Annotated in this window: 42 protein-coding genes, 1 tRNA gene and 2 pseudogenes; 19 read left to right on the top strand and 26 right to left on the bottom strand. The window is 45.3% G+C overall.

The window, feature by feature from the left end:
* From COW15_RS10720 to COW15_RS10650, 15 genes and pseudogenes are all read right to left on the bottom strand, one after another.
* A pseudogene (locus COW15_RS10720) lies at positions 1–118 on the bottom strand (flagellin FliC); the annotation flags it as partial.
* Positions 119–377: 259 nt separating this feature from the next.
* On the bottom strand, positions 378–1,196 hold the full coding sequence (locus tag COW15_RS10715; RefSeq protein WP_293632563.1) for a flagellin: 819 nt from the start codon (positions 1,194–1,196) through the stop codon (positions 378–380).
* A gap of 102 nt (positions 1,197–1,298) precedes the next feature.
* A complete protein-coding gene (flgL, locus tag COW15_RS10710; RefSeq protein ID WP_293632562.1) occupies positions 1,299–2,510 on the bottom strand; it encodes a flagellar hook-associated protein FlgL in 1,212 nt (403 codons plus the stop codon).
* An 11-nt stretch (positions 2,511–2,521) separates the two neighbouring features.
* A complete protein-coding gene (gene flgK, locus COW15_RS10705) occupies positions 2,522–4,447 on the bottom strand; it encodes a flagellar hook-associated protein FlgK (RefSeq protein WP_293632561.1) in 1,926 nt (641 codons plus the stop codon).
* 40 nt (positions 4,448–4,487) lie between these two features.
* Positions 4,488–5,642, bottom strand: a complete 1,155-nt coding sequence (gene flgJ / locus COW15_RS10700) for a flagellar assembly peptidoglycan hydrolase FlgJ (protein ID WP_293632560.1) — start codon at positions 5,640–5,642, stop codon at positions 4,488–4,490.
* Positions 5,643–5,659: 17 nt separating this feature from the next.
* Complete coding sequence (locus tag COW15_RS10695; RefSeq protein WP_293632559.1) at positions 5,660–6,751, bottom strand: flagellar basal body P-ring protein FlgI; 1,092 nt, start codon at positions 6,749–6,751, stop codon at positions 5,660–5,662.
* Positions 6,752–6,762: 11 nt separating this feature from the next.
* Positions 6,763–7,437 carry a flagellar basal body L-ring protein FlgH gene (gene flgH, locus COW15_RS10690; RefSeq protein ID WP_293632558.1) on the bottom strand — a complete coding sequence of 225 codons (675 nt, stop codon included), beginning with the start codon at positions 7,435–7,437 and terminating at the stop codon, positions 6,763–6,765.
* 11 nt (positions 7,438–7,448) lie between these two features.
* Complete coding sequence (gene flgG, locus COW15_RS10685; RefSeq protein WP_198780534.1) at positions 7,449–8,237, bottom strand: flagellar basal-body rod protein FlgG; 789 nt, start codon at positions 8,235–8,237, stop codon at positions 7,449–7,451.
* Positions 8,238–8,247: 10 nt separating this feature from the next.
* Positions 8,248–8,991 carry a flagellar basal-body rod protein FlgF gene (gene flgF / locus COW15_RS10680; protein ID WP_293632557.1) on the bottom strand — a complete coding sequence of 248 codons (744 nt, stop codon included), beginning with the start codon at positions 8,989–8,991 and terminating at the stop codon, positions 8,248–8,250.
* A 171-nt stretch (positions 8,992–9,162) separates the two neighbouring features.
* Positions 9,163–10,524, bottom strand: a complete 1,362-nt coding sequence (gene flgE / locus COW15_RS10675) for a flagellar hook protein FlgE (protein ID WP_293632556.1) — start codon at positions 10,522–10,524, stop codon at positions 9,163–9,165.
* Positions 10,525–10,591: 67 nt separating this feature from the next.
* The gene (gene flgD / locus COW15_RS10670) at positions 10,592–11,362 is read right to left on the bottom strand and encodes a flagellar hook assembly protein FlgD (protein ID WP_293632555.1); all 771 of its coding nucleotides are present in this window, start codon (positions 11,360–11,362) and stop codon (positions 10,592–10,594) included.
* Positions 11,363–11,386: 24 nt separating this feature from the next.
* Complete coding sequence (gene flgC, locus COW15_RS10665; RefSeq protein ID WP_253990605.1) at positions 11,387–11,803, bottom strand: flagellar basal body rod protein FlgC; 417 nt, start codon at positions 11,801–11,803, stop codon at positions 11,387–11,389.
* A 2-nt stretch (positions 11,804–11,805) separates the two neighbouring features.
* Positions 11,806–12,210, bottom strand: coding sequence for a flagellar basal body rod protein FlgB (gene flgB / locus COW15_RS10660; protein ID WP_007646387.1), 405 nt, complete (start codon positions 12,208–12,210; stop codon positions 11,806–11,808).
* A gap of 144 nt (positions 12,211–12,354) precedes the next feature.
* On the bottom strand, positions 12,355–13,194 hold the full coding sequence (locus tag COW15_RS10655) for a protein-glutamate O-methyltransferase CheR (protein ID WP_007646386.1): 840 nt from the start codon (positions 13,192–13,194) through the stop codon (positions 12,355–12,357).
* 105 nt (positions 13,195–13,299) lie between these two features.
* The gene (locus COW15_RS10650; RefSeq protein WP_253990602.1) at positions 13,300–14,220 is read right to left on the bottom strand and encodes a chemotaxis protein CheV; all 921 of its coding nucleotides are present in this window, start codon (positions 14,218–14,220) and stop codon (positions 13,300–13,302) included.
* Between the two features lie 204 nt (positions 14,221–14,424).
* Between COW15_RS10650 and flgA the strand changes: the two genes are divergently transcribed.
* The 3 genes from flgA (at position 14,425) to COW15_RS10635 (ending at position 15,959) form a co-directional block, all read left to right on the top strand.
* Positions 14,425–15,132, top strand: a complete 708-nt coding sequence (flgA, locus tag COW15_RS10645; protein WP_293632554.1) for a flagellar basal body P-ring formation chaperone FlgA — start codon at positions 14,425–14,427, stop codon at positions 15,130–15,132.
* 75 nt (positions 15,133–15,207) lie between these two features.
* Positions 15,208–15,531 (top strand): flagellar biosynthesis anti-sigma factor FlgM, encoded by a 324-nt coding sequence (gene flgM / locus COW15_RS10640; RefSeq protein WP_198780542.1) that lies wholly within the window; start codon positions 15,208–15,210, stop codon positions 15,529–15,531.
* A 2-nt stretch (positions 15,532–15,533) separates the two neighbouring features.
* Complete coding sequence (locus tag COW15_RS10635) at positions 15,534–15,959, top strand: flagellar protein FlgN (RefSeq protein WP_293632553.1); 426 nt, start codon at positions 15,534–15,536, stop codon at positions 15,957–15,959.
* Between the two features lie 97 nt (positions 15,960–16,056).
* Here the strand turns inward: COW15_RS10635 and COW15_RS10630 are convergent, their stop codons facing one another.
* Together COW15_RS10630 and COW15_RS10625 are read right to left on the bottom strand one after the other, a co-directional pair.
* The gene (locus COW15_RS10630) at positions 16,057–16,506 is read right to left on the bottom strand and encodes an LPP20 family lipoprotein (protein ID WP_293632552.1); all 450 of its coding nucleotides are present in this window, start codon (positions 16,504–16,506) and stop codon (positions 16,057–16,059) included.
* On the bottom strand, positions 16,503–17,135 hold the full coding sequence (locus COW15_RS10625; RefSeq protein WP_293632551.1) for a FlgO family outer membrane protein: 633 nt from the start codon (positions 17,133–17,135) through the stop codon (positions 16,503–16,505). The genes COW15_RS10630 and COW15_RS10625 overlap by 4 nt, the downstream gene beginning before the upstream one ends.
* A gap of 283 nt (positions 17,136–17,418) precedes the next feature.
* On the opposite strand from COW15_RS10625, the gene COW15_RS10620 reads away from it, so the two are divergent.
* The 11 genes from COW15_RS10620 to COW15_RS10570 all read left to right on the top strand — a co-directional run bounded on the left by COW15_RS10620 (position 17,419) and on the right by COW15_RS10570 (position 27,410).
* Positions 17,419–18,585: a flagellar assembly protein FlgT gene (locus COW15_RS10620; protein WP_293632550.1), complete on the top strand. Its 1,167-nt coding sequence runs from the start codon at positions 17,419–17,421 to the stop codon at positions 18,583–18,585.
* A gap of 55 nt (positions 18,586–18,640) precedes the next feature.
* Positions 18,641–18,716, top strand: a tRNA-Arg gene (locus tag COW15_RS10615).
* A gap of 49 nt (positions 18,717–18,765) precedes the next feature.
* Positions 18,766–20,073, top strand: coding sequence for a 6-hydroxymethylpterin diphosphokinase MptE-like protein (locus COW15_RS10610; protein WP_293632549.1), 1,308 nt, complete (start codon positions 18,766–18,768; stop codon positions 20,071–20,073).
* Complete coding sequence (locus COW15_RS10605; RefSeq protein ID WP_293632548.1) at positions 20,070–20,351, top strand: hypothetical protein; 282 nt, start codon at positions 20,070–20,072, stop codon at positions 20,349–20,351. Before COW15_RS10610 ends, COW15_RS10605 begins: the two co-directional genes overlap by 4 nt.
* Positions 20,352–20,393: 42 nt before the next feature.
* Positions 20,394–21,374 carry an NAD-dependent 4,6-dehydratase LegB gene (locus tag COW15_RS10600; protein ID WP_293632547.1) on the top strand — a complete coding sequence of 327 codons (981 nt, stop codon included), beginning with the start codon at positions 20,394–20,396 and terminating at the stop codon, positions 21,372–21,374.
* A gap of 16 nt (positions 21,375–21,390) precedes the next feature.
* A complete protein-coding gene (locus tag COW15_RS10595) occupies positions 21,391–22,068 on the top strand; it encodes a class I SAM-dependent methyltransferase (protein WP_293632546.1) in 678 nt (225 codons plus the stop codon).
* Between the two features lies 1 nt (position 22,069).
* Positions 22,070–23,245 carry a LegC family aminotransferase gene (locus COW15_RS10590; RefSeq protein WP_293632545.1) on the top strand — a complete coding sequence of 392 codons (1,176 nt, stop codon included), beginning with the start codon at positions 22,070–22,072 and terminating at the stop codon, positions 23,243–23,245.
* Positions 23,235–24,224 carry a hypothetical protein gene (locus tag COW15_RS10585; protein WP_293632544.1) on the top strand — a complete coding sequence of 330 codons (990 nt, stop codon included), beginning with the start codon at positions 23,235–23,237 and terminating at the stop codon, positions 24,222–24,224. Before COW15_RS10590 ends, COW15_RS10585 begins: the two co-directional genes overlap by 11 nt.
* A 9-nt stretch (positions 24,225–24,233) precedes the next feature.
* Positions 24,234–25,238, top strand: a complete 1,005-nt coding sequence (gene neuB / locus COW15_RS10580) for an N-acetylneuraminate synthase (RefSeq protein WP_293632543.1) — start codon at positions 24,234–24,236, stop codon at positions 25,236–25,238.
* Complete coding sequence (gene neuC / locus COW15_RS10575; protein ID WP_293632542.1) at positions 25,235–26,404, top strand: UDP-N-acetylglucosamine 2-epimerase; 1,170 nt, start codon at positions 25,235–25,237, stop codon at positions 26,402–26,404. Before neuB ends, neuC begins: the two co-directional genes overlap by 4 nt.
* Positions 26,385–27,410 (top strand): hypothetical protein, encoded by a 1,026-nt coding sequence (locus tag COW15_RS10570; protein WP_293632541.1) that lies wholly within the window; start codon positions 26,385–26,387, stop codon positions 27,408–27,410. Before neuC ends, COW15_RS10570 begins: the two co-directional genes overlap by 20 nt.
* On the opposite strand, the gene COW15_RS10565 is transcribed toward COW15_RS10570, so the two are convergent.
* The 3 genes from COW15_RS10565 to COW15_RS10555 are packed head-to-tail and all read right to left on the bottom strand — an operon-like array spanning position 27,407 to position 31,668.
* The gene (locus tag COW15_RS10565; protein ID WP_293632540.1) at positions 27,407–29,887 is read right to left on the bottom strand and encodes a 6-hydroxymethylpterin diphosphokinase MptE-like protein; all 2,481 of its coding nucleotides are present in this window, start codon (positions 29,885–29,887) and stop codon (positions 27,407–27,409) included. The genes COW15_RS10570 and COW15_RS10565 overlap by 4 nt on opposite strands.
* A 29-nt stretch (positions 29,888–29,916) precedes the next feature.
* Positions 29,917–30,612 carry an acylneuraminate cytidylyltransferase family protein gene (locus COW15_RS10560; protein WP_293632539.1) on the bottom strand — a complete coding sequence of 232 codons (696 nt, stop codon included), beginning with the start codon at positions 30,610–30,612 and terminating at the stop codon, positions 29,917–29,919.
* 3 nt (positions 30,613–30,615) lie between these two features.
* Positions 30,616–31,668, bottom strand: coding sequence for a nucleotidyltransferase family protein (locus COW15_RS10555; protein ID WP_293632538.1), 1,053 nt, complete (start codon positions 31,666–31,668; stop codon positions 30,616–30,618).
* Between the two features lie 241 nt (positions 31,669–31,909).
* Here COW15_RS10555 and COW15_RS10550 point away from each other — a divergent pair, with 241 nt between their 5' ends.
* Together COW15_RS10550 and COW15_RS10545 are read left to right on the top strand one after the other, a co-directional pair.
* A complete protein-coding gene (locus COW15_RS10550) occupies positions 31,910–32,386 on the top strand; it encodes a DUF2947 domain-containing protein (RefSeq protein WP_293632537.1) in 477 nt (158 codons plus the stop codon).
* A gap of 178 nt (positions 32,387–32,564) precedes the next feature.
* Positions 32,565–33,125: a chalcone isomerase family protein gene (locus tag COW15_RS10545; RefSeq protein WP_293632536.1), complete on the top strand. Its 561-nt coding sequence runs from the start codon at positions 32,565–32,567 to the stop codon at positions 33,123–33,125.
* Positions 33,126–33,141: 16 nt separating this feature from the next.
* Here COW15_RS10545 and COW15_RS10540 read toward each other — a convergent pair whose 3' ends face one another.
* Together COW15_RS10540 and COW15_RS10535 are read right to left on the bottom strand one after the other, a co-directional pair.
* Complete coding sequence (locus COW15_RS10540) at positions 33,142–34,002, bottom strand: DUF6268 family outer membrane beta-barrel protein (protein WP_293632569.1); 861 nt, start codon at positions 34,000–34,002, stop codon at positions 33,142–33,144.
* Positions 34,003–34,189: 187 nt separating this feature from the next.
* Positions 34,190–34,816, bottom strand: a complete 627-nt coding sequence (locus COW15_RS10535) for a TetR/AcrR family transcriptional regulator (protein WP_293632535.1) — start codon at positions 34,814–34,816, stop codon at positions 34,190–34,192.
* Positions 34,817–34,955: 139 nt separating this feature from the next.
* On the opposite strand from COW15_RS10535, the gene COW15_RS10530 reads away from it, so the two are divergent.
* Both COW15_RS10530 and COW15_RS10525 read left to right on the top strand, forming a co-directional pair.
* Positions 34,956–36,065, top strand: coding sequence for an efflux RND transporter periplasmic adaptor subunit (locus COW15_RS10530; RefSeq protein WP_293632534.1), 1,110 nt, complete (start codon positions 34,956–34,958; stop codon positions 36,063–36,065).
* Positions 36,066–36,067: 2 nt separating this feature from the next.
* Positions 36,068–39,148: an efflux RND transporter permease subunit gene (locus COW15_RS10525; RefSeq protein WP_293632533.1), complete on the top strand. Its 3,081-nt coding sequence runs from the start codon at positions 36,068–36,070 to the stop codon at positions 39,146–39,148.
* On the opposite strand, the pseudogene COW15_RS10520 reads toward COW15_RS10525, so the two are convergent.
* Positions 39,133–39,237 (bottom strand): annotated as a pseudogene (locus COW15_RS10520) (DUF465 domain-containing protein); the annotation flags it as partial. The gene COW15_RS10525 and the pseudogene COW15_RS10520 overlap by 16 nt on opposite strands.
* A gap of 169 nt (positions 39,238–39,406) precedes the next feature.
* On the opposite strand from COW15_RS10520, the gene COW15_RS10515 reads away from it, so the two are divergent.
* Entirely contained in the window at positions 39,407–41,410 is a 2,004-nt protein-coding gene (locus tag COW15_RS10515) for a methyl-accepting chemotaxis protein (RefSeq protein ID WP_293632532.1), read from the top strand.
* Between the two features lie 77 nt (positions 41,411–41,487).
* Here the strand turns inward: COW15_RS10515 and cydX are convergent, their stop codons facing one another.
* Genes cydX through COW15_RS10500 form a run of 3 tightly spaced genes read right to left on the bottom strand, consistent with a single transcriptional unit; the run spans position 41,488 to position 44,359 of the window.
* Positions 41,488–41,604: a cytochrome bd-I oxidase subunit CydX gene (gene cydX, locus COW15_RS10510; protein ID WP_006082469.1), complete on the bottom strand. Its 117-nt coding sequence runs from the start codon at positions 41,602–41,604 to the stop codon at positions 41,488–41,490.
* Between the two features lie 29 nt (positions 41,605–41,633).
* Entirely contained in the window at positions 41,634–42,773 is a 1,140-nt protein-coding gene (gene cydB, locus COW15_RS10505) for a cytochrome d ubiquinol oxidase subunit II (RefSeq protein WP_293632531.1), read from the bottom strand.
* Positions 42,774–42,796: 23 nt separating this feature from the next.
* Positions 42,797–44,359, bottom strand: a complete 1,563-nt coding sequence (locus COW15_RS10500) for a cytochrome ubiquinol oxidase subunit I (RefSeq protein WP_293632530.1) — start codon at positions 44,357–44,359, stop codon at positions 42,797–42,799.
* Positions 44,360–44,421 lie beyond the last annotated feature (62 nt).

Raw genomic sequence — 44,421 nt, 5'->3', positions numbered from 1 at the left:
TGTTGATACGCAGACCGCTCGACAAACGCTCCATTGAGGTTGCCAAAGCATTACCCGATGCATTTAGATTTTTCTGCGCCTTCATTGAAGTCACGTTTGTATTTACTGTAATCGCCATGGTTATACTCCATTAAGCTTGATAAAGAAATTGCCTGCATTTGAGACTGAACTAACTTACCTTGCTTAAGTAACGGCATGGCAAATAAAAACTTTAGATACAATTTTAAAATCAATGGAAAACACCCAAAACCAGTAATCAAAACCTTGCTCGTTCTGTAAAGTAAGCCACAGTTCGGGGCTATTGAGCAGTAGAAAACAAAAAGCCCATGATTAGATAAACTAAACACGGGCATTTAAAAATCATTTTATTCTAATAGTTAACCCAATAATGATAATGCAACTTGTGGCAATTGGTTTGCTTGCGCCAACATTGAGCTACCCGTTTGTTGCAAAACTTGATTCTTTGTCATCTGTGCAGTTTCTTTTGCAAAATCAACATCCACAATACGACTCTTCGCATCGGCAACGTTTGATTGAGTATTGGCACTATTACTGATGTTATGAGCTAAACGGTTTTGAACAGCACCTAATGTTGCACGTTGAGTATCAATCAATTTTAACGCACTATCGATGGCGCCTATGGCGGTAGAAGCCAAAACATCAGTAGAAACTACCAATGCATTAACACCTAAAGTTGTCGCATCTGTACCAGAAATAGAAATAGAAATGTTTTCACCTTCTTGGTGGCCTACTTGAAAGCTTTTGCCAGTAAATCCACCACTAAGCAATTTAGTATCACCGAATGCCGTTGAATTAGAAATTGCCGTAATTTCTGAAGTCAGTTGATCAATTTCAGCTTGTAGTGCTTCTTTATCACTGGTGGAGTTTGCACCGTTAACTGATTGTACAGCTAGGTCTCGCATACGCTGTAACATATTGGTCTGCTCTTGCATTGCCCCTTCGGCAACTTGAGCAACGGAAATACCATCATTAGCATTTCGCATACCGACTTCAAGACCACGTACTTGGCTGTTCAAACGATTAGAAATCGCTAGACCTGCCGCATCGTCTTTAGCACTGTTAATACGCAAACCACTCGACAAACGCTCCATTGAGGTTGCTAATGCATTGCCAGATGTATTTAAATTTTTCTGTGCCTTCATCGAAGTCACGTTAGTATTAACTGTAATAGCCATCTTTTTTTCCTCTTCTAAGTATCTTGCCAAGACTTCGAAGCTTGGCTATTTCCAATCTTGAAACCACCTGTGTATTCAGGATGTTACCCCTAAACATCACGCTTAAATATAATCAAACAGGGAAACAGAACCCACTTTACTAAACACGCTAGAGACTGCGTTCAATGCAAGCTGTTGCTTTTCAAATTCCGTAATCGCTGACGCATAATCGAGATCTTCCAAAAGAGAGAGTGCGGATGTATTCACCACTTTTTCCTCTGTGTGAGTCTCTTCATAACTTTCGACGGCTTTCAGATTATTGCCTGCCACACTTCTGGCGGAACTAATCTGATTGACACCACTATCGATATTATTCAATATCTGTGCCAACTGCGCACGACCTTGGGGAGTGTTGGCAGAATTAGGATCCTCGATCAAGGCGATGGCATTACTGAGCGTGTCAAAAATGCTCACTTCAGCCAGAGGCTCCATGCTGAAACTGTCACCAGCACTGGGTTTGCCATCAATTCTGACTTCAATCCCATTAAAACTGACCGGAGTGCTGGCATCAAAATTAGCGACGTTTGCTACAGGATTATTTGCCGAATCCAGCACCTGTAAATCAACTCCGCCAGCACCGTTGTCTGAAAAGTTAAATGTATATGTATCAGCTACATATGTTAACTGGTCGGCGATTTTTGCGGTTTTAACACTAAATCCTCCCTGCTGGCTGGCCAAATAATTGACGCTATAATCACCAAGTCCATTCGGGGCCTTCATAAATGCCATATCACCGGGAACGTTCGTACCAAGGGCAACGCCTGTTTGAACTAAGCTGTTTCGGGTACCTGAATCACCGCTATAGACGATTTTGGGAGGTGTTGAATTATCGAAGGCGAAGGGTTCTTTATCGGTACTAAATCCTGAAAACAGGTAATTTCCCGATTCATCCTTGCTATTGGCGATAGAAAGCAACTCATCTAGGCTTCCTTTCATCTCATCGGCAATCATTTGCCGCTCGGAATCCGATAGGGTGCCGTTTACCGCACGCATAACTTGCTCACGCATCGAGCCAGCTAAATCTTCCGCGCTCCCTAATTTACTCTCTGTCACACCTAAGCGATTAGTCGCATAGTCGATATTCCTCATAAATTGATCGACGAGCGCATTTTTCTGGTTCAGATTATCGATCCCCAATGCCGCCACAGGATCATCGCCAGCGGTATTCACTTTCTTACCTGTGCTTAATTGATCGAGGATCTTGCTCGTTGCTGTTTGCTTTTGCAGCACACTGGTAATGCTTTGATTAAAGATCTGCGCGGATGATAATCTCATGGTTAATTCTCCTAACGCACTGAGGTCAATAGGGTGTCAAAAATTTCCTGGGCGGTCGTCATGATCCGCGCAGAGGCTTGATAAGCTTGTTGGAAACGCATTAAATTGGCCGCTTCTTCATCTAAGTTAACCCCCGATTCACTTTCGACTCTCGCATAGGCTTGTTGATACACGGCTTCGGCGCTGCCCACTCGTACCTCGGCGGCTTTTGTCTTGCTGCCAATGTCGAGCTTAGTATTCTCGAACACGTCCGCTAAGGTCGACTTACCGCCATTCATCACTTTGGTTTCACTCAGCTTAGCCATAGCCACAGCGTTAGTGTTATCTCCCTCGGCGAAGGATAAATCGAAGGTAAATTTGTCACCTGCCGCCGCGCCGCTACTTTCCACCTCAAAGGTAAAACCAAAGGCGCTGATACTCGGTGGCGTATAAGGTGCTGCGGCACCGAGTGATGCACCTGTGGCATCGAATGCCTCATAGGTTGGAGGAACCACTGTGGTATCGAGTTGAATAGTTAATTCACTGCCAGTCACAGGGAAATTTGCGGCGCTGCGATTAGTGATCTGGGTTAATTTGACTTGAGTATTACCCGAGTTCGCCGCATCGGCGGTGATTTTAGGTGCAGCCGCCGCAATGCCCTTAGGATCTGTCATCACCACTTCAATACCATTGGCAGCCCCTGCAGTTGGCCGGATGACAAACCTGTCCCCCGATGCCATGGCACCCGCTTTAATATCGATAGAAAATCCGGCGCCACCTTCTAACTTAGACCCGTTTAAGGTCAATGGGGTGATAGCACCCGATTGCGTATCCCTAAGCTCATAGGTCGCTGGTGCGGTAAACGACAATTCGTAGGCACCGCCCGTCAACAAATTAGTGTCATCGATGTTGACCCCTAAAGTGGCGTTACCCGTATTATCCGAATACCCACCAGCGCGCCCCAATGACATTAACGGATCGTTGATATCTTTGAAGATATCCACACCCACTTGGCCATTAAGATCGAATCCCTGCGCCTGTAATTTATTAAAGCTATCGGCTACGCCCAAGGCGAGCTGGTCAAGCTCAAGGCCAGCAGGAATTAAGGTTTGCTCACGGTATTCAAACAACGCGCCTAACTGCCCACCCAATTTACTGGGATCGGCAGGCACGCTTTGCGAGCCGATGCTTGACATCAACTGCAACTCATTGGGGAATGGATCACCTGTTTTAGTGTCCATCGTCATCGCAATTTCACCGGAAACCAGCATCACAGACCCACCTAACATGATGCTTTTGGCGCCATTATCTAGGGGGATCACATTCACCTGTGCGTATTGGCTCAGCTCTTGGACTAGAGCATCTTGCTTATCGAGCAGCATGGCATCTTGATTTGGCGACTTCATCAACTCGAGGTTTAAATTGGCAAGCTCGGTACTGATCTCATTGATGCGCTGGGTCATACCCGTGATTTGATCATTGGTTTGACTAAGCTGACCATTCAGATTCGCCTGCATCTGATTCAAACTGCTCGCCAATTGTTTAGCATCATTTAAGGTTGAACTACGAATGCCTAAGTCAGCTGGCAAGTCAGCTAGGCTGTTTAGACCGGAAAACAGATCGTTTAAACTCTGTGGCACAATCTTGCCAATTTGAGAAAAAAGTTGGTCCAGTTCACTCAGCTTGCCATAGCTCGCTTCTGCGCCACTTAATGTGGTTTGGCCTATGCGCAATTCTCTTGCGGCATAATCATTATAAATACGCTTTACATCAGATACATAAGTACCTGTACCGTAAAAGCTATTGCCAAGACGCTGGGATTCCAGGGTGGTCTGAGTGGCCACTTGTCTGTGATAACCCGCAGTGTTGGCATTGGCGATATTATTACTGGTGACTCCCAGTTGCGATTGGGAGGCCAACACGCCAGTGCGGGCAATAGTCAGTAGATCGATAGCCATTAGTTGATGCTCCTCAAAACTAACATCCTATGAAGAATGATCATTTGTCTTCTCCTGGCAGTATCGACTTCAGCTCTTCACTGATGGACTGCATCACTTTAATCACTTTTTCAGCATATTTAGGATCGGTCGCATAGCCAGCATCCTGCAATGCGCGGATAAATTGGCTCGGTGAAGCGGCCACTTTCTTGGCATCTTGATAACGATCGCCTTCTGCAATGAAGGAGACAAAATCGTTAAAACTGTGCTCAAAATCGGTATAAACCCGAAAATCGGCTTTTTGTCTCACGGCAATGCCCTGCTCAAACTCCAAGGTACTGACGTTAGCTTTATCCCCTTGCCAGCGGCGATCTGCTTTAATATTGAATAGGTTATGACTAGGAGCCCCATTATTGCCACGGACAATCTTTTGTCCCCACCCAGTCTCTAATGCCGATTGTGCCAATAGGACTTCAGGTTTTGTCCCTAGGGCTTTTGCCGCTTTTTCTGCATGGGGATATAGGGTCGCCAAAAATTCTTCGCGGCTGCCGAACTTCAGTGTTTTTTGAGTTTCCCTAAATGCCGCCGTCGGCAAGATTTGGCCGCTTATCACAGGTTCAATGGGCGACAACGGCTGTTCAGACCAAGTAGGTTTAGGCGCATCTATGGCCAGTAACCGCTCGGGTCTATCTATATCTAACGAGGATGTCACACCATCGGCATTGTCGGCTGCAAAACTAGGCCTTGCGATCGATGCGGGTACGCCTGCCAATACATCGGTCTTAACGTTCTCGCCCAGGGCGTCCGGTGCTGAAACGCTCTGTGTGGGAATATTAAGAGATTTATCATCATGCTGTAGTTTCGAACCACCGTCATTACGCAACACTGAAGCTGGGGTAAACTGGCTCGATTCTGGCGATAACTGCTGCACCATCATATCCGCAAGGCCGAGTACGCCTTTATCCGATAAATCGACGGATAACTGCTGGTCCCGCATCTGCTCATAGAACTTAGTGTATTGACTGTTGAGCGGGCTGTCTGACTCGAACACGGCATTGGCATCCCGCATACTTTTCATCAGCATCTGCACAAAAATGCCTTCAAATTGTTGGGCGACTTTCTTCAAGGCGCCCTGCTCATCTTTCTGAGCCTGGGCACGCAGGGAATCGAGCCCGCCCAGATCAAGAAAATGTGATGAACTTGAAAGCTTTTCCATGATTTTCCCGACAGAAATTAGATGATGATAAGCTCACCATGCAAAGCACCTGCCACTTTTAACGCTTCGAGGATAGCAAGCACATCTGAGGGCGCCGCGCCCACTAAGTTTACCGCTCTCACTAATTCATCTAAGGTCGTGCCAGGATTAAACATAAACATCCGGCGGTCGCTTTCAGTGGCATTAATAGTACTGTTGCTAGTCACGGTTGTTTGACCATTTGCTAACGCATTTGGCTGAGAAACCTGAGTCGCTTCGGCAATAGTGACGGTGAGTCCGCCATGGGTCACCGCCGCCGGCAATAACTTGACGTTCTGCCCCACCACTATGGTGCCCGTCCGGGAGTTAACAATGACTTTGGCTGACTCATCTGCTGGTTCTACATCAATATTTTCTAAGGTCGCGAGGAAAGAAACTCGCTGTGACACATCCCTTGGGGCGCTCACTTGTACTGAGGTTGCATCCAATGGGCGGGCCATATCGGGGCCGAGCAGATCATTAATGGCATCGGCCATGCGCTGCGCGGTAGAAAAGTCGGAGCGACGCAGGTTAAACGTCAAATAATCGCCAGTTGAAAAAGGACTCGCGACACTGCGCTCCACAATGGCACCGTTAGGAATACGCCCTACCGTTGGGGTATTTTGAATGACCTTTGAACCGTCTAAGCCGTCGGCACTAAAACCACTGACCACTAAGCTGCCCTGGGCAATCGCATACACATTACCATCGACCCCTTTGAGGAAGGTTTGTAACAGGGTGCCGCCACGTAGGCTTTTAGCTTCACCTAGGCTAGATACGGTAACGTCTAAATCTTGACCTGGTTTGATAAACGCTGGCATATCCGCATGCACGGCAACCACGGCAACGTTTTTAATTTTAGGTCTGAAATTATCCGGTAAGTTGATCCCAAAATTTTTCAGCATGGTCATAAAGGTTTGTTCGGTATAACGCGTTTTTTCACCCGTGCCCGGTAAGCCGACCACCAGACCATAACCAATCAACTGATTACTGCGGACTCCCTGCACATTGGCGATATCCTTAATGCGTTCAGCTTGGCTCGGGAAGGAGAGCCCCAACATGGCGAGGGCTAAGATCAGTTTATATTTCATGATACGACTCCTTAGAAGGGCCACCAGTCACTCATAAAGAACTGGCTTAACCAGCCAACTTTTTGAGCATCCGCGAAAGTACCTGTGCCACTGTATTGAATACGGGCATTCGCCATACGCGTTGAATCGATAGTGTTATCGGGTTTTATGTCTTGGGAGCGAACAATGCCTGTTACTCGAATAAACTCATCACCGTTGTTAATGGATATCCATTTCTCTCCGCGCACCACAAGATTACCGTTGTTCAGCACTTGCATCACGTTGGCGGAAATACTGCCATCGAGGCTATTGCTTTGATCTGCATCGGCTTCACGCTTAGTGTTCATGCTGTCTTTGTAGCGTAAATCGATTGGCACACCGCTGATAGTCACATTTCCGCCACCCGCATAGATAGGATCTAGAGTCATATCAGAGCCCTTCTTGATCTCATTATTCGCGCTTTTCTTCGCCTGGGTCGCTTCCTTCAACACGATAGTGATGATGTCACCAACCTTATGAGCGCGAATGTCCGAATATAAGCTCGCGGCCTGACTATCCTGATAAATAGACCCCGTTGCCGCAATTTTTGTCGGCGGGGCTTCTGGATAAATCGGCGCATAAAAAGGATCATCTGCAATCGGTTTTTTTTGCGTCGAGCTACAAGCGGTAAGCAAGAGAGCCGCGGCCAATATGAAATATCTAGCCATGATATGTGCCTCTATAGGTTCTGATTCACATAAGCCAGCATCTGATCTACCGCTGAAATCACTTTGGAGTTCATTTCGTAGATACGCTGACTTTCAATTAGATTCACAAGCTCTTCAGTCACATTGACGTTAGAGGTTTCTAACGCGCCTTGACGAATAGCCCCCATTCCATCGAGCGAAGCCGTACCTTGGATAGGTGTGCCGCTTGCCCCCGTCTCGGTGTAGAGGTTTTGTCCCATAGGATCGAGACCCGATGGGTTAATGAAATCCGACATACTGAGCTGGCCTACCACCTGATTCTCTGCGGCGCCCGGTGTTTTTACCGATACTTCACCTTCGGCAGAAACCGTAATACTGGTGGCATCCTCTGGAATGGTGATCGCAGGCTGCAGCACAAAACCAGAGCCTGGCGTCACTATCTGTCCGGTATCATCTAAGGTAAATTGGCCATTGCGGGTATAGGCAGTAGTGCCATCGGGTAATTGCACTTCAAAAAAGCCGGGGCCTTCAATCATCAGATCGAGTGAATTGTCCGTTGTCAGCATATTGCCTTGGGTGAACATTTTTTGAGTGGCAACCACCTTAGTACCCGCACCGATATTTAATCCATTGGGGAGTTTAGTGTTAGATGCACTGATGCCCCCCGCTTGGTTAACGGTTTGATATAACAAATCTTCAAATACCGCGCGGCTCTTCTTGTAGCCCACAGTGCTGGCGTTGGCGACGTTGTTTGAAATCACCGCAATGTCGGTTTGCTGTGCGTCTAAGCCAGTTTTACTAATCCATAACGCCGGATGCATAATCTATCTCCTAACTAATACGCATTAATGAAGATGAAGCGCGATCGTTTTCTTCCGCGGTTTTCATCATCTTGACTTGCAATTCAAACTGGCGCTGTAGGTCAATCAAAGACACCATTTCATCGACCGGATTAACGTTACTCCCCTCCACCGCACCACTCTCAACCCCCACACTCGGATCGGCGGGGGCATCATCACCCGATACAAGACGGAATAACCCGTCCTCGCCACGCATCATTTGTGCATTGCCGGGGTTGACAAGTTTTAGTCTGCCCACTTCCTCTACCACATCCGCAGTTGCCCCTTGGGGACGCACGGAAATAATGCCATCTTGGGAAATTGACACTTTGTCAATCGGCAGCGGCAACACAATTGGCCCCGCGTCCCCCATCACAGGATTTCCCCTGTCGTTATGCAATAAACCTGTTGAATCAAAACTTAAGCTGCCGGAGCGGGTGTAGGCCTCACCGCCGTCTTGGGCCTGCACCGCAAGCCAACCATCGCCCTTAATGGCAACGTCAAGATCCCGTCCTGTGGTTTTAATCGGGCCTGAACGAAAATTAGCAGACGGCGTTTCAACCATGGCGAACGCTCGGGATGGCAATCCTTCACCAAAGGCTTGCATCGTTCTGGCTTGGGCCATATCCGCTTTAAATCCATCGGTATTGGCGTTGGCTAAGTTGTTGGCTCGCAGCGCCAACTCATTCATATTTTGCTTAGCGCCACTCATGGATATATACAGGAATTTGTCCACAGACTGCTCCGTCAAAGTTTCTACCTGACGATAACAAAGCAAGCATCATGCCAACAAAACAAGTAGCTAATCGATTGATAAATTAGATAAACGGAAAGGAAAAATCAGGGTAAGCCCAAAAGAGGCTAAGTGTTGCCGCTGGCGGCAACACTTAGTACAACCAAGATAAGATTAACGGATTTGCAGTACTGTCTGTTGCAGGGTGTTATTGACTTCCAGCGTTCGAGAGTTCGCTTGGAAGTTACGCTGCGCGGAGATAAGATCCACCAACTCAGTGGTTAAGTCGATATTCGATTGTTCCAATGCCGATGAGCTAATGCTACCAAAAGTACCACTATTGGCCTCACCCGCTAGTGCTGGGCCCGATTCTAAACTCGCCTTCCACGAGGTATTACCCACTTGGGTCAAACCTTGCTCGTTAGCAAAGCGCACTAATGCCACACGGGCTAACGGCACTGTAGACCCGTTAGAATAGCTCGCAGTGATTAGACCATCTTCGCCAATCTCAACGTTAGTTAAACGACCCACTGTAGTACCGTCCTGGGTCAGTTCAGTCGCCGCAAAGGGAGCCGCATATTGAGTCGGTGCATTAAACTTAATCGTTAAGGTTTGAGTGCCATCGGCACCGGCTCCCAGAACACCTGCGCCACCAATGCCTAAGGTTTCAGTCGTAACAGTCGCGGGATCGCTACCTGTATACACCCCCACTGAGTTGAACTTTAAGACAGAGCCTTTCCAACCACCGGTTGTTTGAGCCGAACTCGTTGAGTCAGCGTTGCCATCACCCGTGGTATCTGTTTGATAAGAGCCTGCGGGTCCCGATACGTCCACTTGTTTACCATCAACGGCGTAGTAGGCAACCCAGTTGCTTTCACCGTTATATGAACCATTAGTAGGCTTAACAAAGTAGGTCGTCATGATATGTGGCTCACCGAGTGAGTCATAAATCGTCATCGACGTGACATTGTTGTAGGTTTTGGGATCGAGTGGATCAAATGCGGCGGGATCGAGTGCACTTTCTTTCGCATTTAAATTCATCTGTAAGCTGACGTTTTCGCTCTTGACTGGACTGCCCGCGGTATCAGGGATCTGTACCGGTCTAGCGGTTGTTAGGCTGACAGAGGTTGAGTTCCCTTCTTTATCCACTGGGAAGGTTTGCAAATAATTACCAGCTGAATCAACCATATAATTATTTTTATCAACCTTAAACGCCCCCGCACGGGTAAACGAATGGTCTAATGTACCTAGCTCAGAAGCAGTAACGAAAAAGCCGCCCCCTTTGATCGCCATATCGAGGGAGTTACTGGTGAGCTGCAAACTACCTTGATGGAACTGCTGAGCGACTTGGCTCGTCGCCACACCACCACCGACAGCCGTCTTTGAGTTAGAAAAAATCGAATTAGCGTAAACATCCGCAAATTCAGCACGTGACTCCTTAAAGCCAATGGTGTTCGCATTGGCAATGTTGTTCGCCGTAGTGTTTAAATCTTTCTGTGCGGCCGAAATGCCACTCAATGCAATGTTAAACGACATAATTCACCTCTACATTTGACTCAATTCAATTGCGGACGACTAACGCCCAATCCAAATACTGACAATATTAAGTTTCAGACACGGCCAAAACATCAGACAACTTGATCCCCATACCGCCCCTCAGGTTTAAAATCGCACCTGTGCTCGCGGTACCGAGGGAAACACTGGTCACATGGGCGTAAGTGGACACAGCTAAGTCCTGTGATTCTCCGTCGACTAAGCCACTGGCTTTAATCGAGTAATTCCCCGCCGCGACAGGCTGGCCATTTTTATCTAATCCATCCCAATTCACAGCCACGTTCCCGCCTTCACTGCCATCCACAGTAAAGGTGCTAACAACCTGCCCCTTCTCATCCTCAACACGAACGTTGATGACTGGAATTTTATCTGGAGTACTGATCACCCCTTTGATGGTTGGGCTCTCAGCTGAAATATTGCCAGTATCCGTTGGGATCAGCACTTTACGCCCCACCAGCCCCGACGCCTGCAAAGCTTGGCTAGATGTCATCACACTGTTTAAATTGACAATTTCATCATTTAATTTCGAAATACCGTCCACAGTTGAGAAAGAGGCCATTTGCGCAATCATCTGGTCATTGTCTACGGGTTTGAAAGGGTCCTGCATCGACAATTGCTGACTGAGTAGCGAGAAGAAATCATCTTGACTTAATTGCTGACTCTTCGCTTCTGGAACAATCGACTCTTTAGGCAAACGTATGCCATCCAAAAATGGATTACCCGTTGAACTGGTCGTCGTATTTGTCGCCACAGTATTCGACTGACTCTTCGTTTGAGTCGTCTGCGCCGACGTTTGATTAAGTTGGTTAATGAGGCTCACAGCTTACCTCCTAAAAAACACATATTATTTACCCATCCCAAGTGTTTGTTGCAGCATGGATTTTGCTGCCTCAGCGACTTGAACATTCATTTGATATGAGCGCGAAGCAGATATCATATCTGCCATTTCTTCCATGACATTCACATTCGGCTTGTAAATAAAGCCATCGGCATCCGCCATGGGGTGATCCGGCGAATACTCTTTTAATAGGGGTTTATCACTCTCAACAATGCCTTTTACCGCAACACCTTGGGAGGATTGTTGTTGGCTTTGCGCTTTAGCCATTTCCGCTTCAAAAATGGGATGACGGGAACGGTAGGTTTTATCGACGCTGCTCGAGACAGCATCGGCGTTAGCGATATTACTCGCCGTGGTATTCAGCCGGACCGATTGTGCCGACATACCAGAGCCAGCAACATCAAAAATGCTAAATAAACTCATGATTAATCCCCTCTCAGCGCCTTTTTCATGCCGCTAAATTTGCTGTCTAGAAAACCCAATGACATTTGATACTCGAGGGCATTTTGCATAAATGCCGATTGCTCTTGCTGAATATCGACAGTGTTACCATCACCGGTATCAGGTTGATTAGGAACACGAAACTTAACATATTGCCCAGTCAATTCAGCGAGGCCAAAATGCTGCTCGCTCGGTGTCATTTCTAGGCTATTTCGCTGCTGCTGTTGGCTACGGGCGACTTGCATTGCTGCAGAAAAATCGACATCGCGGGCTTTATAATGTGGCGTATCAGCATTTGCGATATTACTTGAAATCACTTCGGCACGTTCTGCACGTATACCTAAAGTGAATTGATGCACACCCAGTGCCTTGTCAAAGTTGATCGCCATAAAATTGCCTCCATCGTGTCACTCGTGGGAATAAAGCAATTCATGTGCCAAAAGAGCAAAAACAAAGATAAACGGCGATAATGGTAAACAGAGGTATAAAAAATTACCGACAAATGTCGGTAATTTTTTAATTAAATTGATAGGTTACGTTTTCTTCTGATAATAGATACCCGGATTACAGCGGACCATATCAAATTCATCCGTTAATCCAGCAATCGACTCCGAAGCCCCCAAAAAGAGAATCCCCTTAGGGTTTAAAGCGGCAGCAAATTGCCGCAAAATTTTTGCTTTTGCCTCTGGAGCAAAATAGATCAGCACATTGCGACAGAAGATAATGTCAAACTTGCCAAGTAAGGTATAGCTTTCAAGTAAGTTATGGGCTCTGAAGTTAACTAAACGCTTAACATTGTCTTTGAGTTTCATATTGCCAGAGGGCAAGGGATCAAAAAACTGACGCTTGCGCTCCTCTGATAATCCACGGGCTAAGGCGAGACTATCATATTCCGCATTCTTACAACGCTCGAGCATGGAAGGGGATAAATCGGTCGCTTGAATTGCAGCGCCGCCGGCAAGTGCTCCTGGTTTTTTTTGTTGGTATTCCAAAATCGTCATTGCCAACGAATAAGGTTCTTGTCCAGATGAGCAAGCCGCTGACCAGATTTTTAACGGACGACCTAAACGGCTGTATTCAGGTAGCAACACATTATTGAGTAATTCGAATGGATAACGGTCACGAAACCATAGGGTTTCGTTGGTTGTCATCGCATCAATCACCTCGGCCCTCAATGCGCGCTCAGTTGGCTTCATCGAATGTTTCACTACATCAGACAAAGAGGGAAGATTATATTTTCCCATCAAAGGAGCAAGACGGCTGCGCACTAGGTATTGCTTATTTTCACCCAGTACGATGCCGCTGTGTTGTTCTAGGAACAACCTAAATTGATTATATTCAGCCTCAGCGAGTGATTTATTTGGCACATTCACGTCCTAGATCCTATAGCAAGCACCAAAATAAGTGCAAAACCATCATGTTATAAGGGCTAGATTATAGCGTAAAGCTTAACTACACACTAACCCATACTCAATCACTTACAAACTTAGGTGTTTGTTCACTGCCGCAGCTAACTCATCGGGGTTAAATTTCGCAATAAAGTCATTGGCACCCACTTTCTGCACCATTGCTTGGTTGAACACCCCACTTAAAGAGGTATGTAACACCACTTTGATATTTTTGAGCTTAGGATCGTCTCGAATTTCGGCGGTTAAGGTGTAACCATCCATTTCAGGCATTTCAATATCTGAAATAATCAGCGGGATCTCATCCGCTACATTATTCATTTCACTCGCGATGGCTTTTAACTTATCCAAGGCTTCGCGGCCATCTTTGGCCGTATCGATTTGTAGATTCAATGATTCGAGCGAACGGATAATTTGCTTACGGGCTACCGCCGAATCATCGATAACCATAATGTGATAGTGCTGTGTTCTATCTAAGGTTAACTGCTCGTTCAATTCCTCACTGATCGCGGTTTTGACTGGAGAAATTTCATCTAATATTTTTTCTACATCAAGAATTTCAACAAGTTCACCTTCAATCTCAGTCACAGCCGTTAGATAAGAGTAACGACCCGCACCTTGGGGCGGCGGCATAATGGCCTCCCAGTTCATATTGATGATACGTTCAACTGAACTGACCAAAAACCCCTGAACACTGCGGTTATATTCCGAAATAATAATAAAACAATTTTCCGTATTGGCGAGTGGACGACCCCCGGTGGCAGCACTCAAATCGATCACTGAAATGGTGGTTCCACGGATGTGAGCGACGCCTTTAACATAGGGGTTAAGTTTAGGCAAAGCGGTCAGTGGCGGGCACTGCAAGACTTCTTTCACCTTAAACACGTTAATTCCGAACCGTTGGCGGCCATTTAACTTAAATAACAAAAGTTCTAAACGGTTTTGACCAACGAGCTGGGTTCGTTTATTGACTGAATCAAGAATACTCGACATAACTCTGCCTTGTTGCTCTGTTTATGTACGTCCTAAGACTCGTTTGAGTATAGGCATATTAATTGCTTACATCTTATTATCGATAAATACAGTCGAACCTGAGTCAAACTTCTGACACCGATCCCTAGATTAAACAGGTATCATCAGCTTCGAACTTGGTAAAAGTATAGGTGCATTCTGGCGTTACAAGCTAGTCTCTTCATTATGAAAGTAAATTTAGTCTGTTTTTTGAGTCTTATCGCCACGTTAATGCCAACAACTGTATGGGCAGAGCCCGTTGTGCCCACCATATCGGCGATATCCGAATTAGCTAAAGACCTTATTCGTGAAAAAATATCGCCCCCCGCCAATGCAAAAGTGGATATTGCGCCCCAAGCGATTGATGCGCGGATGTTACCATCACAGTGCAGCACCCCCATTAAAGTAGAAATGGCGACGGAACGTGAGATCAACCGAAACAACACAGTCAAAGTGAGTTGTGATACACCGGATCTTGCCTACCCTTGGCAAATATTTATCTCGGTTCGCGTCGATATTTTATTTCCAGTCGTCGTTGCAACACAAACCTTGGCGCCTGGGGAACTCATCACTCCAAGTCAAATTGAGGTGCAATATATAGATCAAAATAGTTTACGTGGGATGCAATTTGATGACCCTAGTCAACTTTCTGGGGTGCGCGTTAAGCGCCGAGTTGCTAAAAATTATCCTATCTTTGCCAATAATCTTTGCTTTGTCTGTAAAAATGATGCTGTCTCTATTTATGCGCGCTCTAGTTCTTTAGTATTAAAGACAATGGGAGAAGCCCTGCAGGATGGCAATAAAGGTGACCAAATAAGAGTTAAAAATAGCAGTTCAAACAAAGAATTAGATGCTATAGTCACAGGCATTGGCGAAGTTGAAGTTAGAATGTAAAATACGCTAAAGCTTTTCTGTAAGCTGCCGATACCCCAGTTAAGAAATCCCGTATACCCGACGCTGGAGCCTAACATGGCAATTGATATTAGCAAACTCAACACCGGAACCACTTCGCAAGTGCGTTCAGGTACAACAAAGACAAGCAGCGAACAGTCTGCACAGGTGGCGGCTAAATCCTCACCACCACAAAGAAGCGACTCAGTAGTCATTACAGCTCAAGCTCAGCAATTACAAGGAGCTCAGACTAAAATGGCAAGTCTACCTGAAGTCGATCAAAAGAAAGTGGCCGAAATTAAACAAGCTATTGCCGAGGGTCGCTATAAAATCGATCCCGAAAAATTAGCCGCTAATATCGCCAGCTTTGAAGCTGAGCTAAATGACCTTAATAAAGAGTAACTATGACTGAAATAGCTAAACTGGTTGATTTACAACACGCCCATTTGGCTGTTCTTAAGCAAATAATACTCAAGGAAAAAGGCGCTTTGGTTGACCAAAACGCCGATTTGCTATTGTCGCTTGCAACTGAAAAATCCCACTGCCTTAAGGACCTTCAAGCAAACGATAACCTTATCGCCCAGCACAGCGATAAACCCCTGCTGACTCAGCAGAGGGAGCTTGTCCATAAAATGGCCGCGGTTAAAGAAGCCTTGGCTGAATGCAAAGAATTAAACGCCCAGAATGCCAGCCTGATAGAAATGAATTTAGCTAGTCTAAATCGTTTCGCCCAAGCACTACAAGCCAGCCGAAATGCCACCAGCCTAACCTATAACGATAAAGGAAAAACCTCGACCATTTCGAGTTTAGGCAATGACTTAAAGGCGTGATCAGTTTCCCTTTCCAGCTTTTTGAAATATTCCCATGGCAAATGCCAAAGAAAAGCCGCACAAATGCGCGGCTCTACTCTTCTCGTTAAAGTTTTTGCTAGAAATAAGTCACTTCTTTTATCCGCTGCGGGCGACTCTGTTGTTGATACAACTGCCATACCTTAGCAAAATCAAGTTCTAACTCAGTAACATAATGATCACCCGCGGGATAGCTCTTTACGACTCGCGCACCACGGATCACCCCAGAAACCGACGCTTTAACATTATCGTCCGTCAACATCCAATCACTCACGCTGCTGTTGGCGGTGATCTTTTGGCCATAGACTTGTTCGGCTAATTCACGATAAGCGACAATTTTAGAGGCTTGCATAGCCATCAGCACTTTTTGTGACTGTTCCTTCGCTGGTTGCGTTGCCAATGGCGCATAACCTATAGCGGTCAACTTAGGAAAAGTGGGAGGCGGCACATCTTCCCACCGAACATACTTATCTTGGGCCGCACAGCCACCAATGAGGAGAACCATGGCAAGCAATAGATAGCATTTCATTTTCCATCTCCTAACACACGCACTTCATTCATACCAGGACTCGCCTGACGATATAAGATGCCATCCTGTGAAACGACTTGCTCCGATAGCTGCATATAATTGCCAAGCTCTTTTTGCGTCACAAAAGTCTGCGAAGCTGACACCACACGATTATTACTCAAACTCACAATACGGGCATTAATCGCCATGCCATTGGTTGTGGGGCTCATGGTAGACACCAGAAGATGCTCAACGGGAAGATTTGTCGACAGTTTTTGCCAGTCCCGTGTCAAAATAAAGTCCCCCTCCGCAGTTACCCGCAGTCCATCACCTAGATTTAAATCCACCACATTGAATTGAAACTGATGCAAGGATGTCATCAGCCCCTGTTGTAACTGCTGCGCCAGTGCATTAGTGCTGCTCATATCCCCCACTAAAACAGGCGTCGCGACGACTATGGGCTGATCGGAACGCAATGCATCATTTTGCTTAACCAATTCAGTGACTATTCGCTGGGATAAATGATTGATCATCGCCGTTGGCGGTAAACCATTGCCATCCACTAAGCTAGGTTTCGGTGGCGCAACGGGCTGAGTTACGCATCCACCTAACAGGAGTAATGTTAGGGGAATAATCACTTGCTTTAGCATTGGGTCTACCTCATTTATGAAAATACCGACAATGGTATGACTCACAGATATCTGCCATAAAAAATGCAAAATCCAGACCAAAGCGAAGCACTGATCTGAACATTAAGCTGAACATTGCACTGATAGTCGACGTATACGCACTTTATCGACAATAACAGCGAAAACTTTATCTAAAGTTCCCATCGAATAAGGCACAGAATTTGCTTTTAGCGGTAGATAAGAGGAAATGTCAGTAAACCGACTTCCTGAAAATTGACAGCAACACAGCGTTAAGGACTCATCGATGCACATATTAAGATCCGCTTCGTACATTATGTGGAGCCTTGCATTGCTCGCTATGCCTGCAAAAGCAGAATGGGTTGAAGCCAGTGGTGAAGCCTTAATCAGCAACAGCAATATCGCCCAAGCAAGGGAAGAAGCCATTAACCAAGCGATAAGCTATGCCACCCTCAGTACTGGCATTCAAATTTCCAGCCAGCAGCAAACCTCGAACGGTAACCTGACACAGAATAACTTCGCAATAAACCGCTATGCACAGGCTATCAGCATTCAACTGGTGAGTGAGCGCATCCAAGGCAACAAAATCTATGTCTCACTCAGACTCGACTTAAATGATGACCCAACCCAGCAGTGTCCAACCGGACAACTCAAGGCAGCAATCCTGATCCCGCAAGCGCAAATTAAAGATCGGGCACAGCTAAGGTACGGGCAACTGTCAGGGTTTGAAGAAGCGATCTCCGAAAAACTCGCCAATAGCATCGATGGCTATTCCTCCACCAGTTTTACCCACCTTCATGCCACAGAAAGACTCGACATCAATCAAGAATTAACTGACGTCCGCGGTTATCGACTACCAAGCTGGCTGAGTGAAATCACCGATAGTCAATATATTTTATTTCCACAAGTTATTAATATTTCAACGGAGTCAGTACAATCGACCTTTATGGGATGGTGGGATGAAGCCCCACAAAGGCAATTCCAATTTAAACTCGCCCTCTACCACGGGATCAGTGGAGAAGCAGTTTGGAGTAAAACCTATAGCACTTCGGCCCCCTGGGAATTTGAAGAGCAAGCCATAGTCTCCCCTAACAGCGATCAATTCTGGCGCTCCGCCTATGGCCGAAATATCAACCAGTTAATGCAAGAGGCAACCCGAGATCTGGACAACACACTCAATTGCCGACCGCTACTCGGTCAAGTCGTCAGTCGCCAAGCCGATAGGATTATACTGAACTTAGGTCGCAAGCATGGGATCCGTGTTGGCGATAAGTTCCAAGTCGTTTTACAACAGAATCTACCTGACCGCCTCAATGAAATGCGCGCCGTCGCAACTAAAAGTCGGGCCACGGTAAAAATTGAACAAGTGAGCGAAGAAAGCGCCACCGCCGTACTCGTAGACCAAAATGCGGCTTACAATGTACAGATAAACGACATCGCGCTTAAGATTTAACCAATTAAATCATAAGCCTTTTAATCAGAGATAAAACCAGTATAATCACTGTCGTCTCTTCATAGCTCAACAGGATAGAGCAGCCGCCTCCTAAGCGGCCGATCGGGGTTCGAGTCCCTGTGGAGAGACCAGATAGTGATCGAACTGGTGTCTGAAATAAGCAATTCCCGAGGATGCGGAATGACCGACCTGTTCACATCAAATATTGCCATTATCGAAGATCGTTGGCCTATGGTAGCGACTGCGATAAAAAGCCAATCCATTGAACACCTTGATGCACACCTAGTCCAAGGCCAAAACCAAACCATCAGCGTTAACGGCATTCAATTGAGCAGTCGCCATGATCGTATGGCAGAAGTTAATCTCAATATTAGTAAGTTACCGCCTCATAGCCATATCGTGCATTTATATGGGCTAGGCTTAGGCGATTTGCCTCGAGAACTGCTACTTAACTACCCGTTAGAAAAATTGAATGTGACCTTGCTTAACCTCGCTGTCACTCAGTTAGTACTCAGCTATACGGATCAAACCGATTGGCTATCCAATCCTAAATGCGAATTACATCTCGCCACATCAGAAACCACATTAGCTATCCCTTTCCTAACTTCTTCTGCTGAGTTAGTGTTAGCCGATGATGATGGCGCGGCGCTGAGAAATAAACTATTAATCCGCTATCAAACTCGTTTTGCGGCAAGGGCACATCAGGCTCAAGACCCTCAAATTTTGGCACGCTTACAACAAAATACCGAGTTAGTTCAAAAAGATGCTGATGTATCAGAACTTTATCGCAGTCCTCACCAGCAAGTTATTGTTGTGGGTACAGGACCTTCTTTAGAGGCTGCGCTATCGACACTCAAAGAGGTCTTTAAGCGCAAAAATCGACCACTAATGATTGCTGTTGATACCGCATTAAAACCCTTGTTACAGATGGGTATTAGACCAGATATTGTAGTGAGCATCGATGCAGACATTAACGAAAAACATCTGTTGCCAGAGCAATCATCAGGGATCCATTTAGTTTACTTCCCAAGACTGGCATCAGAGGTACTAACACGTTGGCAAGGAAAGCGATTTGTGGCCTATGGCAAGCATGCCTTATATGACAGTCTACGCACTATCAAGCATCATGATACTCTCTATACTGGCGGCAGTGTGCTCCATCCAGCAGTTGATCTAGCGGTAAAAATGCAAGCAAAACAAGTGTTTTTAATTGGCTGTGATTTGAGCTTTCCCAATAATAAAACCCATACTGGTTGGGCCGATGGCGAACTTAATATGCACATTGCATCGCAAGCATCGCACCAATGGGTGCTAAATAACCAAGGCAAAAAGGTAACTACCAGCCTTAGTTTCATTAGTTATATCGATGCCCTCGAAGCTTATATCAGAATTCACCCCAACACTGTTTTTTACACTACCAGTACACTCGGCGCCCAAATTAAGGGGTGCCAACATATGGACATTGAAAACTTAAGGTCAAAGTTATGACAGTAGATGTCGATAATATACTCAAGGATTTACGTGCCGCTGCTAAGTATTTTTTACTGGCGGAAGAATCCTTCGGCGCAGAATCAATGTTACAAGTAACAGATGGGCTGATTGCACTTTCCAGTCATTTACCGCCCCAAGCGCAATATACGCTGAATCAGCTTGTTGGCCAGGCTTTCGCGGCTCAGCAACGACACGACTTAATTGGGTTAGCGGATTATCTTAACGTTGAATTATACGACTTCATTCAACAGCTCGACAAACAATCGGTTAATTGAAACACTAGACCAGATATCTGTTTAAAAATGCAAAGGATTACCATGAAAAGAGTACTAGTGACTGGGGCTGACGGGTTTATCGGCTCTCACCTTGTCGAAATGCTAGTTGCACAAGGTTATCAAGTCAGGGCACTTAGCCAATACAACTCCTTTAATCATTGGGGCTGGCTTGAAAACATTACTTGCTTAAATGACGTTGAAGTCGTTTGTGGCGATATTCGTGATCCGCATTTCTGTAAACACTTGTGCAAAGATATCGATGTGATTTATCACCTTGCGGCACTTATCGCAATTCCTTATTCCTATATAGCCCCCGATAGCTATCTTGATACCAACGCGAAAGGTACCCTCAATATTTGTCAGGCCGCACTCGAAAATCACGTTTCAAGAGTGATTCACACCTCAACCAGTGAAGTCTATGGTACAGCCAAATACGTCCCCATTGATGAACAACACCCTCTGCAGCCACAGTCACCTTATAGTGCCTCAAAAATGGCGGCAGATGCGATGGCAATGAGTTTTCACAATAGCTTTGAGTTACCGCTGACTATCGCTCGGCCATTTAATACCTATGGCCCAAGGCAATCGGCACGAGCGGTTATTCCGACAATTATTAGTCAAATCGCAGCGGGTGCGATGCAAATCAAGTTAGGCGATATCTCCCCTACCCGTGACTTCAACTACGTATTAGATACTTGCCGTGGCTTCATCGCATTGGCGGCACATGACAATTGCATAGGTGAAACGCTCAATATCTCGTCCAATTATGAAATATCAATTGAAGACACTCTGAACATCATCAAGCAAAACATGCATAGTGATGTGGAATTCATTACGGACGACGCACGCTTAAGACCTCAACAATCTGAAGTGTTCAGATTATGGGGAGACAATAGTAAAATCAAAACACTAACTGGATACCAACCTCAATTCGATATTCACACAGGATTGAAAGAAACCATTGCTTGGTTCATCGAACCAACTAATCTGAACAAATATAAGTCTACTATTTACAATCGATAATAGGAGCGAGGCATCAATGACAACATCATGGGATCCAGTATGGGAAAAAATATTTACCACTCAAGCTTGGGGAAAATATCCTGGTGAAGATTTAATTCGATTTGTTGCCCGCAACTTCTATAAAGCACCAAACCGAACCGACGTCGAATTACTTGAAGTCGGTTTTGGTACTGGAGCAAATTTATGGTTTATGGCCAGAGAAGGATTCACAGTTCATGGCGTTGAAGGCTCCCCTTCGGCACTCAAGATGGCGATTGAGCGACTCAATAGCGAAGTGCCTGATTGGCAGGGAGATTTACGTCAAGGCGATATGCTTAATCTTGACTATCCCGACAATCGCTTTGACGCCGTTATTGATAATGAGGCCATTTATGCTAACAGTTTCGAACATGCGCAAACAATGTATCGAGAAGCTCACCGAGTGTTAAAACCAGGTGGACTAATGTTCAGCCGCATGTTCACAGATGAAACCACGGGATATGGTACTGGACAGCAAGTCGGCCTCCATGCATTTATGGTTGATACCGGACCTATGGCTGGCAAAGGTTACACTCGATTTACCACAAGAGAATGCTTAACGACCTTATTTTCACCGTTCAAATTAGTCGAATTACAATTAATTAGTCGTGAAAATGATCAAGGTGAGAAAGTGAGTGAGTGGATTGCTATCGGTCAAAAAGCTATGGATGAATAGCATGAATACATCGTCCATTGATCACACCATCAAATTTATCCGTGAATTATACGGCAACCCTGAGCACTTGCCGTTGCATGCACCGCATTTTGACAATGATGAAATCGATTTAGTCACAGAGACGATACACAGCACATTTGTTTCCAGTGTCGGAAAGTACGTCGATAAATTTGAGGTATTAGTCAAAGAATACACTCAAGCTGGTGCAGCTGTGGCAACCGTTAATGGCACGGCAGCACTTCACGCAGGCTTATTTTTAGCGGGCGTCAAACAAGGTGACTTAGTGATCAGCCAGTCACTCACATTTATCGCAACATGCAATGCCATTCATCATTTAGGTGCCCAGCCGCTATTTATCGACGTGTCATTGTCACATTTAAGTCTTTGCCCAGCCTCACTCGACAACTATCTAACTGAGCACGCTGAAATCACCGACAATAATGAGTGCCGTCATAAGTTGACAGGGAAAATCATCAGGGCCATGGTTCCCATGCATACATTTGGACATCCGGCAGACCTCGATGCATTAGTCGCTCTGGCCCAGAAGTGGTGCATTACCTTAGTGGAAGATGCCGCGGAAAGTTTAGGCTCATTTTATAAAGGCAAGCATACCGGTACCTTAGGTAGATATGGTTGTATTAGTTTTAATGGTAATAAAATCATTACGACAGGCGGTGGCGGCATGATTTTATGCCAAACCCCCTCCGAGGGCATTTCAGCCAAACACATTACAACGACGGCAAAACAGCCCCACGCTTTTGAGTTTTATCACGATGAAGCCGCATTTAATTACCGAATGCCCAATTTAAATGCGGCGCTAGGATGCGCGCAAATGAACAAGCTCAATCGATTCCTGGTGCAAAAAAGAGCCATAGCCAATCAATATGAGGCTTTTTTTGCCAACACTGACTATCAATTTATTAAGGAACCGCCAGAGTGCAGCTCTAATTACTGGCTAAATGCTATATTGTTGCCAGAACCAGCACAAAAAAGTGCATTTCTTGAGAGAACAAATCAAGCTGGCGTCATAACAAGGCCTGTGTGGCAGTTAATACACACTTTACCTATGTATTCAGATGCACCTAAAGGACCGCAAAGCAATGCTGAATGGCTTTCGCAACGACTGATTAATTTACCCAGCAGCCCCCAAGCAAAAACCAAAAAACATGGATGCTAACACTCTGATTAATGACATCTACTATCAAGATGAATATGCCAAACTTTATCTTGATGACATAGATTCACTGAGTCACTTTGAATATAGTGAAGACAACCAATGGTTTAGGTGTTTAAGTATTAAACGCCCCATTCCTCACGCTCTTGACGCTGGACTTGAAGACCCACTCTTTGATTTAGAAACGCCCTATGGATATGGCGGTCCTGTCACCAACAGTGATGACATCAACTTCATCCGCCGCGCAATGCAACATTACCGTACTGATTGCCAAGCCAACCATATTGTATGTGAATTTATTCGTTTTCATCCACATAACCCGCTTGCAACGAACGCGAGCTTGTTTGATTTTCATCTACAAGAACGTCGGGTCGTTAGTGTCAATCTACTCGCAGATGAACAACTGCGCTGGCAAGGCTACTCAAAGACGACTCGTAATATTATTCGTAAATGCCAACAGAAACTGACGTTAGATGACAACATCAGTATCGATGAGTTCATCACCCTCTACCGTCAAACTATGGACAAAAATAACGCTGAGTCCTTTTTTTATTTTTCCCGAGCATATTTTGAAGCCCTTAGACAACAGAGCCACTGTCAGCTTTTAGGCGTTCGTTCGTTAGATGGTGAGTTAATCTCTGCGGGCTTTTTTTTCCACGCAGGCCCCCTTGCCCACTATCATTTATCGGCCAACAACTTGGAACGGCAATACGAAAATGGTAATTACTATTTGCTTGAGCAGGCCTTTATTTGCGCAAAAGCGGCAGGTTGCCAGAGTATGCTCCTCGGTGGCGGGAGAACATCTGCAGAAGATGACAGTTTATTTAGATTTAAAGCTAAGTTTTCAAAAGATATTTTACCTTTTTACATTGCCGGATTAGACTTTAATCCAGCGCAACGACAACGGCTCAACGATACATGGCAAGCGCGTCATCCTGATTTGAACCTTCATCGATTTCAACAGTATCGGCTGATACCCTAAGGATATTAAATGACGAACAAAACCTTCATCATTGCCGAGGCGGGCGTTAATCATAATGGTGATATTCATCTGGCTAAGGCACTTATCGATGCAGCGGTAGCAGCTGGAGTGGATTGCGTTAAATTCCAGACATGGAAAACAGAACTATTAGTCACACAAGAAGCCGAAATGGCGCAGTATCAAATTGAAAATACGAAAGAAAACATATCCCAATTTGATATGCTCAAAGCACTAGAATTAAGCTACCCTGATTTTGTCGAACTCAAAGCCTATTGCGATGAACGTAGCATTATATTTATGTCAACACCTGATGAAACTGAAAGTGCCACCTTTTTAAATGGCCTGCAAAATCAATTTAAAATTGGTTCGGGAGAGCTGACCAACCTTCCCTTTTTAGCGCATATTGCCAGCTTTGGTAAGCCTGTGATCCTTTCCACAGGGATGAGTAACTTAAGCGAAATAGAACTGGCTCTGGAAGTACTGCAACTACATGGTATTTCGTTAGAGATGATCACTGTCTTACACGCAACAACACAATATCCAACCCCAATGGATGAAGTGAATTTATCAGCAATGAATACCATTAAACATGCCTTTCCTGGCATCAAAGTGGGCTATTCCGATCACACATTAGGAATTGAAATTCCGATTGCAGCGGTTGCACTTGGCGCAACTATTATCGAGAAGCATTTTACGCTAGATAAGCACATGATAGGACCGGATCATAAAGCGAGTCTCGAACCACTTGAATTACAGCAAATGGTCAACGCCATACGAAATTTAGAAGTCGCGTTGGGTAACGGCAAAAAGGTCCCGAGTAAAAGTGAAATAGATAACAAACGGATCGTGCGTAAAAGTATTGTCGCAGCCAAGGTAATAAAGAAAGGAGCAATACTAACCGAAGATGCATTAACTATTATGCGTCCAGGCACAGGGCTACCTCCAAGTCGCTGGAATGAAGTGATTGGTTCAGCAGCCAAAGTTGATTATGCGGTGGGGGATCTTATCCAATGAGTCGTAAAATATGTGTCGTGTCAGCGACTAGAGCTGAGTATGGGCTATTAAAGCCCCTGCTAACGGCTATTCACCATGATGCGGATCTGATGTTGCAACTTATTGTTACAGGGACACATCTTTCACCTGAATTTGGTTTTACCATCAAAGAGATCCAGAAAGATCCCTATCCGATTGTAAAAAAAATTGAAATTTTACTCTCATCCGACTCAGCCGTAGGTGTTAGCAAAAGCATGGGATTGGCCCAAATATCCTTTGCGGAAGCCTTCGATGACCTACGTCCAGATCTCGTCGTAGTGTTAGGTGACAGGTATGAATTATTGCCAATTGTATTAGCTGCGAATGTTGCACATATCCCCGTCGCACACCTCAGTGGTGGCGAGCTAACAGAAGGCGTTATGGACGAATTGTTTCGCCATGCCATCACGAAATTGGCTCACTTGCATTTTGCCGCCATAGAAGACTACCGCCAGAGGATAATTCAGATGGGAGAGCATCCCAGCAGAGTGTTCACCGTTGGAGAAGCTGGCTTAGATAATATTCGCAATATGACCTTGATGAGTAAAGCTGAAATTGAAGAGAGTTTACAATGCCCGTTAATGCCCAAAAACTTAATCATTACCTACCATCCCGATAGTCATGATAATTTAGAAGCGATTAACCTGTCATTTAATACGATACTGGCGGCACTCGATTCGCTTGAAGACACATTGCTCATCTTTACGAAAGCCAATAGTGATATTGGTGGCCGGCTCATCAATAAACTTATTGATGAGTACGTTTCGTTAAATCCAAAAAAATCTCTTGGATTTACCTCTCTAGGACAAAAAAGATATTTATCTTTACTTCAATATGTCGATGCTGTGCTCGGTAACTCCTCTAGTGGTATTGTCGAAACGCCATCATTTAAACTACCGAGCATCAATATTGGCCCTAGACAACAAGGTCGGATCCGCGCCGACAGTACTCTCGATATTGAATGCAATTATCAGGCATTAATCACCGCCTTGACCACTATTTACGACGAGGCATTTTTAGCAAAGGTTAAACAGACTCAAAATCCTTACGATCAAGGAGGCAGTTCCCTCAAGATTAAAGAAATTATCAAACAGTTTGATCTCAGCAGTTTAAAAATGAAACGCTTTTATGACTTACCAACACATTAAACCCATTGGCGGAGAGGCTGAATATGCACAGCCTAACTTTGAGGCGATCACCCAAACTGGGCGGTCATCGCTACGGTTGATTATTGAAAGCGCCAAACTACAAGCCAAACACGTTGCCCTACCTGATTATCTTTGCGAAGTTATTATTGATATTTTTAAAGAATATCAATCTAAAATTCATTTTTATCCAGTCAATCAAGATTTATCACTCGACTATAGTGCGCTACCAAAACACTTTGATGTGTTATATATCATCAATTACTTTGGAATGGATTTGGGTAAAAAGCTAACTCTGCCACTCAGCGCTGGGCACACACTCATCATCGATGATGTCTTTTATCCGATGCCACGTATGATAGAAATCGACACTGCATGTTATGCGTTTAATAGTCTTCGAAAAATCTCAAAGCTTGCTGATGGTAGCCTTATTCGGGCCAATAGACCTTTGCTGTTGGAGCTAATAACAGGAGCAACTAATTCACCATTTTCAACGCTAAAATACTCAGCAAAAGCCTTAAAGCATCGATTCATTTATCAACACATTGAGCCGCAAATACCGTTATCTGAACAGCGATATCTGACAAAATTTGAACAAGCCGAACGGCTGCTCGATAGTCAAAAAAACATCGTAGCGGTCTCTATGCAGAGTCAAATAATGGCAATGGAATTCTATCGACAATTACAAGATGAAACACAAACCCGACGAGAAAACTATCTATGCCTTAAACAATTACTTGCAAACAATTTACTGCAAATCGACACTGATTTTTATTCATTTTCGGTGCTCAAACATGCGCGAAAAAGCGAGTTAAAAAAGTATCTTGCCAGTCAAAGCATCTACCTCCCGACACATTGGCCTGTATCTGAAAGCAATTATCTTAAGTCAATCAATAATATCAGTATAAATTGGTTATCAATCCCACTTGATGCTCGTTATACCATACAAGACATGGAGCGATTAGCCAAAGCCATACAAGACTTTGACCAACATTCGACCAGTTTCTAAGCTGATTGACCAATCTGCAATAGCATTGCAGCCGCGAGCTTGTTTTGTGGTTCAACACTCACCACATAATCACAGGCAATTTGGGCTGATTCTGTCGCTCCTAACTCAAAGAATATTTTCGCTAACGCCATCCACGCATGAGTATCGTCCCCAAATAGTGTTAAATATTGGTTGTAGACATCGACAGCTGCCAATGGATCCCCAGTCAAATACTGCAAGTGCGCGAGCTTAATCAAATACCTTGGAGAGAACTTGCACAACTCTTTTAACCCCACAATGGCTTCTGGAAAGTGTTTCTTCCCAAGTTCAATTCCTACAAGGTGATTTAGTGCGTACATTCGATGACTATCAACACTGGTTTGTTGAAAATGCTCCAACGCAGCATCATTATTGTCCACTAACACATTGATATAGCCAAATAATAAATGCGTTAAAGAATCTTTAGCACCATTATTGTTAGGTTGCAAAGACAAACTGAGAGCCAGTTTTTGCAATCCATGCAGATCTCGTTTTGCAAAAAGCTGTGTGGCTTTATGCTCAACGCCTTCAGCACTGGCTCTTTTCGCAATAAATTGAGCATGATCGGTGTCATTTGAATTAATTTCTGCATTATACTCAACTAATATCTGTTCGAAACTCTGCTGAGTAACAAGAGATTGTGCTGCTAATGTATGTTTCTGCATCCAAAGGTAAGCCCGCCCTAACTGTTTATCTCGCCGCCACGTAGAAAACATCAATTCAAAATCAGGCTGACTTTTCAGCTCTTCTTTTCGTGCTACAACACGCTCAATGCTTGAATCAATCAGCTTTAACAGTTTTTTGGCACTCTTCTTATACGCTTGATAGTAAAGATCGCCACTTTTCTCTAATTGAGTATCGTCCCAATGCTCTATGGAACTCGGATCCATATATTCCACAAAATAAGTCAATCCATAGGTTTTCAGCAGCCTTGCAAGATACGCAAAATTTTTGTCCAGTTTACTCTGGATTTTATTTAATTTAACTACAATGCGATCTTTTTGATGTTGCATCTGGCATTTATACAACTTCTTATTCGTTATAATGCCCTCATCGGCGAGCAAAATTATTTGCTTCAGATCTTGTTGAACCTTGGATAACTCTTTAAATACCATATTATTATCTTGCCGCAGTGTATTCTCAGTGAAGCTATCGCAATATGCTTGCATCTTTTGCTTGGCATCATCAGGAAAACCAACAATATTAACATGTTGAATATTTTGATAACTCACGCCTTTGATTTTTGCCGCGTTCAAAGAAAGGTTAATAATCTCAAATTTATTCTCTGTTAGCTCTGCAATCACTATTTCAAATTGCTCACGAGCAGAGGCCAATGGAAACGACGTTTCAGCCATCTCATTTGCATTGGTTTCTACCCACAATCCATCAGCAGTAAGCAAAGGACCTTGGGCAGTTTCAATACTGCCTTTTGCATGTGTGTAGCCTTCCTTAGAAAAACACAGATCCACACCCGCAAATAAAATTTTGGAGCAACCAATTCCTAACGTAAATGACAAAGCAGAATTGGTCACTGTTGGCCCTGCAGAATAAAAGTTTTCACTATTATTGGTTGTTTTCCATGGGAAGCGTAAACCAAGATAAAGATTTGGTCCCCGCCACTGCGCTAATAACTTAGAAACAACATGATAAGAATTTACAAATACGACGGATGGCGGAAACTCCAACATCTCTTTGCTGACATCAAAACTATCATCGAAAGGATCAACTGATACAAACACATCAGGGATCAAATCAACTTCTCGTAGGCGCTTGGCAATCCTTGATACCGCAATAACGACCAGTCGTTTACGATGCTCAATGACCCAGGGAAGTACCTCATCTAATGATGGACCACCAGCAAGAATAATGGCTGTGCACCCCGTAAATACATCTTTGAGTGGCATAGCGGGAAGATTATTTTCAGAGATATTTTGTAGCTGGCGCACAATAAAGTTTTCACTGCCGAGCGTGACGCGGTTTAAATAGGAAAGCTGCTCTAAACTGGCATGCACTTTAAACTTTAGCGCATGATAATCATCCAAGTATTCGTATCTAGCACCCAATGAGTCAAAAAAACGTAATTTATTTTTATAGATGAATTGTGCTATTTCCGAATGCTTTACCGCCGATTCCCACTCATCGGCTCCATAGATGTAAATATTGGAATCTTCTTCAATGGAGCAGTTTGTGCTAACAGTTCCCACCAAAGACTGTAACTCAACAAAGATATACACCGAATTATCTTGCTTACGGTGTTGCCTAACATAATCAACCAGCAATCCAGAGTCAGTCCCAATAATGACATTGAATGTATCATCGTCCCATAAGACTTCATGATAGTGAGCTTTGAAAACACTGTGTGAATCGTACCGGTCAAAACAGATTTGATTGACAGGATATAAATACCTTTCACCAAAAGCATTAGTTGAGAAATCTAATTTTTCTTCAGGAGGGTTCATTACATTATCCTTTCAATACGGAGAGTTAACTATTTTTTAGACGCCAAAAATTCACCAAATTGGAAATCAATCTCGGTATCAATATCAATGGAGTCTTCTTTGTTCATCACATGAGCAAAAACATTTTGGGAATAGAAAAATGACTTTCTTAGCTGCAACTGTTGCACATCAAATAAATAGATAGCACCATTAAAGCGATAGTAAACAGGTAAGTCCTGGCTGCGCAACTCGCTGATTTCAGGCGAAATAAAACCATCGAGCGACTTAGATTCAGGCAAAATATTAGCCCACAAAGGGCTATGTTCGCACTCACAGACTGAAATTACCCCTTGTGCATTGCTACGCCTAAAAAAATCAATTGCTGTTGATATATCTGATGTGCCTCTTAATGGCGATGTAGGCTGCAATAAGAGTAATAAATCATAATCTCTCCCACTCTCAGATAAAAAGTCGACAGCATGCAAGACGACATCAATTGATGATGCAGTGTCCGATGACAAAATATCAGGACGTATAAATGGTGTTTCTGCTCCATATTGTCTTGCTATCGCAGCTATATCTTCACCATCGGTACTCACAACAACATCCGTGATATTCTCACAGGCTTTAGCTGCTTCTATGGTCCAAGCTATCAATGGCTTGCCAGCAAAAGGTTTAATGTTTTTGTTTACAATACGTTTACTGCCCGCGCGTGCGGGAATAAGGGCTAATACGCGTTTATTCATTCACTAAATCTCTAGCATAGCAATATCGGCTTGAGCACGGTCAAAATCATCTAAACGACCGATATCCAGCCAATACTCATGGATGGGAAACATGAGTACTTGTTCCATTTTATCAATCGTATTTTGTAATAACGTCGGCATGTCGATTTTGATGTCTTGCTGTACTTCTCGAATCAATTCTGGCGTTAATACATAAATACCTGCATTCACAAAGAAACGTTGAATAGGCTTTTCTTCCATCGACAAAATATGATGACCATCGCCTACAATGACACCATAAGGAACTTGGTATTCATAATCTCGCACGCACATCGTTGCCATCGCGCCATTATCATTATGGAATTCGATCAGTCTTTCAAAATCAACGTTAGTGAGGATATCTCCATTCATCACAATCATGGGTAAATTTGGCATATCTCGAGGCAATAGACTTAAGGCTCCAGCAGTGCCTAGCGGCTGATCTTCCTGAACATACTGAATGCTAACGTCCCATTTGCTTCCATCACCAAAGTAACTCTTAATAATCTCTGGTTTGTAGAAAACCGAAATATAGAAATTTTTAAACCCAGCCCGAATAAAACTTAACAAAATTGTTTCCAATATCGGACGCCCCCCCACACTTAACATTGGCTTTGGGGCGTGGTCGGTCAGCGGCCTTAATCGAGTCCCAAATCCCCCTGCCATTAAAAAAATGGGATTATCATACACATTTTTCTTTGATACTGATTTTAACGTTTGAACATCAACGACTTTGCCATTATCAAGGATAGGTATCGATGTGATCGATTTTTGTTCCATGATTTTAGCGAGTTCACGTTTTGAAGTTCCCTTTAACGCAGTAATCGGGGTGACAAACATGATGTCTGCAACGGGAGAATTTAAAGACATACTTTTCAAAATACCACGACGAATATCACCGTCCGTTATAGTACCAAGTAAGTTACCAAAATCATTAATGACTAAGACTACTTTTAATACCTCATTGTTCAAGATCTCAATAGCCTTCAATATCGTGTCGTTAGGCTTAATTACTGATTTTTTCCAACCATTATTCATGACTATCTCCCGCCAAAACGATTACAGTATTGTTAGCATAAGTTAGTTTATTGACAACATAATAACACATTGTAGTTCAAGCAAAAGTTACGCCATATCTAACGTATTGCATGATTAGACTTAAAACACAGGAAACAAAACAGATAAAGACCATAAAATCTTACCTCTACTCTGATAAAATGGTACGTTGTCCCTCCCCCCCTCGTTTCAGCACTTATTTTTTGATGGTATCAATTTAAAGATGAATAGCTACATAGCCTTACAAAATTACAAACGTAAGTGGATTTTCAACCACCAAGACTTACCTGTGACCGATGAAGATAAGGCCTATATCCTACCTTTGACGGATAAAAGTGCCATGGAAGTTTGGAATCAATGGATCAGCAATAAGAGTAGTCGTGCCGAACAATTTACTAAGGGGGATTGGGCGGCGAAAGCCAATGCTTGGACAAAAACGGATCATTGGCAGAGTGCCTGGGATAGCGAAGAGAGCAGCCTACCCGAAATGTTGGCGGAATTTATCCAGTGGCCAGACGAAACGCCGGTGTATTTTTGCTATGAGAAATACCAAATTATCGAGACACGCTGGGATGTGTTTGTCCGTAACTGGAAGTGCTTTTTATTTTTCGACGATGGCCCAATTCTTATCTCTCCTAAACAAAAACAAGCCGTTATGTTTGAGCAAAATGGTCAGTACAAGTTAGGTATTCGCGGCTAGCCCTGCATAATATGGTGTTTTAAGCATTAAACGCCCCAAAATCGAGTGGTAACTAAGGGCTATCACTCCCCCTTTCTTTCGATTAGTATCAGGCTCGTGTTCACAGCATGGTATCCTCGGATTGCTAATGGAATGAGCCGCACAACTATAACTAAAACAATACGATATGAGGTGTATTATGAAGTTACTCTCAACACTAACCTTAGCTACAGCGCTGTTTTTACCTAATATTTCCTGCGCAAAAGATATCTCTGGCATAGAAGTCGCCGACACTATAGTGCTTGAAAACCAATCCTTACAGCTAAATGGCGCCGGCGTTCGCAGTAAATTTTTTATGGATTTGTACGTGGGCAGCCTCTATGTACCAGCACAGCTCAGCAGCACTGTTGCAGTCTTAGAGGCCCCGGTTGCCGCTATCCGCCTTAACATTACCTCAGGCATGATCACCTCAGAAAAAATGCGCGATGCGATCACAGAAGGTTTTGAGCACGCGACGGCAGAAAACACCGCCGATATCCAACCGCAAATCGATGCCTTTATGGCGTTGTTTAAGGAAGAAATTAAAGAAGGTGACCAATTTACCTTAGTCGCGAATAAAGCCCGCGGCGTAACTGCCTACAAAAACGGTCAGGAACAAGCCACCATCGAAGGTGAGATGTTCCGTCAAGCGCTGTTAAAAATTTGGTTAGGCGATAAGCCAGCCCAGAAAAGCCTCAAAGAGGCGATGCTGGGTAAATAGCTAGCGTAAATTTGAATTAGAATTTAAATTCGATATCCAAGGCCGCTGCGCCTTGGTTATCCATCTCGAGCGCAGCTTGGCGTGTCACTTCTAATTCACCATTAAAGTAGTATCCGGCGTAAAGATTTATCGATAGTGCCGGTGTTGCCAGCCAGCCGCCACGAATATAACCCACCCACTCATTGGTTTCGACTGCGGTATCATCGTCCTCTATCAGGAATCGCTCCGTTCGCCGTGCACTACCTAAGCCAATATTCCAATTAGGATTAAATTGGTAACTCAGCTCCAATCCTGCTGGACCGCTAAACCCGGCTTGGAAGGGATTGGCCAGTACCCAATGTTCATTTATCTGCCAGCGCATCGCAAGGTAAGGAACGGTGCGAACTTCATCAATATCATTAAGATAAGCGACACCAAAACCAATCATATTACCCGAATCAAAGGCATACATAGCCGAAGCGACGACGCCGTAACTCTGGGCATTGCTGGCCGAAGCCGTATCGGCGTAGGCATATTGGATCTGTGGTGCTAAAAAGAAGGCCCAATGTTTATCCATGCGATAGTTTAAAGAAACACTGGCGCGATATCGGTCAATGTGCTCCCAACTTTGCCCTGTCGCACCGAAGAGGCTTGACACATTGTTGGCACCGTTGAGGGTAATTTGACGCCAATCGTAATCGAGTCGGTCATAGCCTCCCCGTAACCCCAGCGACCATTGTCGATTTAATGGAATATTCATCCCCGCATTTAACAGCAAACTATCCCTTTGTAGCTCAGTATTGCCGTTAGCAACCGCGGTACTCTGAGTACTTATCTGCGACACACTGAGCTTAAAACGCTTATTCTCAGCCGCTGGTTTTTCAGCAGCGACCGCCATACAACTAAAAACAGCCACCAGCAATAGGCTAGTTTTTAATATAAGGGAGCTTATGTTGTTGACTGTGGGATGATGATTTATCACGCCAGATCCTTGTACTTTAAAGAGTAAGTGTATTGTTGCGGATCATACGCTGACAGTAAGAGAAAGGTTCAATCTTTAAAAGCAAAGATACAAACTGACACTTTTAAATGCGATAAGCCTTTAAAAACATTTCCGCACAACCGCAAATATAAGCCTCGCGTTCTTGTATTAACCCTTCGACATCCAGTCCTAGCTCTAGCCTGAGTTTCAGCTCACCAAAGAGCATTAAACACAGCCTTACGGCGCAGTGATGGGCATTACCAAACCGATATTGACCTAAAGCGTCTACCGAAGCTAAATAACCGGACAGCATAGCGACCATATGTTTAGGGCCAGCCTCAAAAAATAACCGCGACACTTCGGGATGGCTTTCGGACTGCGCCACACAGGCTTTGAAGACGGTAATAGCCTCAGGGCTGACGATCATGTCGCCAAATTGTAGGGCAAATTGTGTCAGGGTTGACTCGGGTTGGGTCGGATCCTTTAACAAATCATCATTCAGATTGTGGCCAACACATTTCGATTCTATCGCCGCCACGAAGAGCTCATCTTTACTGCCGTAATGGGAATACACTGTCTGCTTAGAGACCCCAGCAAGTCTAGCGACTTCATCCATGCTGGTATGGGGAAAACCTTGACGGCAAAACAAATCAATTGCAGCAACAAGAACTTGCTGTCTTTTCTGCTCACTACGGCTCATGGGTAATGGCCTTTCAGCGGAATGTGTCATATCAACTCTCGAATAGATAGACATAATAAATTGGTATTAGTTAAGCACAAAATAGACTAGACAGTCTAGTTCTACACAACTAGACTAGCAAGTCTAGTTACATTGCATTAACGTTTAACTTACGACGGAAGCACTTAAAATGGATCGAACTGCCCGACATTCTTGGCGTACCATTAGCGTTTGCTTATTGGCTATATCGGCCTTAACGGCCTGTCAAAAGGAAGTGACCGAACACGCTAATTCCGCCGTATTACAAACCGTGGTCACTGCGCCGCTACAGTTATCGACTAGCTATGAGCGTGAGCAAACCTATACAGGCACGATCCGAGCGGGCAATACCACAGGCGTCGGATTCGAACTATCGGGTAAATTGAGCGAACTCTTGGTCGACAGTGGCGCCAACGTGATTCAGGGGCAAGTGCTCGCAAGATTAGACACTCGGCTGCTGGATGCAGAGCATCAAGAAATACAAGCGAGTCTGTTACAAACTCAGGCCGATGTCGATCTTGCCACCAGCACCTTAAAACGTAACCTCGAGCTCAAAAAGTCGGGTTATGTGTCCGAGCAATTGCTCGATGAAAACCGCGGCCAATTAATGAGTCTAGAAGCGGCTAAACAGCGTTTACAGGCCTCGCAACATGCCAATCAACTCAAACTCGATAAATCCAAATTACTCGCACCTTTTAATGGCACTATCAGCCAACGTCAGCATAACTTAGGTGAAGTCGTCGCCGCTGGCAGCCCTGTATTTACCTTGGTTGGCAATGTTAATCCAGAAGCCTATATCGGTGTTCCCGTGGCCATAGCCAATCAATTTCCCCTCGGACAAGAAGTTCATATCCGCGTACAAGATCAAATATTTATCGCGCAAATCGCCGGAATGAGTGCCGAGGTGAATCCCATTAGTCGCACCCTGCAACTGCGCATTAGCCTACCTAAGGATGCGCGGGTCATTAATGGTGAAATAGCCTATTTGCATCAACAGCAAGAAGTGGCGCAAGCGGGTTACTGGGTGCCCATCTCCGCCCTCACCGATGGTATTCGTGGCCTGTGGAATTTATACGTTGTCACAGCAAACTCAACGGAGGCAAAAATCGAACGCCGTGATGTGGAGATCCTCTATACCACTCAAGATAGGGCTTTTATCCAAGGAGCAATACAGGCGAACGAGAATTATGTCAGCCAGGGGCTGCATAAATTAGTCGTTGGCCAAGTCGTAGCCCCCACTACCACTGTATCGACGAGGTAATTATGATCAAAGCCTTCGTTGAAAATGGCCGTTTAGTCAGCCTAATTATCGCCCTACTGCTCGTTGCCGGATTTGGTGCTATTTCTAGCCTCCCCCGCACCGAAGACCCCCATATAACCAACCGCTTCGCCTCGGTCATTACACCTTACCCTGGGGCATCGGCCGAAAGGGTTGAGGCCCTAGTGACTGAGGTATTAGAAAATCAGCTACGCCGCCTAGAAGAAATCAAACTGATCCAGTCCACATCCAGACCCGGCATTTCGGTTATCCAATTGGAGCTGAAAGACACGGTTATGGAGACAGATCCCGTCTGGTCGAGGGCGAGGGATTTACTCGCCGATGCCAAAAACGCACTGCCAGACGGCACTCAAACGCCAACCTTAGATGATCAAATCGGCTATGCCTATACCGCGATTTTAAGTCTAGTGTGGAACGCCAACACGCCCGTTCGAGTGGACATGCTTAACCGCTATGCCAAGGAATTACAGAGTCGCCTAAGACTACTGCCCGGCACAGACTTTGTTAAACTCTACGGCGCACCCACGGAGGAAATCTTAGTCCAGCTCGATGGCAATAAAATGAGCCAATTACAACTCACCCCTGCCGCTATCGCCCAAATACTCAATGGCGCCGATAGCAAGATTGCGGCGGGTGAGATCAACAACTCAGCATTTCGAGCCTTAGTCGAGGTTTCGGGCGAGCTAGACTCACAGACTCGCATTCGCCAAGTGCCACTAAAAGTCGATACCCAAGGGCAAATCATCCGCCTTGGGGATATTGCCAGCATTTCCCGTCAACCTAAAACGCCAGCGGACAGCCTAGCCCTAGTCGATGGTGAACAGGGCGTATTTGTTGCCGCCCGTATGCTTAATAATACCCGCGTCGATCTCTGGCAGTTACAAGTTAACAAGGTCGTTGAAGAACTCAATCGTGATATCCCAGCCAATATCAAAATCCAATGGTTGTTCGAACAAAACAGCTATACCAGTGAGCGTCTCGGCGGATTAGTGGTGAATCTACTTCAAGGTTTTGTGATCATTTTATTGGTTCTCCTGCTTACCCTAGGCCTAAGGAATGCCGTTATAGTGGCCATCTCTTTGCCTTTGACCGCGTTATTTACCTTAGCCTGTATGAAATATATTGGATTGCCGATACATCAAATGTCGGTCACAGGCCTGGTCGTTGCCCTTGGGATCATGGTGGATAATGCCATCGTGATCGTCGATGCCATCGCCCAAAGGCGTCAACAGGGTATGGGCCGTTTAGCCGCAGTGAGCGAGACCTTACATCATCTTTGGCTGCCCTTAGCTGGCTCAACTATTACGACGATTTTGGCCTTTGCACCCATAGTGCTCATGCCCGGCGCCGCGGGGGAGTTTGTCGGCGGTATAGCCATGTCGGTGATGTTTGCACTACTGGGTTCGTACTTGATTTCCCACACCTTAATCGCAGGGCTTGCGGGGCGGTTTAGCCATGAAGGCAAAAACGATGTTTGGTATCAACATGGGATCAATGTTCCCGTTATCAGTGGCTACTTTCAAGCCAGCCTAAGGGCTGCACTAAAACGCCCCATACTGAGTGCGGTCGTGATAGGCATCATTCCGGCATTGGGGTTCTATGCCTCGGGCAAGATGACAGAACAATTCTTTCCGCCATCGGACAGGGACATGTTCCAAGTCGAGATTTATCTCGCCCCCCATGTCAGCCTAGAAAACACCTTAAACCAAGTCTCCTTAATGGATAAACTGCTGCATAAGGTGGAAGGTATAACCCAAGTCGATTGGGTCGTCGGTGGCAACACGCCATCATTCTATTACAACTTAACCCAGCGGCAGCAAGGCGCGACAAACTATGCCCAGGCCATGGTGAAAGTGACCGATTTTGAACGCGCCAATGCGCTTATTCCCCAATTACAGCAGCAACTGGATGGTCAATTCCCCGAAGCGCAGGTCCTAGTGCGCAAATTAGAGCAGGGCCCTCCCTTTAATGCCCCAGTAGAACTGATGATCTTCGGCCCTAACCTCGACACACTGCGCTCCCTAGGAGATGAAGTTCGCAATATTCTGGCCGCAACGCCCGATGTGATCCATACCCGTGCGACCCTCAGTGCAGGGGCCCCTAAGGTGTGGCTGCAGGTTAATGAAGATGCCAGTCTAATGAGTGGCCTGAGCTTGAGCGATATTGCCAAGCAAATTCAAATGTCGACCACGGGGGTCATAGGCGGTAGCGTGTTGGAACAAACCGAGTCTCTGCCCGTTAGAGTACGGCTCGGTGATGGCAGTCGTGAGCAGGCGAGCAAACTGTCAGAAATCCAATTAGTGACACCATCGGGTGAAGCGGTTGCACTCTCTGCCCTCGCCCACAGCGAAGTGCAAGTCAGTCGTGGCGCGATTCCAAGACGTAACGGCCAAAGGGTCAATACTATTGAAGCCTATATTGTCAGTGGGGTATTGCCAGCCCAAGTGCTTAATGAGGTAAAAGACGCCGTGAGCCAGTTGCCACTGCCATCCGGCTATCGCATTGAAATTGGAGGCGAAAGTGCAAAGCGCAACGAAGCTGTCGGTAACCTGCTATCAAACGTCATGCTGGTTGTGACCTTGCTGCTGGCGACTGTGGTACTGTCCTTTAACTCCTTTAGACTGACTGCCATCATTTTATTCAGCGCGCTGCAATCTGCAGGACTGGGTTTACTCTCGGTCTTTGTATTCGGTTATCCCTTTGGTTTTCCAGTGATCATTGGTTTACTGGGATTGATGGGGCTTGCCATCAACGCCGCGATAGTGATCTTGGCCGAGCTTGAGGATATGCCCAGCGCCAGACTCGGCGACAAAGAAACCATTATCAGCACAGTCAGCAGCTGTGGCCGCCACATTAGCTCGACAACCATCACCACAGTGGGCGGATTTATTCCGCTTATCATCGCGGGCGGTGGGTTTTGGCCGCCATTTGCGATTGCTATCGCGGGCGGCACGCTGCTAACGACCCTGTTATCTCTGGTATGGGTACCGACTATGTATTTACTATTGATGAAGAAGCGAGAAAAGTGTCCCCCTTCGGTACTCCAATCTCAGATAGCATCATGAATTAGGTACTGATACAGCTTATCTTTGAGGTTTAACCGCTCTAATTTTAACGCTAAAAAGTGCTCATCGGCGGTGGGCACTTTGGTGATGCCAATTCGTATGCCACGCAAACTCGCCTATATAAGCCATCAATATTTGACCTTTCCACGAAAAGACACCGAACTCTCTATAAAGAATAGAAAATCTTAGACTCACATCAAGACCATTAGATAAAACTTAGCTTACATTAGCGTTAACCTCTCCCTATAGGATCGCAAAATGAACTATAACAATTGGCCGATTGCAAAACAGATTGGTGCACTTGCCTTTTTTCTTACCCTGGTCGTTTTTAGCATACTCAGTACCCTCTCCTACCAAGCCGCTTCGAATGTGCTCGAAGACAAAGGTATCAGTGCGATGAAAGCCGAGATGCACGCCGTATCCGATATGTTAGAACTGCAATATGACAGTCTCCTGCAACTGGCGAGACGTAACGCCGATGTCTTTAAGGAAATGTATCCAGGACAGTTCAGTAAACTGGACCAAAACGTCAATATTATGGGGGTGAATTCACCTATCCTAGTACACGAACAAGAACACATTAACGCCTCAAAAAGTAAGGTCGATCGTTTTGCCAATCTGACCGGCGGTACTGCTACTGTCTTCGTGCGTGATGGCGATGATTTTATGCGGGTTTCAACCTCCCTCAAAAAAACCGATGGTAGCCGTGCGCTAGGCACTTACCTAGGTAAAACCCATCCAGGCTACCAAGCTCTGATCGGCGGCAATGAATACGAAGGCTACGCCAAACTCTTCGGTAAAGACTATATGACAGTCTATCGCCCAGTGAAGGACACACAGGGTCAAGTCATTGGGATATTATATATCGGTTTTGACATCAGTAATTCCCTGCAGCAACTGCAAAAAGCCGTTAATAAACTCACCTTAGAAGAGAGTGGCTACTTTCTGCTCATGCGCAAAGTAGACCAAATGTTAATCGCACACCCGCAGTTTACTGCCAATGAGCCCGTCACCGAATCTATGCTCGATGGCTTGAGCCTAACCCAAGTCATGCAGGAAGATAGCGATTGGCGTTATAGCAACAGCAAAAAAGAACCCATGTTTGCCTATACTCAAACCGTCACAGGCTGGAATTGGATGTTAGTGGGTCAAGTCAAAGCGAGGGAACTCAACGAAGAAAGCCTGCACTTACTCACGATCAACGCCATTGTCGCCATCACAGGCATAGTACTGATAACAGTGCTATTGTCCCTAGTGTTACTGCGTTCACTCAAACCTCTGCATGCCCTGCAAGTGCATATGGAAACCTTAGGCCGAGGCGATTTTAGCCGCCCACTGCCGCCATCTGTACCACAGAGTCAAAATGAAGTAGATAAAATCACTACGAGTGTATCGGCCATGTCTTCGGAACTAAGGCAATTAATGATTGCACTGCAGGGTTCAGTGATGAGCCTAGAGCAGCAGGCAGCCAAGGCGCAGAGTATTGCCAAGCAAAATGGCGAGGAAGCCCAAGCCTTAATGCTACAAACCGATCAAATCGCTACGGCCATCGAAGAAATGTCGACCTCGATCCGCGACGTTGCTAACCATGCACAGGATGGCGCCAATCAGAGTCAACAGGTGGACTTAGCCGCGAAAGCAGGCCAACACCAACAGGCTAAGGTGGTGCAAGATCTGCTCAAACTCAGCCAACAACTGAATAACAGCCACCAATCCGTTGAGAAAGTCAGCCAAGAAAGTCAAGCCATCAGTAAAGTCACCGAAGTGATTAACAGTATTGCGGAGCAAACCAACCTTCTGGCACTCAACGCCGCCATTGAAGCGGCGCGGGCGGGTGAGCAAGGTCGTGGCTTTGCCGTCGTTGCCGATGAGGTCAGGATCTTAGCCCAGCGCACCCAAGCTTCTATCCTAGAAATAGGACAAACTATCAATAAATTACAAACCCAAGTGAAGATCACCACAGAACAAATGGCCCAAAGCCATCAATTAGGCATGGCATCGGCAGCCCAAGGTGAAGCGACGGGCGAGCAACTGAAGGAAATCACCCACCGCATAGGCGAACTGGCCATCAGCTCACGCAATATTGCTTCGGCAACCGAGCAACAGAGCAGTGTTGCAGAGGAAATCACCCACAACCTGCACCAGATCAGTGAATTGGCTAATGAAGGTGAGCAACGCGCCGTACAGACGGTCCATTCAGCCGATGAGTTATCCTCCTTAGCCGTGGCATTAAAACGACAAATAAGTCAATTTAAAGCCTAGTTCTAGGCGCTAGAATCTAGAAAACGATCCAATAAAAAACCCCGCTTTAGCGGGGTTTTTAAAATCAAGCTTAGGCGTTACTCGGCATCATCTGCCGATCTGTCCATGTTCTCGGTATTCTCAAGCCACAGGGCATTAATAATTCCGAAAGAACAGGCCAACAAAACCCCTAATATCCACGTGAAATACCACATTGCAGGTGCTCCTTAATTCTTCGTAAACATTAATAGAGAGAGGCTTTGTTATCTTCAATATGTTTGCGATTTAAACGACCAAACATCTTGAAGTAAGTCCATACAGTGTAACTTAACACGATTGGGACGAAGATAACCGCCGCCCAAGTCATTACCGTTAATGTCATTTCACTGGCGGTCGCATCCCACATGGTCAAGCTCACATTGGGATCCAGTGATGATGGCATGACGAAGGGGAACATAGCCGCACCACAGGTCAAAATCACCATAGCCACAGTCAGTGAACTGAATAGGAAGGCAAAACCTGAGCGGTTCAAGCGACTCACAAGGATCACTAACAAAGGTAATACCACACCTAAGATAGGGAACAGCATAGTCACTGGGTACTTGTCATAGTTAGCTAACCAAGCGCCAGCTTCAACGGCCACAGTCTTCATCGTAGGGTTAGAAACGGCGCTGTGATCCAAGGTCGACGTCACGACATAACCATCGATGCCATTAGCCAACCACACACCTGCCGCAGCAAATAACACCGCCACTAACAATGCGAAGAATTGTGTCGCTTTCGCCGCACGCACCCGCAATTCACTGTCGGTTTTCATTTGCAACCAAGCAGCACCCTGCATCATAAACATACTGACGCTCACCAGACCCGCCAGTAAACCGAATGGGTTCAACAGGCCAAACAAACCTCCGTGATAAGTTGCACGCAGGAACTCATCAAAGTTAAATGGAACACCTTGCAATAAGTTACCAAAGGCAACGCCTATGATCAGCGGCGGTACAAAACCACCACAGAATAAGGCCCAATCCCATGACTTACGCCATTTTGGGTTTTCAATTTTAGAGCGGTAATCAAACCCAACAGGACGGGTATACAAGGCAAACAGCACTATCATCATGGCCACATAGAAGCCAGAGAAAGACACTGCATACACCATAGGCCAAGCGGCAAATAATGCACCACCCGCCGTAATTAACCACACTTGGTTACCATCCCAATGGGGGGCGATGGTATTGACCATGATACGGCGCTCGGTATCGTCTTTGCCTATGATGGGCAGTAACGCACCGACACCCATGTCAAAACCGTCGGTAACCGCAAATCCGATGAACAGCACGCCGATCAGAGCCCACCAGATAACTCTCAATATTTCATAATCAAACATAATGAAATCCTCTGCTTAGGCTTCTAATTGTGTGAAGCATTAGTCTCGAAGTGATAACGGCCGGTCTTTAAACTGCTAGGTCCAAGGCGGGCAAACTTAAGCATCAAGAATATTTCAATCACCAATAGCACAGTGTAGAACAGGGTGATAGAAAGGATACTGAACCATAGGTCACTGGTCGTTAAACTCGATGCAGACATAAAGGTCGGCAAGACTTCAGAAATGGTCCAAGGTTGACGACCATACTCGGCCACAAACCAACCACATTCAATCGCAATCCAAGGTAATGGCAAGCTGTAAAGCGCAGCCTTAAGCACCCATTTTTTCTCTTCGATTTGGTGACGTGTGCTTTGCCAGAACGCTGCGGCAAACACCAGAAGCATGAAGAAACCTAATCCCACCATGATCCGGAAGCTCCAGAAAATGGGCGCCACATTCGGGATAGAATCCTTAGCCGCGGCCTGAATTTGCTCTTCGGTCGCATCGACTATGTTATCGGTATAACGCTTGAGTAATAACCCGTAACCGAGGTCGACTTTTGCCTCTTCAAAGGCTGCACGCAGTTCTGGCGTTTCTTCACCCGCGCGCAGTTTGACGAGCATCTCATAGGCTTTCATACCATTACGGATACGCACTTCATGGTCTGCGATCAAATCACGAATACCCGTCACTTCTTCGTCCAATGAGCGAGTCGCTACTATGCCCATCGCATAGGGAATTTTGATCGCATAATCGGTGTGCATGGTTTCTTGATTTGGGAAACCTACGGCAGTAAAGGCTGCAGGCGCTGGCTCAGTGTGCCACTCGGCTTCGATTGCCGCTAACTTAACGCGCTGTGCTTCACCCACTTTATAGCCTGATTCGTCACCTAACACGATAACCGACAGGATCGATGCCATACCAAAACTGGCGGCAATCGCAAATGAACGGCGGGCAAAGGGTAAATCACGCTTCTTAAGAATGTAGTAAGCACTGACGGCGAGAACGAACATAGCCCCTGTCACATAACCCGAGGCCACAGTATGAACAAACTTCACCTGCGCGACAGGGTTAAATACCACTTCGGCGAAGCTGGTCATTTCCATGCGCATGGTTTCGTAATTGAATACTGACCCCACAGGGTTTTGCATCCAACCGTTTGCCACTAAGATCCACAGGGCAGAGAAGTTAGAACCAAAGGCCACTAACCAAGTCACAGCTAAATGTTGACGCTTAGTGAAACGATCCCAACCGAAGAAGAACATACCCACAAAGGTAGATTCCAAGAAGAAGGCCATTAAACCTTCAATGGCCAGTGGTGCACCAAAAATGTCACCGACATAATGGGAATAGTAAGACCAGTTAGTACCAAACTGGAACTCCATCGCTAAACCCGTTGAAACACCTAAGGCGAAGTTAATACCAAATAACTTACCCCAGAACTTAGTCATATCTTTATAAATTTGTTTATCTGTCATCACATACAGTGATTCCATGATAGCCAGCAAAAATGCCAGCCCCAATGTCAAGGGAACAAATAGGAAGTGATACATGGCTGTCAGCGCAAACTGCAGCCGCGATAGCTCAACAACCTCTTCAACAATCATCGGTGACTCCTTACGTGGTGCGTCCAATTGCCATGACAATGTTAGCCATTCATAGCAAGTGC

Origin of the sequence: Shewanella sp. CG12_big_fil_rev_8_21_14_0_65_47_15, assembly GCF_002783505.1 — a bacterium.
GTDB lineage: Bacteria > Pseudomonadota > Gammaproteobacteria > Enterobacterales > Shewanellaceae > Shewanella.
Note: the sequence above shows the minus strand (reverse complement) of the source record. Positions and strands in the feature narration are given on the sequence as shown.

Coding starts and splice junctions, on each gene's coding strand:
- flgJ (WP_293632560.1), bottom strand. CDS start 5,642: ATGGAAAAGCTTTCAAGTTCATCACATTTTCTTGATCTGGGCGGGCTC.
- COW15_RS10565 (WP_293632540.1), bottom strand. CDS start 29,887: ATGAACCCTCCTGAAGAAAAATTAGATTTCTCAACTAATGCTTTTGGT.
- COW15_RS10545 (WP_293632536.1), top strand. CDS start 32,565: ATGAAGTTACTCTCAACACTAACCTTAGCTACAGCGCTGTTTTTACCT.
- COW15_RS10500 (WP_293632530.1), bottom strand. CDS start 44,359: ATGATTGTTGAAGAGGTTGTTGAGCTATCGCGGCTGCAGTTTGCGCTG.
- COW15_RS10610 (WP_293632549.1), top strand. CDS start 18,766: ATGACCGACCTGTTCACATCAAATATTGCCATTATCGAAGATCGTTGG.
- flgC (WP_253990605.1), bottom strand. CDS start 11,803: ATGAGTTTATTTAGCATTTTTGATGTTGCTGGCTCTGGTATGTCGGCA.
- COW15_RS10620 (WP_293632550.1), top strand. CDS start 17,419: ATGCACATATTAAGATCCGCTTCGTACATTATGTGGAGCCTTGCATTG.
- flgE (WP_293632556.1), bottom strand. CDS start 10,524: ATGTCGTTTAACATTGCATTGAGTGGCATTTCGGCCGCACAGAAAGAT.
- flgL (WP_293632562.1), bottom strand. CDS start 2,510: ATGAGATTATCATCCGCGCAGATCTTTAATCAAAGCATTACCAGTGTG.
- flgM (WP_198780542.1), top strand. CDS start 15,208: ATGGCAATTGATATTAGCAAACTCAACACCGGAACCACTTCGCAAGTG.
- COW15_RS10515 (WP_293632532.1), top strand. CDS start 39,407: ATGAACTATAACAATTGGCCGATTGCAAAACAGATTGGTGCACTTGCC.
- COW15_RS10635 (WP_293632553.1), top strand. CDS start 15,534: ATGACTGAAATAGCTAAACTGGTTGATTTACAACACGCCCATTTGGCT.
- flgH (WP_293632558.1), bottom strand. CDS start 7,437: ATGGCTAGATATTTCATATTGGCCGCGGCTCTCTTGCTTACCGCTTGT.
- COW15_RS10550 (WP_293632537.1), top strand. CDS start 31,910: ATGAATAGCTACATAGCCTTACAAAATTACAAACGTAAGTGGATTTTC.
- flgB (WP_007646387.1), bottom strand. CDS start 12,210: ATGGCGATCAACTTTGACAAGGCACTGGGTGTGCATCAATTCACTTTA.
- cydX (WP_006082469.1), bottom strand. CDS start 41,604: ATGTGGTATTTCACGTGGATATTAGGGGTTTTGTTGGCCTGTTCTTTC.
- COW15_RS10585 (WP_293632544.1), top strand. CDS start 23,235: ATGGATGCTAACACTCTGATTAATGACATCTACTATCAAGATGAATAT.
- COW15_RS10570 (WP_293632541.1), top strand. CDS start 26,385: ATGACTTACCAACACATTAAACCCATTGGCGGAGAGGCTGAATATGCA.
- COW15_RS10605 (WP_293632548.1), top strand. CDS start 20,070: ATGACAGTAGATGTCGATAATATACTCAAGGATTTACGTGCCGCTGCT.
- COW15_RS10555 (WP_293632538.1), bottom strand. CDS start 31,668: ATGAATAATGGTTGGAAAAAATCAGTAATTAAGCCTAACGACACGATA.
- COW15_RS10590 (WP_293632545.1), top strand. CDS start 22,070: ATGAATACATCGTCCATTGATCACACCATCAAATTTATCCGTGAATTA.
- COW15_RS10595 (WP_293632546.1), top strand. CDS start 21,391: ATGACAACATCATGGGATCCAGTATGGGAAAAAATATTTACCACTCAA.
- COW15_RS10535 (WP_293632535.1), bottom strand. CDS start 34,816: ATGACACATTCCGCTGAAAGGCCATTACCCATGAGCCGTAGTGAGCAG.
- COW15_RS10625 (WP_293632551.1), bottom strand. CDS start 17,135: ATGCTAAAGCAAGTGATTATTCCCCTAACATTACTCCTGTTAGGTGGA.
- COW15_RS10650 (WP_253990602.1), bottom strand. CDS start 14,220: ATGTCGAGTATTCTTGATTCAGTCAATAAACGAACCCAGCTCGTTGGT.
- cydB (WP_293632531.1), bottom strand. CDS start 42,773: ATGTTTGATTATGAAATATTGAGAGTTATCTGGTGGGCTCTGATCGGC.
- COW15_RS10530 (WP_293632534.1), top strand. CDS start 34,956: ATGGATCGAACTGCCCGACATTCTTGGCGTACCATTAGCGTTTGCTTA.
- neuB (WP_293632543.1), top strand. CDS start 24,234: ATGACGAACAAAACCTTCATCATTGCCGAGGCGGGCGTTAATCATAAT.
- COW15_RS10525 (WP_293632533.1), top strand. CDS start 36,068: ATGATCAAAGCCTTCGTTGAAAATGGCCGTTTAGTCAGCCTAATTATC.
- COW15_RS10540 (WP_293632569.1), bottom strand. CDS start 34,002: ATGGCGGTCGCTGCTGAAAAACCAGCGGCTGAGAATAAGCGTTTTAAG.
- COW15_RS10600 (WP_293632547.1), top strand. CDS start 20,394: ATGAAAAGAGTACTAGTGACTGGGGCTGACGGGTTTATCGGCTCTCAC.
- COW15_RS10695 (WP_293632559.1), bottom strand. CDS start 6,751: ATGAAATATAAACTGATCTTAGCCCTCGCCATGTTGGGGCTCTCCTTC.
- COW15_RS10715 (WP_293632563.1), bottom strand. CDS start 1,196: ATGGCTATTACAGTTAATACTAACGTGACTTCGATGAAGGCACAGAAA.
- flgK (WP_293632561.1), bottom strand. CDS start 4,447: ATGGCTATCGATCTACTGACTATTGCCCGCACTGGCGTGTTGGCCTCC.
- COW15_RS10560 (WP_293632539.1), bottom strand. CDS start 30,612: ATGAATAAACGCGTATTAGCCCTTATTCCCGCACGCGCGGGCAGTAAA.
- flgA (WP_293632554.1), top strand. CDS start 14,425: ATGAAAGTAAATTTAGTCTGTTTTTTGAGTCTTATCGCCACGTTAATG.
- flgG (WP_198780534.1), bottom strand. CDS start 8,237: ATGCATCCGGCGTTATGGATTAGTAAAACTGGCTTAGACGCACAGCAA.
- COW15_RS10630 (WP_293632552.1), bottom strand. CDS start 16,506: ATGAAATGCTATCTATTGCTTGCCATGGTTCTCCTCATTGGTGGCTGT.
- neuC (WP_293632542.1), top strand. CDS start 25,235: ATGAGTCGTAAAATATGTGTCGTGTCAGCGACTAGAGCTGAGTATGGG.